Source organism: Microbacterium maritypicum MF109 (genome assembly GCF_000455825.1).
In the GTDB taxonomy this organism is placed as follows: domain Bacteria; phylum Actinomycetota; class Actinomycetes; order Actinomycetales; family Microbacteriaceae; genus Microbacterium; species Microbacterium maritypicum_A.
On sequence record NZ_ATAO01000206.1, the window covers coordinates 57,672 to 113,764 of the forward strand.

Sequence of the window (56,093 nt, forward strand, 5' to 3'; positions counted from 1 at the left end):
TACTTCGCGTGGCGAGCGCAGCGCGGGTGGCGGTGGGCGTACCAGCGCCTGCGCCTGTTCGCCCAGATCTTCCCCGTGATCACGCTGGTCATGGCGGCGATCCCCGGCCTCTATCCGCTCTGGATGGTGTCGGAGCAGATCGTCTTCAGCCTGATCATGATCGGTATCGCCGACTTCCTGACGAGCGATCACATGCGCAGCACGTTCGCGGCACCGGACGTCGAGCCGACCGCGGAATAGCACGGTAGTCGCCGCGACGCCACTCCCTTCCGCGTATCCCACGGCGCCGCCATCCTCGATCGAAGGCATTCGAGGGAGGCAGCAGCATGGCGAGACTGATCCGTGTGGTTCCGGGGGAGGACCCGGGCTTCCGACGTGTGCGATCCGGATCCGGATTCCGCTACGTCGACCCGGCCGGTGAGACGGCGCCCGAGGCCGATCGGGAGCGGATCCACGACCTCGTGATCCCACCCGCGTGGCATGACGTGTGGATCGCGGCCGACCCGCTCGCGCACATCCAGGCGGTCGGCGTCGATGGCGCGGGACGCAAGCAGTACCTCTATCACCCCCTATGGCGAGTCACCCGGGATCGCCGGAAGTTCGTGCGGGCGCTGGATCTCGCGGCCGCGCTTCCTCGAGCGAGGGCCCAGGTCACCCGTGCGCTCGCGCAGGAGGGGCAGACGAAGGAGCGCGCCCTCGCCGTCGCCTTCCGGCTTCTCGACGATGCGGCCCTCCGCATCGGGTCGGAACGGTATCTCGTCCGCCACGGGAGCCGCGGTCTCACCACACTGCGGAGGCGGGATGTGCGGGTGGAGGGGAGTGAACTGGCGCTCTCGTTCCCTGCCAAGAGCGGCCGTACGGCGTCGATCGAGATCACCGACGAGACGCTCGCCGAGGCGTTGACCGACTTCGCCGCGGGGAAGTCTGCGGCCTTCCTGCTTGCGTACCGCCGAGGGCGTCGGCGGGTACGCATCACACCCGCCGAGGTCAATGCGTACCTCCGAGATGTCACGGGTGCCGCTTTCACGGCGAAGGACTTCCGCACTCTTCACGGCACGATCATCGCGGCCGACGCCCTCGCTCGGATCGGTGAGCTCGACAGCCGCAACCACCGGAGCCAGGCGGAGCGCCTCGCTGTGCAGGCGGCGGCGACGGCGCTGGGCAACACGACCGCCGTCGCACGCGGAAGCTACATCGATCCACGGGTGTTCAGTCAGTACGCGCGCGGACGGACACTCGATCTCTCGGTGACCCCTGAGACGGCCATCCGGCGTCTTCTCGGCGGACCGCAGATCTCGCGTAAGGTCACCCGACGAAGTGCAGCCAGACGACGGCGATGAGCATCGGCACCAGGGGCGTGGCCACTGCCAGGAGAACGGGCCACCATCGCACGCGCGTGTCGACCCCGCGCGCCCGATCGGCGAGAGTGTCGCCGTCGCGGCGGTAGGACGCCGGGTCCAGCGGTTCGGCGGCCTCGTCGCGATAGAGCATGGTGCGGCGTCCGAAGCGGTCGTACAAGGCAGCGATCACGGCGAGGAAGTCGCGCAGCTCTTCATCGTCGGTCAGGTCGACGGCGGGGAAGTACACGTGGAGCGTGCTGTCAATGATCTCCAGATCGAGGTCGGCGCTCTGGTCGAGGAGCACGACCATCAGGTCGGGTGTGAGCAGGTAGAGCGCATCCGTCTCGTAGCCCGCCGGCACCGAAACCTCGAAGACGTCGCTGAAGTCGCCCTCGAGTCGAATCCGGGACGCGCCCGTCGGACGTCGGGGGAGCACGCTGAGTGCGCCGCCGCCGCGCCGTGATCGGAGCGTGATACGCGGCGCTTCGGAAGGAAGGGGGATCCGCACCGCCCGCACCGTGTGCATCGTCGCCCCCTCGCGGTCGCCGACGACGAACGTGCGCTCGATGCTGTCGAAGGGGAGGGCCGCGTGTCGCGCGTCCAGATGATCCCGTGCGGTTCGGGCGCCGCGATCGATCTGCTCATCGATGGAGCCACCCCACACGCGGTCGCCGATATCCGTGCGGAACTCCCAGCCGAGTGTCTCTGCGACGGCGGCGAGAGCGGCCCGATGTCGATGATGCCGGCGAACGGCGATCGTCGACGAGGCGACGATCGCCGCGCAGAGAAGCATCGCGGCGACCTGCGCGAGCACGAGCGTCGCGCCGGTCAGGCCGAAGCCCACGGGCAGCAGGTAGAACGCGATCACGGCGGCGATGCCGACCGTGGCCAGCGACGACCCGATGAGGGCGAGGCCGCCCGGCACGCGCTCGTCGGCGTGCGGGGCGGACTCGCCTTCCAGGAGCGTCGGCACCGTCAGGGCTTGTACACGATGGCGATGTTCAGCTGATCGCCCTCACGTGCCCACGCGAGCCAACGCGGCTCGACCGTGCCGGTGAGTCGCTGGATGGGGATCACGTAGATCCCCTGGTCCAGCCGGCTCAGAGCGCGGAACTCGGGCTTCTTCGAGATCCAGATGGTGCCGCCCCCGTCCCAGGGCTCGAGGCAGGTGTACACATAGCCGTGTGCGCGCAGGTTGACCTGGTCGGCGAGGGCATCCGCTTGTTGCCGGAGTTCGGAGACGACCTCCGCGGGCACGATTCCGTCGAGGGCGAAGGCCGCGACGTCGTACACGTTCCCCTCACCGTAGTCCCGTGTGGTGAGCAGCGTCAGCTCCGTGACGCCCTTGTCGGAGGTGCGGGTCCACAGTGCGTGCGAGCTCTTGGCCCGCTTGTTCATCAGGAACCCGCCGAAGTTCATCTTCTGAAAGGAGAAGTCGTCGAGTTTCGCTGCGATCGCTGCACGTGTCGTCATGGGGTTTGTCTCCTCGTCCGGGAGGTCGCGGTCGGCCTCTCCGTCGAGCGAGCATAGGGGTGATGAGCACAGGGCCGTCCGACTCCGAACGAGCCCGAACGGCCGCCGTCCGTCGCCGCAACGGCGTGCCATAGGCTCGACCCATGCCCGCGCCGCGCACCCTCGACGAGCTCTGTCTGGGGCTCGGACGGATGCGCGCGAACGCGGGATCACCGTCGTATGCCGAGATCGCCCGTCGCATCGGCGGCCTGCGCGACGGCGCAGAGCCGCCCAAGGTGACCGTGTACGACTGCTTCCGCCCGGGGCGGAGGCGACTCGATGAACGCCTGGTCGGCGACATCGTGCTCGCCCTCGGCGGTGACGATGCCGAAGCCGGCATCTGGCGGGAGAACGCGCGTCTCCTCAACGGTGAGAGAGCGGGTGTGCACGTCGAGGTGACGCTCGATGTTCGGGACGCGGCGGGAGCGGACGTCGGACGGGAAGAGCTGCTGGCCTCGGTCCCCGAGGCCGAAATCCTCCTCCTCACCGGTCTGCCGGGAGCGGGGAAGACCACTCTCGCGACGGCGTTGGCCGGTCCGTCACCCGTGCTCACCGTGCATCTGCGCGAATCGGACGTGGATCGTCCCCGAGCCGACCCGATCGACGTCCTCCGGCGGATGCTGGGAGCCCTCGGCGTCCGCTCTCTTCCTTACGAGCTGTCGCGGCTGCGCGAAGGGCTGCAGTCCGCGGCGCGAGGCATGACCGTGATCATCGAGGACGCGGGCGATGCCAGGCGTCTCGCCGCGCTGCTCGTCCCCGGTGTGCGATTCATCGTGACGACGCGCGTCGACCTTGCCGACCTGGAGGAGCGGATCTCGGCGATGGGTGCACGCGTGGCGCGGGTCCTCGTCCCACCGATGACGAGCGCCGAAGCCCTCCGACTCCTCACCCATCTCCTCCGGGGGGATGACGCGTCGTCAGGGGCCGATGCCGACGCCGACGTGAACGTGCACGCGGATGCGCTGCGCCGCATCGTCGCCGTCGGCGGGGGTCTCCCTCTCGATCTCGCGATGCTGGCGGGGATCGTGCGGGAGCACGAGGGCTGGTCGTTCCAGGATCTCGCATCGCGGTTCGAGCACGAGCCTCGTGATCTGCGCATCCGCTCCGTCCTGGAGGCGGCGACCCGGTCGCTGTCCCCCTCCGAGGAAGCCCTGCTCGCGGACGCCGCCCTGTTGGACAGGGACATCGACGAAGGAGTGCTCCTGGCCGCGGGCGGGGCATCGTCCGCCCTCGATCTGCACCGGCTGCACGCCCGCCATCTGGTCGAACTGCGCGACGGCCGAGTGCGCATGCACGACACGGTCTTCGCCTTCGCTGCGTCTCGGTCACGATCACTGCGCCCGTCGTCCACCCGCAGAGGGTTCGTGGAGAGGTCCGCGTCTGCGGTGCTCGCGCGGATCCACGAAGATCCCGACTTCGCCGCACGTGCGGTCACGACGGTGCTCGCGGTCGCGGCGGCGGCCCGCGAGCACGGCCTCGACTCCTCGGTGGAGCGGCTGGCGATCGAGGCGCATCCCGCGCTCTCACGCTGGTCGTTCTGGAACGAGTCGCTGCGGCTGCACGACCTCGCGTCGCGAGGAGAGGGGCTCGACCTGGTCCCGGACATCGCCCTCGGCATCGCGCACTGCGCCGAGAAGCTCGGGCGCCTCGACGAAGCGTTGGTGACCCTGAATCGCGTGCGCCGCATCGCCTCGGGTGCGGCGCTGGCGCGCACGTGGAATCAGATCGGCAACGTGCAGCGCTGGATGAGTCACCTCGATGAGGCTGTGGAATCGTACGAACGAGCGATCGCGCACGCACGGGACGCGGGGGACCGGATCGTCGAGGGCCGTGCCACCGGGAATCACGCCGACACCCTTCGTATCCTCGCCCGCTATCCGGAGGCGCTGGAGCGCTACGCGAGTGCCCTGTCCATGGCGCAGGCCGAAGGCGATGAGCTCAACATCGCCGTCGTCCGTGGCAACCGCCCGCTCCTGCTCCTCGCCATCGGTCGACTCGATGACGCGGAGGTGGAGCTGCACGGGCTGTTGGACGAGTCGAACGGCGAGCCGCTGCCCTTCGTCCGGCGCACTCTGGCCCTCGTCGCAGAGGCACGAGGCGATGATGTGCGCGCCCGCGAGCTCTGTGCGACTGCGATGCAGACGCTGGCGACCGCGGGCGAGTATGGGACCTCTGCCGACCTCGTGCTCCTGCACGCGCGTATCGACGGACGAGCGGGAGATGTCCGGAAGGCGACGGCTGCCGCGGAACAGATCCTCCGTGAGGCGGAGCGCGCGGGCTCGCCGTTGATCGCGACAGAGGCTGCGAACTCCCTCGCCGAGATCCTGCTGTCTGCGAACACGGAAGACGCGGCGGATGCGGGCGCGGTCCTGCACGAGGCTGAACGACACGCGCAGGAGGCCCGGAGCATCGCAGAGGCGACCGGTGATCGTGCCGAAGTGGCACGAAGCGATGCGATCCTCTCGTCCATCGCGCGGGTGCGAGAAGACGAGGAGTCCGCCGAGGCACGCGCTCACGCTTCGGCACAGGTCTACGCCGAGATCGGGCATCGTCTCCAGAACGCCTGATCCGTCGCACGAGGGTCTGTCCGCCTCGCCTCCGGATGCCAGGATGGAAGCATGGACACAGCCAACCTCACCCGCGAGGAGACCGCAGCGCGATCCGCTGCCGTCACCGTGCACCGCATCCGCGTCGAGCTCGATCTGACCGGAGCGCCGGAGCGTGCTCGGACCGGGTTCCCCAGCGTGACGACGCTCGAGTTCGACGCGACCACCGACACGACGTGGCTCGACTTCATCGGCGAGGGCGTTCAGCGGGTCTCCGTGAACGGGGTCGACCAGGAGATCGTCTATGACGGGGCACGCATCTCGCTCTCCGGGCTCGCCGCGTCCAACCTCGTGCGGGTCGAAGCGGTCGGAACGTACAGCCGTTCCGGTGAGGGACTGCATCGCTTCCACGACCCCGTCGACGATGAGACCTATCTGTACACGCAGTACGAGCCGGCGGATTCGCGACGCGTCATGGCATGCTTCGAGCAGCCCGACATGAAGGCCGAGTACACGTTCGTGGTGGACGCGCCGACCGGATGGGAGGTGCTCTCCAACCAGTCTCCGACGCATACCGACCTCGGCGTCGGTGTGCAACGTGTGGAGTTCGCCCCCACGCTGCCGATCTCGAGCTACATCACCGCCGTCGCTGCGGGACCGTACTCCCGCGTGGATGGGGAGTGGCAGCGCGGCGAGCAGAGCGTCACGCTCGGGGTGTTCGTCCGGAGGTCGCTCGCTCCGCACCTCGAGGCCGAGGAGATCCTCGAGGTCACACGCCAGGGTCTCGACTTCTTCACCGACGCCTTCGCCTCCCCGTATCCGTGGGGCAAGTACGACCAGATCTTCGTTCCGGAGTACAACCTCGGTGCCATGGAGAACCCCGGTCTGGTCACGTTCACGGAGTCGTACCTCTCCCGCGGCGCGGCGACCGATGCGCAGCGCGCGGCTCGCGCCAACACGATCCTGCACGAGATGGCCCACATGTGGTTCGGCGATCTCGTCACGATGACGTGGTGGGACGATCTGTGGCTCAAGGAGTCTTTCGCCGACTACATGGGAGCGCACGCCTCAGCGGTCGCGACGCGCTATCACGATGCGTGGGTCAAGTTCGCCGCGAGTCGCAAGGCATGGGCGTACCAGCAGGACCAACTGCCGACGACGCACCCCATCGTGGCGGACATCACCGATCTCGAGGCCGCCAAGCTGAACTTCGACGGGATCACCTACGCCAAGGGCGCCGCCGTGCTCAAGCAGCTCGTCGCCTTCGTCGGGGACGAGGCCTTCTTCGAGGGGGCGCGGCGCTACTTCGCCGTCAACGCGTTCGGCAACACCACCCTCGACGACTTCCTGGTGCAGCTGAGCGCCGTGTCGGGGCGCGATATGAGCGACTGGTCCACGGCATGGCTGCAGACGTCCGGCGTGTCGACGCTCTGGACGGAGACCGCCCCAGAGGGACGACAGATCCTCGTGCAGACCGACCCACGGCCGCATCGACTCCGGATCGGACTGTACGAGCGCGCGGACGGTCGTATCGTCCGCCGTGAGCAGCGCGAGCTCGACGTGGTCGGAGAACGCACGGAGCTGGACCTGCCCGAGGCCGATCTCGTCCTGCTCAATGACGATGACCTCACATACGTCAAGGCGCGTCTCGACGAGGGCTCTCTCGTCACCGTCGAGGAATCCCTCTCGGCGATCGACGATCCGCTGGCCCGTGCACTCGTCTGGTCGTCGTTGTGGAATGCGACGCGGGACGGCGAACTCGCCGCGCAGCGCTATCTCGCGATCGTCCGCTCCCATGCGCCTCATGAGTCCAATATCGGGCTGCTGACGGGAGTCCTCGCGAACGCGATCTACACGATCCGCCATTATGTCTCCGCGACCAGCCGCGAAGAGGAGCAGCGGACGTGGACCGACGGCGTGTGGAGCGCGCTGGTATCCGCCGAGGCCGGCAGTGACGCGCAGCTCTCCTGGGCACGGGCGTTCGCGACCGCATCCGCTTTCGACGACGAGCATCATGCACAGGTGCGAGCACTGCTCGAGGGTGATGCGCCGGAGGGACTCGTCATCGATCCCGACCTGCGCTGGCAGCTGCTCAGCGCACTCGTCACCACCGGACATGCCGACCTGGCCGATGTGGATGTGGCGGTCGAAGAGCAGCGGGATGACACGGGCGACGGTCGAACAGCCGCACGCCGGGCTCGGGCATCGCGCCCGGATGCGGCGGTACGTCGCGACGCGTGGCAGTCCGCCTGGGAGGATCTCGCGCTCAGCAACGATCACCTCGATGCCGAGATCAGCGGCTTCCGGGCCGGCGGGCGGCGCGACCTGATCGCCGGGTTCGACGCGGAGTACTTCGCCAGGATCGTCCAAGCCTGGGACGAGCGCAGCATCGAGATCGCACGACGGCTGGTCATCGGTCTGTTCCCTGCCGGGGACTCCCTGGATGCCGTCGACGCGTGGTTGGCTGCCAACACAGCGGCGCCGGCGGCATTGCGGCGTCTCGTGGTCGAGCAGCGCGACCACCTCGCGCGGGACCTCCGGGTCAGGGCCGCACAGGACTGAGCCTGCGCGGCCCCGGCTGCTCAGCGTCCGAGGGCCTCCTTCAGGGCCTTGCCTTCGCTGCTCTCCGCCATCGTGTCCCACAGGTCGGCAGAGCTCAACGAGACGTACACCCCGGGCGCTCCTTGTCCGCCGCATCCGTCCCCGTAGGAGACGACACCGATCTGATAGGCGGTCTCGCGAGCCGGCGGCTGGCGGAAGAGGGGGCCGCCGCTGTCGCCCTGACAGGAGTCCTTGCCGATGACCCCGGCGCACAGGTTGACGTCGGGCCGGAAAGCACCGTAGCTGAGCTCGCACTCGGCAGTAGCGAGCATCGGCACCTGTACCTGACGAAGACGGTCGGGAAAGTTGGCGAGAGCGGTGTCCGTGTTCCCCCAGCCGATGACGGTCGCACTCTGACCGGGGCGCAGCAGGGCGTCCGTCCCCTTGGTCGGCAGCTTCACCGGGACGATGCCCTGGACGGGCGCGTCCAGCACGAGGAAGGCGACGTCATAGGCACCGTCGCCGGCGAGGTAGCGAGGATGGACGATGGGCTCGGCGCCGGGGGACTCGGACAGCCCGCGTTCCTGTCCCTGCGTACCGTCGGACAACACCGTACGCCCCACGACCACCGAGACGCCGTCGACGTCGATCGTCGGCAGGCCGGTGAGGGAGTCCGTGCCGGTGACGCAGTGCGCTGCGGTCATCACCAGCGTCGGGCCCAGGAGCGAGCCCCCGCAGAAGGATTCGCCGCCGGCCTGGAGCGAAGCCATGAACGGGTAGGCGTCGTTCGGGACCGCCTGGCCCCCGATGATGCGCGACAGCGCGCGCTCGTCCTGGTCCGGTGGGGTCGTGCCGTCATTCGTCGTGGCGCCTGCTGCGGGCCCGATCAGCAGGCTGGCGCAGATGACGGCGGCGCCGGTAATCCCGGCGCCGAGAATCTTCTTCGTTCTGGATCGTACGGTCGTCATGGTGATCTCCGTTCAGATGAGTGATGGGTAACACGCTACTGCGCAGTCAGTACACCATGTCCGAAAACCTGTGGCAAGGATGAGCCCCGAACATCGGGCGCCCGCCCGCGCGGCATCAGTAGGAGGAGGAAACTCCGGACAGCTCCAGAGCGGTGTCGTGGCCGAGCGCGCGCAGGTCCTCGCGATCGTCGCTCGAATGGCAGAGGATGGCCGCGACGGCTGCTGCCCAGGCGCGAGCGCGCATCCAGGTGGCGTCGTCGTATCTCGATGCCGTCGCGCGCCGGAACACGTGTCGGCCTTCGGTGTCGAAGGCGAGCCACCCCGCGGCGAGATCGTAGGCGGGATCGCCCGAGGTCACATCACCGAAATCGATCAGTGCGGAGAGGCGGTCGCCGTCGACGAGGATGTTGCCGGGGTGAAGATCACCGTGGATCCAGGTGCTCTCGGCCGCGGGTGCGGCGTCCAGGCCCGTCTGCCAGAGGGCGTCGAGAGGCTCCGCGAGCGCTGGGGCGAGGTCGGCGAGGCGCGAGCGGATGCTCTCATCGCGAGCACTCAACGGGACGCCGCGCACGGGGTTCCGGGGCGCATCGACGGGCGCGTCATGGTGCAGGGCGACGAGCACCGCGGCGAGGTCTGCCGCCCAGGAGGTGTTGTCGCGACGGGCGCGACCGAGCGCGTGGCTTCCCGGAAGCCACGGCACGATCGACCACGGCCAGGGGAACATCGGCGTGGGTGCGCCGGCGAACACCGGAAGAGGGGTGCGGACGTTCGTGGGGGCGAGGCGGAGGGCGATCGCAGGAAGGGCGCGCTGTTCGTGCCTGATCAGAGGCGCCGCGCGTTCGCGGCGGGGGATGCGCACCGCGAGGTCGGGCCCGAGGCGCCACGTGACGTTGTCCCATCCCTCAGCGACGCGCGTCAGGGGAAGCGCTGCCCATTGTGGCGCGACACCGTGGAGGAGCTCTCGCACCTCACGCTCGGCGAGGGTGAGCTCGGCGGCGGGGGAGTCCGCCATGTTCAGAGATCGAGGGATTCGCCGGGCTCGAGGACGAAGAACTCGCCGCCGCCCTGCTCCGTGGCCCATTGCAGTCGCTGTCGGTGCATGTTCCTGCCGATCACGGACAGCGTCATGTCGTGGGTGCCGAACGCGCGGCGCGGGGCGACAGCGAGCACGTAGTCCATCGCGTCACCGATCTTCAGCCAGGGGGCGCCGAGCGGCGCGGCCAAAGTGCTGACGGCGACGCCCTCGGGAACCGCGTAGGAGTCGCCGGGGTAGTAGAGCTCGTCGTTCACGAGGACCCCGACGTTCTCGACCGTCGGGAGAGAGGCGTGGATGACCTCGTGCGTTCCGCCGAAGAATCGCAGAGTGAATCCGCCGATCTCCACGGTGTCGCCGGGGGAGACCACCGTGATGTCGTATCCCTCGGCCGCGCGGGCGACACCCGCGGGCGCGAAGATCGGCGTTCCGGGCGCTGCGCGGAGGAGGCGGTCGAAGTGATCGGTCGTCCAGTGGTCCGGATGCTCATGGGTGATCACGATTCCCACCAGATCGGTGAGGTCGTTCAGGGGTGCCGTGAACGATCCGGGATCGATCAGAAGGGTCTTCTCGTTCGCATCGAGACGGAGGGCGGCATGTTCGAACTTGGTGACGCGCATGGCATGAGTCAACTCCTTCAGGTCGCCCACGGCAAACGGAATCGGTGCGCCACGCCCGGGATTCGTCTCAGGGCGGCGCCGATTTGGCGCAGTGAGAATCGCCGTGGCATACTTGAACGGTTGTCGCGCGACGGAAACGTTTCGCCAGACGGCCCCATCGTATAGCGGCCTAGTACGCTGCCCTCTCACGGCGGTAACGCGGGTTCGAATCCCGCTGGGGTCACACAACAGAGAAAGCCTCCGGTTCGCCGGGGGCTTTCTTGTTTCCGCCGTCCACGTGCCCGTGCGCTCAGACTGCGGGTTTCAGCGACATCGCCCGGAAAGTCCGATTGCTCAAGGGCAGGATCATCAGCGCCATCATCGCGCCGCCGAAAATGGTGAACGGCACCCAGAGTGCGGTCGCGGAGGCGAGTGCGCCGAATCCGGCCATCGCGAGCGGCATGAGGCAATCGTCGCCGAGACGGGTGAGGGACCCCATGCGACCGAGATATGCGGTGTCGACGGTCGCCGAGAACGTCGCACTCAGCAGCACCGATGCGTACCCCGCGGTGGCGCCGATGACGAAGGCGGCGGTACCGACGGTCCATGCCGGCCCGAAGCCGAGCGCCACGATTCCGGCGCCCTGCACGACCAGCGCCCAGAAACCTGCCCGTGCCTCGTGCCGCGGGCGCCACTTCGCCACCGACACAGCCCCGAGTGCGGCGCCGAGGCCGAGCAGCGCCTCGAACAGGCCGACAGCCTGGGCGCCCCACCCCTCGTCATGCGCCCTCAGGGCGAGCCCGATCCCGACGGCGGGTCCGACGGCCAGGTTCAGTCCCGAGAGGGCGATCACGAGCGTGCGGGTCGTGGGGTTCGCGGAGAGATGGGCGAACCCGCGCGCAATGCCGCGCAGAGCGGTCTCCTTCTCCGCACGGGCGAGACGGAAGCGGGGGCGCAGCCAGATCGCGATGAAAGCGACCACCAGTGTGAAGGTCAGGGCGTTCACGGATGCGCTTCCGGCGAGACCGGCGTGCGCGACGACGAATCCACCGATCGCCGCGCCGCCCATGGTGCCGAGCCGAGACGCCGTCTGCGCTGCAGCGCCGTAGCTGGGGAGGTCGACGGCTCTGACCAGCTGGCGGGCGATCGTGCCCGCCGACGGCTCGTAGAACGCATCGCAGACGCCGAACGCGATCGCGGCGAAGAGCAGCACGGCGACAGAGGGAGGAGTCGTGAGCACCCAGACCGCGACGGCGACCAGCACGCCGACCCGGAGCACGTTGAACACGAGCATGATGCGACGGGCGTCTGCGCGGTCGGCGATCACGCCTCCGAACAGCAGGATCACCGCCCGGGGCACGGTTCCCGCGGCGACGATCAGTCCTGCGACGGCGGGAGAGGCGACCTGCACGGCCGTCCAGGCGAGGGCGATGGTCCAGAGAGCGTCGCCGGCATCCGAGAGCGCCTTCACGCCGATCCACGCGTGCACCAGGCGATCGCGACGGAAGGCGGGGGGTGCGACGATCTCGACAGGGTCGCTGACGGTCGACATCACGGCGCCGTCGGAAAGGCGTGCGCGAACACGAAGACGGGAGCGCGGTCCTGGCCATCGTCGAGGTCGATGTCGTCCTGCCACGCGCGGATCGTCGTGAGGATCCGCGCGGAGAGGTCCCGCAGCTCCTCGGGTGACGCCCAGGCTGTGGTCTCGGTGTTCGAGCCGTCGTACCCGGCGAAGGCCGGATCGTGGCGACTGCGATGCCAGCGCTGGAGCCGATCGATCTGCATCCGGATGCCCTGTCGCTGGGCCTCTCTGGCGAGCAGGGCATCGGCGGGCGAATCGGCGTAGTCGTCGGTCGACCAGGTGAGGCCCCGACGCGCGACCTTCCACCAGCTGGTGCGTCTGTCGCCCGCAGGATCCGGGGCGCGTTCCACGACACCGGCGCGCTCGAGCATGCGCAGGTGATGGCTGATGCTGCCGACCTGGCTGTCGAGTGCGCGGGCGATCGCGGTGACCTGCGCCGTGCCGTACAGGAGCAGGTAGTCGTAGATGCGGCGGCGCAGCGGGTGATGCACGGCGGTGATCACGGAGATGTCTTCCACGGCAGACGACGCTAATCGCGGTGCACCGGATGCACAAGTGTTCTTGTATAAGCCGGAAAATCAGGAAAAGGCCGGCTCCCGTCACAGGGAGACGGCCTCTTCCTGACACCGGCCGCGTCAGGCTTCGACGATCGTCTCGTCTGATGTCGTCGCGCCGGCGAGGCGTCGGTTCCGTCGTGCGCGGCGGAGGAACCAGACGACGAGCACGACGGCGCCCGCGATCACGAGCCAGGGGAGGAGGAAGCCCAGGGCGATGACCAGCGCGTTCAGCGACACGACGAGCCCGTTCCATCCCGCCGTCAGCCCGTCGACGAAGCCGGCAGGGTCGGCGGTGGTCGGCGTGCTCGCCTTGGTCAGCTGCACCTGCAGCGATGACGTGGCGACCTGATCGTCGAGGGCGGCGAGCTGCTGCTCATACGATTCGAGCTGTGCCTGGCGGTCTGTCAGCGCCACCTCGGCTTCGATCAGCTCGGCGACGGTTCCCGACTGCGCCATCAGCTGCGTGAGCCGCTCGACCGACGCTCGGGTGGAGTCGACGCGCGCCTGGAGGTCGATCGCGACCGATGTCACGTCCTGCTTCGACGTCGACGACGAGAGCACGTCGCCGGTGTCATCGAGAGCGGCGATCACGTCGGGCAGATCAGCCGACGGCACCCGGATGCTGATCCAGCCGTACGCCGAATCGGCGGGAACGGGGGCCGGCTCGGAGGAGCCGTCGGCGGCGATCGACTTCCCGATCTCCGTGCTCTCGACGTAACCGCCGTGCTCCTCCGCCAGGGCGGCGATCGCCGTCGCGGCATCGGGAATGCTCTTCACCTGGACCGTCGCCTGCGCCGTGGCGATGATCTCGCGTCCGGTGTCGGCCTCCGCGGTGCCGGACTCCACCGTGCCGGGGAGAGTTCCGTCCGTGCCGGAGCTGAGTGCGCCGTCGGGCAGCGATTCGGGTGTGATCCCTGTGATCCGCTCGGGGGAGGAGGGAGCGGAATCGGCGACGGAGCCGCCGGAAGTGCTCATACCGTCGGCCGTGACGGAGGTGCCCCCGCCGACGGCACCGAGGATCGGCGGAGTCACGAGCACACCCACGACGAAAGCCGCAGCGATGCCTGCGCCGGTGAGCCAACGCCGCTGGCGCGTCCGCGATCGCGCTTCCCCGACGTGCGCGGGGGCCCGCTCGGTGGCGATCTCGGCGAAGACCGCGTCTTCGATGCGGGCGATCGTCTCGTCCGAGAGCTCGGGCAGGTCGCCGCTGGTGGTCTTTTCGTTCATGCGTCTCTCGCTTCCGTGACGGCGCCCCGCAACTGCGTGCGCACTCGGGAGAGACGATTCCGAACGACCGCGTGGGTCACCCCGAGCTCCTCGGCAGCCGTCTGATAGGCGTAGCCCTCAGACGCGCACAGGCGGAAGATCTCGCGGTCCAGCTCGCTCAACGTGCCCACCTCCTGCGCGATCCGCGCAGCCAGATCCGCCGTGATGACCTGTTCCTCGACGCTCACCGTGTCCGGCAACAGGGTCTCATCGACCGCCTCCGCGGTGTGCGCCTGATCCCTCCGACGTTGGCGAACTCGATTCGCTGCCTGGAAGCGACAGATCGTGGCCAACCAGGGCAGGATCGACTCACCTTGGAGCTCCAGACGGGGGAGTTTGCGCCAGGCGACGACGAACGTCTCCTGCGTCACATCCTCCGCGTCGGCCGGCGAGGCGAGGATGCCGTGCGCGATCCAGTACACAGGTCGCACGTGTGTGCGGTACAGCTCGCGGAAGGCGCTCTCATCACCCGCCGCGGCCTGCGCCGCCCATCTCTGGTCATCTGTCTGCAGGGGCATCCCGGTTCCGTTCGGTGTCTCTCACAGGGAGAGTGTCGATCGACGCCCCATCGTCTCAGATTCGATGCGGGAGCCGGGGGTCGGGTGGGGCGCGAAGATTCGGGCGTCATCCGCTCCCGCTGATGCCGAGGCTCCGGTAACATTGCCCGGGCGAGAGGGAGTATCCCGAATCCGCGCGTAACGTCATCACGAGCACCGTCATCGCTGCTCCGGGCGCGCGCCGCACGTCAGTGCGGGGGAGAGACTTTCGACTCATTCCCGACCCCTCCGCGAAAGGTGCAGTGCGCCCTTGGACATTCCCGTCTGGTTCGAGATCACCTCGATGATCGTCCTCACGATCATCCTGATCGGCGACCTGCTCCTCATCCGGCTCCGGCCGCACATCCCGTCGACGAAGGAATCCACACTCTGGGTGGTCTTCTACGTGGGCCTCGCGCTGTTGTTCGCCGTGCTCCTCGGAAACGTCGGGGGCTGGCAGAACGCCGGCGACTTCATCACCGGATGGGCGTTGGAGTACAGCCTCTCCATCGACAATCTGTTCGTCTTCGTGTTGATCATGGCCCAATTCGCCGTTCCGCGACGGCTGCAGCAGCAGGTCTTGATGATCGGCATCATCATCGCGCTCGTCCTGCGAGGGCTCTTCATCCTCGCCGGCGTCGCGATCGTCGAGAACTTCTCGCCGATCTTCTACATCTTCGGCGCCTTCCTCATCTGGACCGCGATCCGCCAGGCCATGCCGGACGGCGACCACGAGGGCGAGGTGCAGCGTGAGAACTTCATCGTGCGGCTGCTGCGTCGCCGGGTGGATATCAGCGAGACCTACGACGGCTCGAAGATCCGCACCACGGTGGACGGCAAGCGCATGTGGACGCCGATGGTCATCGTCTTCATCACCATCGGCGTGACCGATCTGATCTTCGCGATCGACTCCATCCCCGCGATCTTCGAGATCACCACGAACGGCTTCCTCGTCTTCGCCGCCAACATCTTCGCGCTGATGGGGCTCCGCCAGCTCTACTTCCTGCTCGGCGACCTGCTCGACCGGTTGCGCTACCTGCACTATGGCATCGCCGTCATCCTCGGTTTCATCGGCATCAAGCTGATCCTGCACGCCCTGCACGTCAACGAACTGCCGTTCATCAACGGCGGCGAGCACGTCGAGTGGGTGCCCGACATCAGCAACATGGTCTCGCTCGGCGTGATCCTGGCCTCGATGACCATCGCGACGGTCGCAAGCCTGATCGCGTCGTCCCGTGAGAAGCGCGTGGCGAGGCGATCCACCACCGTGGAGTGACGCCGGCGGCGGCACGCTCGCCAGCGGACGCCTCTCCCTCATCCGCGTGACCACAGAAGCTCGGCGTCCAGGGTGAGGTCGATGATCTGACGAAGCAGCCCACCCATCGTGGTGGAGTTCAGCAGTGCATATCTGTCGTACTCGCCCAGGGGAGCGATCGCCGCGAGCTGCCAGGCCGCGGCGACCGGCTCGTCCGAGATCTCGGTGTCGGCGTCCCACTGCGCTCCGGGGGCGCGTGCGAGAGTGCGGCGCACGATCGCCTCGGCTTCGGTGCGGAGCGGAGTGAGCTCGTCGTTCCAGTCGAGCGCGGACAGCGACGTCACCTCGGCGCGGGGGAAGGGGTCGTCATCGAGCCACTCCTCGACCGTGAAGCGGTCGGTGCCGACGGCGACGGCGAGCAGCGCATCCGCACCGGCGGATACGTTCACCAGCCGGGCCATCGTCCCGATGCGACTGCGCCGATCACCCCCGCCGACCTCGTGACCGCGTTCGATGAGAACGACCCCGAATCGAGGGTCCTCCTCATCCAGGAGCCGGCCGATCATCGTGAGGTAGCGCGGCTCGAACACGCGGAGGGGGAGCGGCGTATGCGGGAAATGCACGGAGCCGAGGGGGAACATCGGGATGACGGTCACGGCACCAGTCAACACCGAGAGACGTAAAGTGAACAGATGCGTCGACCTCGCCCCATCGCCCCCGCCGCCGGACAGGAATCCGTCTGGGACTACCCGAGGCCCCCGCGCGTCGAGCCGGTCACGGAGCGCGTCACGATCCGCCTCGGCGGAGACCTGATCGCCGATTCCCGTCGTGCGGTGCGCGTGCTGGAGACGAGCCACCCTCCCGTGTATTACCTTCCGATCGCCGACTTCGTCCCCGGTGCACTGGTCGAGGCCGATGGCGCATCGTTCTGCGAGTTCAAGGGCGCGGCCCGCTACTTCGACGTGCGCAACGGCGGCACCGTGCGCCGGGGCGCCGCCTGGAACTATCCGAATCCGACACCGGGATTCGAGGCGCTGACCGATCGGATCGCCGTGTACGCGGCCCCGATGGACGAGTGCACGGTGGGCGACGAGATCGCGACGCCACAGCCGGGTGGGTTCTACGGCGGCTGGGTCACCTCGTCCGTCGTCGGCCCTTTCAAGGGCGATCCCGGTTCCCTGGGCTGGTGACCGTCGGTCCTACCGCCGATCAGAACGCGCGCAGGTTCGCCTGCAGGCCACCCTCTGCGTACTCGCGTCGGAGGATCCCGCGGCGACGCAGAACGGGTACGAGCTCATCGAGCGTCCGGTGCAGCGTCACGGGGTGGAAGTCGCCCCACAGCAGCACGCCGTCGTTGCCCCAGTCGCCGAGCTCCTCGATCAGGTCTGCGAACTCCTCGGCGGTGCCGACGAATCCGGTGCGATCCTTGAGGCGACCGGCGCGGGCGAGCGCGCTCAGATGCGCACGCAGCGGGGCGTCCTCCCCGCGGTCGCCGATCAGGCGCTGGATGCTGCCCCGCGAGACATGGGCGCCGAAGATCGAGAGGTCGAGCGGCCGGTCGAGGTCGAGTGACGTCAGGTCGGTCTCGAGATCACTCGACTGCTTGCGGGCGATCTGCACGAGCGCGGCGTCGTCGGGGTGCGTAGAGGCCGCGACGATGCGATCGGCTTCGTCGCTCGACGACGTGATCACGGGCTGGATGGCGAAGAGGATCTTGATGTCGTCCGGACGTCGGCCTCTCGCGACCGCCGCCTCGTGCACCTTGGCGCGGTAGTCGCGCACGGACTTCTCGTGCAGGGGGGCGAGCGCCAGCTGTACGTCGGAGTTCGCACCGGCGAAGCCGAGTCCTCGGCCCGAGCCGCCGGGCGAGACGATCGCGGGTTCCCCCTCGGTGAACGGCACGGCGTTCAGCGGTCCGTCGAACGCGAAGTATTCGCCCCGGTGCGTGACGGCCCGCAACCGCGTGCCATCGGCGAAGACATCGGTCTCGCGGTCGGCGACGAGGGCCCCGTCATCCCAGCTGCGCCAGAGCGAGCGGATGCCGGTGAGCCATTCCTCGGCGCGGTCGTACGCTTCGTCGTGTCCCAGCTGCGTCGCGTCGGAGAAGTGGCGGGCGCTGCCGGTGTCGGTGACGACGTTGAGTCCGAGCCGGTGACCGCTGAGGTGCTGCAAGGTCGCGAACTGCCGCGCCGCCGTGTAGGGGAGGGAGGCGGCGGGATTCACCGTCGGGACCACGCCGAGATGCCTGGTCGCCTGGAAGAGGTACGGCGCGAGGAGGAGCGGATCATGCTTCGGCCCGCCGAAAGCGTGCCGCACCCGCAGGTCGATCGTCGAAGGCGATCCCAGAGATGGTGCGTCCTCGATGATGACCAGATCGAACCCGGCCTGTTCGAGCGTCCGCGCGGCTTCCTGATAGATCTCGGGACGCGTCCAGTCGTAGTCCCAGTCGAGCGACGGATATCCCCAACCCTGCGGGCCGAAGCCACGGGCGAGGAACCAGCCGAAGTGCTGAGGGCGGGTCATGCCACCGTCTCCCGCACACCCTGGAGCACGCGAGACAGGTCGGAGAGAAGATCGTCGACGTCCTCGATGCCGATCGACAGGCGGAGGGTGCCCGGTCCGACGCCGAGGATCTCGCGTTCTTCGTCGGTGCGCTGCGCATGACTTGTCGTCCCCGGATGCAGCACCAGGGAACGGACGTCTCCGATGTGGGTCATGTGGGTGAAGACCTGGACATCCTCGACGAAGCGGCGCGCCGCCGGGAGTCCGCCCCGAAGGGTGAAGGTGAAGATCGAGCCGGAACCGCCGTCGAGGTAGCGCTTCCCGAGCGCGTGGTCGGGGTGGGAGGGGAGTCCGACGTAGTCCACGCTCTCGACGGCCTCGTGCTGCTCCAGCCACCGGGCGATCTGCAGAGCATTGCGGGACTGACGCTCGACCCGGAGTCCGAGCGTCTCCACGCCCTGTCCGATCAGGAAGGCGTTGAGCGGCGAGGGAGAGGCGCCGAAGCGCGGAGCCACCGACTCCCTGGCGTACGCGATGCGGGCACGACCGCCGTGTCGCGCGAAGACACTGGGCGTCTCGCCTCGACCGGGAAGTACGAGGTGGGGGGCGTTGTGGCCCGCCAGCTCGGCGTCGAAGCGTCCGTCGTCGACGAGCACGCCACCGAGCACGGAACCGTGACCGGCGAGGAACTTCGACGCGGAGTGGACCACGATCGCCGCTCCGTGCTCGAGAGGCCGCAGCAACGCAGGCGTGGCCAGCGTGTTGTCCACGATGAGCGGGATGGCGTGCTCGTCGCCGATGCCGCTGACGGTGCCGATGTCGAGCACGTCGTTGCGCGCGTTGGCGAGCGATTCGGCGAACAGCGCACGGGTGTTCGGGCGTATCGCCGAGCGCCAGGCCTCCGGATCGGCGATGTCGTCGATGAACGTCGTCTCGATGTCGAGCCGTGCCAGGTTGTCGAGGAACAGGCCCCTGGTGCCTTCGTAGATGTGCGTGGACGACACGATGTGATCGCCGGCGCCCGCGACGGTCAGCAGGGCTGTGGCGACCGCCGCCTGGCCGCTGGCGACGAGTACGGCGTCCGCTCCCGATTCGAGGGCGGCCAGTTGCCGTTCCACCGCGCGCACCGTGGGGTTGCCGGTGCGCGTGTATCCGAAGCCTGTCCCTGTGCGGAAATGATCGGCTGCGTGATCGAAGTCGTCGAACTCGAAGCCCGCCGTCAGGTAGATCGGCGTCGCGCGCGACGCCGCAGTCTCGCGGGTTCTCGCCGCATGGACCGCTCGTGTGGCGAAGCGGGCGGAGTCGACGGTCATGCGGTGCCTCTCGGTCGGTCGGGGTGCTCAACAGAGTGTCATGACGGGGAGGAGCATGTCCGAGCGGTGGTAATCTGACGTCATGCGGGCCGTCCTCCTTCTTCTTAGGCGCCGCGACGAGACCTCGTTCTGAGCCCCTCCTCGTCGCGGAGTCCATCGTGGGCCGAACCGCCAGCCACAGGAGACACGCAATGACCACCCCCGCAAACGGTGCCGATTCCGCACGCCGCAGAACTCTCGCAGAGAAGGTCTGGGACGACCATCTCGTCGTGAAGGGTGAGAACGGCGAGCCGGATCTCATCTACATCGACCTACATCTGGTGCACGAGGTCACCAGCCCGCAAGCCTTCGACGGACTGCGCAGCGAAGACCGCCCGCTGCGCCGTCTGGATCTCACGATCGCCACCGAGGATCACAACACCCCGACGTGGGAGATCGACAAGCCGATCGCCGATCTCACCAGCCGTACGCAGATCGAGACGCTGCGCCGCAACGCCGCCGAGTTCGGGGTGCGTCTGCACTCGCTGGGCGACGCCGAACAGGGCATCGTGCACGTGGTGGGTCCTCAGCTCGGGCTGACGATGCCCGGCATCACGGTGGTGTGCGGCGATTCGCACACGTCGACCCACGGCGCATTCGGCGCGATGGCGTTCGGCATCGGCACGAGCGAGGTCGAGCATGTCATGGCGACCCAGACGCTCCCGCTCAAGCCGTTCAAGACGATGGCGATCAACGTCGAGGGGACGCTCCGCCCCGGTGTCACGGCCAAGGACATCATCCTCGCGGTCATCGCGAAGATCGGCACCGGCGGCGGTCAGGGATACGTGCTTGAATACCGCGGCAGCGCCATCCGCGCCCTGTCGATGGAGGGCCGGATGACCATCTGCAACATGTCCATCGAGGCCGGGGCCCGCGCCGGCATGGTCGCTCCCGACGAGACGACGTTCGCATACCTCGAAGGCCGCCCGCATGCGCCGAAGGGACAGGACTGGGAAGAGGCCGTCGCGTACTGGCGCACGCTGCCGACCGACGACGGCGCGACGTTCGACGCCGAGGTGTTCATCGATGCCGACCAGCTCGAGCCCTTCGTGACGTGGGGCACGAACCCCGGTCAGGGCAGCTCGCTCTCGGCCTCGGTGCCCGACCCGGCCGAGATCGACGATCCGAACGAGCGCGCCGCCGCCGAGCGTGCGCTGGAGTACATGGATCTGACTCCGGGGACACCGCTCAAGGAGGTGCCGGTCGACGCGGTCTTCATGGGGTCGTGCACCAACAGCCGTATCGAGGACCTGCGTGCGTTCGCCTCGATCATCGAGGGCAAGAAGAAGGCCGACGGGGTGCGGGTCATGGTCGTCCCCGGATCCGCCAGGGTGCGGCTGGAGGCCGAGGCGGAGGGCCTCGACAAGGTCATCAAGGACTTCGGGGCGGAGTGGCGCTTCGCCGGATGCTCGATGTGCCTCGGGATGAACCCCGATCAGCTGGCTCCGGGGGAGCGCTGTGCGTCCACCTCCAACCGGAACTTCGAGGGCCGGCAGGGCAAGGGAGGGCGCACGCACCTCGTCTCGCCGCTCGTCGCCGCAGCCACCGCGATCCGTGGCACCCTGTCCAGCCCGAGCGACCTCACGGAAGGGTTCTGAATCATGGAGAAGTTCACCACTCACACGGGTATCGCGGCGCCCCTGAAGCGCTCGAACGTCGACACCGATCAGATCATCCCCGCCGTCTTCCTCAAGCGGGTCACGAAGACCGGTTTCGAGGACGCTCTGTTCCACGGATGGCGTCAGGATCCCGATTTCGTTCTCAACCAGGCGCCTTTCCAGGGGGCATCGGTGCTTCTCGCCGGACCCGACTTCGGCACCGGATCCAGCCGCGAGCACGCGGTCTGGGCGCTCCGGGACTTCGGCTTCAAAGTCGTGCTCAGCCCGCGCTTCGCCGACATCTTCCGGGGCAATTCGGGCAAGCAGGGTCTGCTCGCCGCGACGATCTCGGAAGAGGATCTCGAGCGGTTCTGGGCTGAGATCGACCGGAATCCCGGGGTCCAGATGACCGTCGACCTCGAGGCGCGCACCGCGTCCATCGGCGACGTCCAGGCCGACATCGGTATCGACGATTACACTAGATGGCGGCTCCTCGAAGGGCTCGATGACATCGGGCTCACGCTGCGCAACGAAGACAAGATCGCGCAGTTCGAGGCCCGTCGCGAGTCGTGGCGGCCCCGAACCCTTCCCGTTCAGTAAGACGGTGGGGGCGGGGGAGCCAGGGGCAACCCGCCCCCGAAATCCGTGAATGAAGTGAGGCTCCGAATGACGACACCTGTGCGCGACGCTCTTCCGGACGGAGTCCCTGCCCTCACCGGAGACGTCCTCGCCATCCGAGGCGGACGTCCGCTTCGCGGCCGTGTCGATGTCAAGGGCGCGAAGAACCTGGCGACGAAGGCCATGGTCGCCTCGCTCCTGGGCGAGACCGTGAGCACTCTGCGCGACGTGCCGGCGATCAGTGACGTCGCCGTCGTGCGGTCGCTGCTCGAGGTGCACGGCGTTCGCGTATCCGAGGGCGATGAGCCCGGTTCGCTCGTGTTCGACCCGAGCGATGTGGAGTCGGCGCACTTCGAGGAGATCGACGCCCACGCGGGAGCCTCGCGTATCCCGATCCTGTTCTGCGGACCGCTGCTGCACCGTCTCGGTCAGGCGTTCATCCCCGACCTCGGTGGATGTCGCATCGGGGATCGTCCCATCGACTTCCATCTGGACGCTCTGCGCAAGTTCGGCGCGATCGTCGAGAAGCTGCCCAGCGGCATCCGCCTCTCGACGGGGGGAAGCCGTCTGCACGGCGCCAACATCCACCTTCCGTACCCGAGCGTCGGTGCCACGGAGCAGGTGCTGCTCACCGCCGTCCGCGCCGAAGGCGTGACGGAGCTGCGCAACGCGGCCATCGAGCCCGAGATCATGGACCTGATCGCCGTGCTGCAGAAGATGGGCGCCATCATCTCGTACGAGCCGAACCGCGTCATCGTGATCGAGGGCGTCGAGAAGCTCCGCGGATACGACCACAGGTCGATCTTCGACCGCAACGAGGCGGCATCGTGGGCATCCGCGGCGCTGGCTACCGACGGCGAGATCTTCGTCGGCGGCGCCAAGCAGCAGGAGATGCTCACGTTCCTCAACGTCTTCCGCAAGGCGGGCGGCTGGTTCGACATCCAGGAAGACGGCATCCTCTTCCGTCGCGACGGCGACATCAAGCCCGTCGTGATCGAGACCGACGTGCACCCCGGCTTCATGACCGACTGGCAGCAGCCGCTCGTCGTCGCTCTCACGCAGGCACACGGCCGCTCCGTCGTGCACGAGACCGTGTACGAGAATCGGATGGGGTTCACCGATGCCCTGGTCAAGATGGGGGCCGACATCGTCGTGCACCCCCGTGGTCTCCAGGACGGCCCGCGCCGCGTTCCGCGGCGGGACCTGGAGCAGGCGGCAGTCATCACCGGCCCGACGCCTCTGCATGGCGCGGACATCGTGGTTCCCGATCTCCGCGGCGGCTACAGCCATGTGATCGCGGCACTGACGGCCACCGGCGAATCGAAGGTGTCGGGTGTCGACATCCTCAGCCGCGGCTACGAGAAGTTCCTCGCCAAGCTCGACGCGCTCGGCGCCGACTTCGACGTCATCCGGTGACCGCGGTGACGTCCCGATCACCGGAGACGAAGCGTCCGAGCATCTTCTGGCCGCTCGCGGCGCTGATCATCCCGCCGGTCTCTCTGATCGCGAAGATCCGTGTCCGCGGGGCCGACAAGCTGCCCCAGGAGGGGTCGTACGTCCTGGCGCCGAACCACTACTCCGAGTTCGATCCGCTCATCGTCGCCGTCGCCGTGTGGCGCTCCGGTCGCGCGCCGCGGTTCATGGCGAAGGAGAGCCTCTTCTCGATCCCGGTGCTGGGCTGGTTCCTGCACCGCACCGGGATGATCCCGGTCGCGCGCACCTCGTCCGCTGCCTCCGCACGGCAGACGATGAAGCAGTCGGAGGAGCTCGTCGAGCACGGCCGCGGCGTGATCGTCTACCCTGAGGGCACGCTCACGCGTGATCCCGACCTGTGGCCGATGCGCGGCAAGTCGGGTGCGGTACGCCTGGCCCTCGCCGATGGCATCCCGCTGATCCCGATGGCCCAGTGGGGCACCCAGGCGATCATGGGGCGCTACCAGAAGGGTCTGAGCCTCTGGCCGCTGCGCAAGCCGGTCCAGGTGCTCATCGGCGATCCGGTCGACGTCTCCGATCTGCGCGAGCGTGCCGGAGAGCCGGCGGCCCTCACCGAGGCCACCAATCGACTCATGAACGCGATCACCGCGCTCCTCGAGGAGCTGCGGGACGAGAAGGCACCGGCGGAGCGGTGGAACCCCGCGAGCCATGGGCAGAAGGAGACCGGGCGCCTTGACTCCTAAGAGAACCGTTGCACCAGGCCCACGGGCCGCCGTCATCGGCTCGGGCAGCTGGGGGACCACCTTCGGCAAGATCCTCGCCGACGGGGGCGCCCAGGTGACGATGTGGGCGCGTCGTGCCGAACTCGCCCAGGAGATCAACGAGGCCAAGCGCAATTCGCGCTACCTGCCAGGGATCAACCTTCCCCGCACGATGGCGGCGACCCACGAGCTCGCGACCGCGCTGGAGGGGGTGGACCAGGTCTATCTCTCCGTGCCGAGTCAGTCGCTGCGCGAGAACCTGAAAGCTCTGCGGCCGCTGATCGCGGACAGTGACGCGAAGATCATCAGCCTCATGAAGGGTGTCGAACGCGGCACCGGATTGCGCATGAGCCAGGTGATCCAGCAGGAGCTGCGGTGCGACCCCGATCGCATCGCGGTGGCTTCGGGGCCGAACCTCGCCCTCGAGATCGCCCGGGAGCAGCCGACCGCCGCCGTCATCTCCTCACGCAGCCAGGAGACGGCGGAGATCGTCGCACGCGCGGCCCGCAACAGCTACTTCCGTACCTTCGTGAACACCGATGTGATCGGTACCGAGTTCGGTGGCGTCCTCAAGAACCTGATCGCCGTGGCCATCGGCATCGTGGACGGTGTCGGCTACGGCGAGAACACCAAGGCGTCGATCATCACCCGTGGACTGGTCGAGATGACCGACTTCGCGGTCGCGAACGGCGCGCACCCGGAGACGCTTCAGGGCCTCGCCGGTCTGGGCGACCTCATCGCCACGTGCCAGTCGCCACTGAGCCGCAACAATACCGCCGGGCGACTGCTCGGTCAGGGATACAGCTTCCAGGACGTCGTGAAGCAGATGCAGCAGACAGCCGAGGGACTCGCCTCCGTCGCGCCCATCCTGCAGCTCGCTCGCGAAGCCGAGGTCGACATGCCCATCGTCGAGCAGGTGAAGATGGTGCTCGACGGCAAGATGGATCCGCGAGACATCGCACCCCATCTGACGACGGACGACGACACCCCGCAGGGTGAGAGGACCAACCATGGACAAGCAGACGGTGGTGGTGCTCTTCGGCGGGCGCTCCAGCGAGCATTCGATCAGCTCCGCAACGGCGGGGGGCGTGCTGGGCGCGATTGACCGCGACCGCTACGCCGTGATCCCCGTCGGGATCACCCGTGAAGGAGCGTTCGTCCTCGAGGACGACGATCCGGCGAAGTTCCCGCTCGATGCCGCGCACCTCCCCGAAGTCGTCGACAACGGCACTCGGGTGCTGTGGCCGGAACCCGGTGGCGACCGCACGTTGCGGGTCGTGCACGCCGATGGCACCGTCGAGGGGCTGGGGGAGATCGACGTCGTCCTGCCCATCCTGCACGGACCCCACGGGGAGGATGGCACGATCCAGGGCTACTTCGACACCCTCGAGGTCCCCTACGCCGGAGGCGGTGTCCTCGATTCCGCTCTGTGCATGGACAAGCACTTCATGAAGATCGCGCTCGAGGCATCCGGCATCGCGGTCGCGCCGTGGGCGACGGTGCGCCGAAAGGACTGGGACCGCAGTGCCGCAGACGTGCGTGCGCGTGCTGCGGGACTCGGCCTCCCGGTGTTCGTGAAGCCCGCCCGTGCGGGCTCGAGCGTCGGAGTGTCCAAGGTCGAGACCGCCGACGAGCTCGACGCGGCTCTGGCGGTGGCTTTCGCCGAAGACGACAAGGTCCTGATCGAAACCGGGGTGAGCGGGCGCGAGATCGAGGTGGCGGTGCTCGAGACCGCTGACGGAGTCAAGGCTTCGCTGCCCGGCGAGATCGTCTTGACGTCGCGGGGCTTCTACGATTTCGAGGGCAAGTACCTGGGCGGTGACGGCGTGGACGTCGTGTGTCCGGCCGAGGTGACGGATGCGGAGTGCGCAGCGATCCAGGAGATCGGCGTCCGCGCGTTCGAGGCTGTCGACGGACGAGGCCTCGCTCGTGTCGACATGTTCCTGACGCCGTCGGGTGAACTCGTGGTCAACGAGCTCAACACGATGCCGGGATTCACCCCGATCTCGATGTTCCCCAAGTGCTGGGTCGCATCGGGCCTGAGCTACGGCGATCTCATCACCGAGCTCATCGAAGCGGGCCTGCGCCGCTGAGATCGGAGTTCCCCGGGGGCGGTCAGCCCGCGGGGAACTCGACGCGGTCCGTGCACTGTCCGGTCGCCGGCTGGAGCCCGGACTGGATGCTCGCCGAGATCTTGTCGACGATCGCCTGGAAGTCGATCTGTTCGCCACGGCGGATCGTCACTTCCACCGCGGGGTCGCGACCGAAGGTGACGAGGCGCTGACGGTCCTCTTCCTGGTCGAGCACGAGCCAGTCGACGCCGCCGAGCGTCGTGCACACCAGAGCCGACGGCGCAGGGGGTTCGACGCCGCAGCGCAGCACGACTGTGGGGTCTCCCCAGGCGCCGGTCGCCTGCGCGTCGGTGAAGACACGATCGAGTCCGCCGACGGACTCCGGCAGCAGCACCGAGACGTTCGCACACGCCGGATTGTTCGCATCGGCTGCAGGCTCGAGGTGCACGGTGGTCGAGCAGCCGGCGAGCACCGCGGTGAGGGTCACTGCCCCGGCGAGGACAGCGAGGCGACGGGAACGGGGCATGCTTCCAGGCTACCTTTGACAGCATGCCCTCCCGACACGAAGCCGACGATCCGCGCCTGGGAGATCTCTCCGAAGGGCGCATCCTGCAGGCGATCCTGACACGGACGCCGACGGGGGCCCACACGCTCATCGGGCCGGGAGACGATGCGGCGGTGATCGCCACGCCGTCGGGTTCCGTGGTCGCGACGACGGACACGCTCGTGCACGGTCCGGACTTCCGGCTCGCATGGTCGAGCGGGTACGACCTCGGCTGGAAGGCCGCAGCGGTGAACCTCGCGGATGTCGCGGCGATGGGGGCGCGCCCGACCGCGCTGCTGGTCGCTCTCGCGGTGCCGCGCGACCTGCGGCTCTCTTTCGTGGAGCGGCTCGCCGACGGCTTCCGCGATGCGTGTGCCGCGCTCGCCCCCGGCTGCGCCGTGGTCGGCGGCGACCTGACGGTGTCGGATGTGCTGACCGTGGCGGTGACGGCGCTGGGCGACCTCGAGGGACGCACTGCCGTGACCAGGAGCGGTGCGCGCCCCGGAGATGTCGTCGCGGTCGCCGGTGAACTCGGTCATGCCGCACGTGGACTCGCGGTGCTGTTCGGTCGATTCCGGGACGGCGACGTGCCGGTGGCTGTCGATGCCGCGAAGCTCGCCGCCGGAGAGCGCGCGGCGGTGACGGCGCAGCTGCGGCCCGCGCCCCCGATCGGCCTCGGCGCAGTCGCCGCGACGGCGGGGGCGACGGCGATGATGGACGTGTCCGACGGACTCGCCCTCGATGCGCGACGGATGGCCGCGGCTTCCGGCGTCACGATCGCACTGGAACGAGATCTTCTCGGGGACGATCCTGAGCGCGCGATCGCCGGAGGGGAGGATCACGCCCTGCTCGCCGCATTCCCCGAGGGCGTGCTCCCGCCCGGGTTCCGCGTCATCGGCGCCGTTCGTGCTGCCGGACCGGAAGATCTGCTCTGCGATGACCTTCCCGTCGACCTCAGTGGGTGGGACCCCTATCGGGACTGGGACTCGGTCGCAGGCTGATCGACCGGCTCATCGTCCTCGCCGGCAGCGGGCTCGGCCCACCAGATGGTGGTGTCGCCGTAGGTCTTCTCCCGGAACTGCGCCAGGTTCGCCGCGCCGAAGTCCGGGGGCGTCGAGCGGCGCGCCCGTTCCACGACGACAACGGCATCCGACGACAGGAGTGGAGCGAGGGCGACGAGATCGGCGGTCATGGCGACGTCATCGAGGTCGTACGGCGGATCGGTGAAGACGAGGTCGAAGGGTCCCGTCGCGCGCTGCAGGAACGCATGCACCGTGCTCTCGTGCACACGACCGAGCGGGAGGCTGCCGGCCTTCGCGACCACGCCGGCGTTTCGTCGGACGATGGCGGCGGCCGGGCGTCCGCGCTCCACGAACTCGGCACTCGCGGCTCCGCGGCTGAGCGACTCCAAGCCCAGGGCTCCCGATCCGGCGTAGAGATCGAGGACCCGCGCCCCGGCGATCGCGCTCAGTGATTCCAGCGCGCCGAACAACGACTCGCGCACCCGATCGCTCGTGGGCCGTGTGCCCGAGCCCGGCACCTCGAGTCGGGCTCCTCTGGCGCTGCCTGCGATGATCCTCGTCACCCGTTCACGATACGACAGGCGGGATGTCTGCCGTGTCCGTCGCGTTCCCTAGACTCGGAACATGTCGCTCACGCTCGATTCCTCGTTGGAGGATGCGCTCGGTGCGGCGTCTGCCAAGACGCTCGGTCGCGCCTTCGGCATGAAGAGCGTCGGTGACCTTCTCGCGCACTATCCTCGGCGCTACGCCGATCCGGGCGAGCTGACTCCGATCCGCGACCTCCCCCTCGGCGAGACGGTGACCATCGTCGCGGAGGTGCTGTCGTCCAGCTTCCGTCGCATGCGCAATCGTCCGGGAGCCATGGTCGATGTCGTGATCGGTGACGGCATCGGACGCATGTCGTTGACGTTCTTCGCGAAGAACGTCGGTGCTGCCGAGTGGCGATCGAAGGATCTGGCGGTGGGTCGAAGGGGCGTGTTCTCGGGAAAGGTCGGCGAGTTCAACGGTGTGACGCAGTTCGCGCACCCCGAATACGAGCTGTTCGACGACGAGGACTCGGCCCGACGCAGTGCGGATGCGCGGGCCGCCGTCCCGATCCCGATCTACCCGGCTACCTCGGCGATCCAGACCTGGCAGATCGCTCGACTCATCGGACGCGTGCTGGATGATCTCTCCGACGCGCCGGACCCGTTGACGGCGGAGATCCGGGAACGAGAAGAGCTGCTCACCGCCCGCGAGGCCCTGGAGCTTGTGCACCGTCCCCGTACTCGAAACGACATCGATCCCGCCGTGCGAACCCTGCGCATGCACGAGGCGCTCACCTTGCAGACCGCGCTGCTCCAGCAGCGCGATGCGATCCGTGCCCTCTCCGCCACCTCACGGCCTGCGCGTGCCGGCGGACTGCTCGAACGCTTCGACGCGAGCCTCCCGTACACGCTCACGCCCGATCAGGAGACGGTGGGACACCAGATCGCCGAGGATCTCGTGGGTGCCTGGCCGATGAACCGGCTCGTCCAGGGAGAGGTCGGTTCGGGTAAGACCCTCGTGGCTCTCCGCGCGATGCTGCAGGTCGCCGAGAGCGGCGGGCAGGCGGCGCTGATCGCTCCGACAGAGGTGCTGGCGGGTCAGCACCTGCGTTCCATCGCGAAGATGCTGGGTCCCGATCTCGCGCCCCAGCTGATGCCGACGCTGTTGACCGGTCAGATGCCGGCGGCCGAGCGTCGCAAGGCTGCTCTGCGGGTCGCTTCCGGTCAGGCGCTGATCGTCGTGGGAACGCACGCGCTGCTGGGGGAGAAGACCACGTTCGCCGACCTCGGCCTGGTCGTGGTCGACGAGCAGCACCGGTTCGGTGTCGAGCAGCGCGAGGCTCTACGGGCGAAGGGGTCGAGCCCGCATGCCCTCGTGCTGACCGCGACGCCGATCCCGCGGACGGTCGCGATGACGGTCTTCGGCGACCTCGACACCTCGGTCATCCGCACCATGCCGGCCGGCCGCGCGGGTATCGAGTCGTTCGTGGCGCCGCTCGCTGAGCACCCGGGGTGGTTCAACCGTGTCTGGGAGCGCGCTGCGGAGGAGATCGCTCAGGGACGACAGGTCTTCGCCGTCTGCGCAGCGATCGACACCACCAAGAAGACGACGGAGGCAGGGGAGCAGTCGTCGCTCGCTCCGGAAGGGGCCTCCGGGCCGCGGTGGGGCGTCGTACAGCTCGACGAAGCCCTCGCCAGCCATCCCACTCTGGGCGGATTGCGCCGCGCCGTTCTGCACGGTCGTATGCCGTCGGACGAGAAGGACGCGGTGATGCAGTCGTTCGCCCGGGGAGACATCGATCTGCTGCTCGCCACCACGGTGATCGAGGTCGGCGTCGACGTGCCCAACGCCTCCACGATGATCGTTCTCGATGCCGATCGTTTCGGCGTCTCGCAGCTGCACCAGCTTCGAGGGCGCGTCGGTCGAGGGGGTGTGCCGGGGCTCTGCCTGCTCGTGACCGAGGCTGAGGCCGGGTCGCTCGCCCGTGACCGCGTCGACGCGGTCGCCGCCACGCTCGACGGGTTCGCCCTGGCGGAGGTCGATCTGGAGCTGCGCGGCGAGGGCGATGTGCTCGGCGCCGCACAGGCGGGTGTGCGCTCTTCTCTGAAACTCCTCCGCGTCGTCAAGGATGCCGGCCTCATCACGCGTGCGCGCGAGGTGGCGGAGAGCATCCTCTCCGTCGATCCGGATCTGGCCGACCACCCGGGCCTGCGCGAGGCGATCGGACGACGTGTGAGCGACGAGGATCGAGCGGCGCTGGCGAAGAACTGAACCGGAACCGGCGTGCCCTAGGCTGGAAACATGAGCAGCCGGATCGCCGTCGTCCCGGGTTCCTTCGATCCGCCGACCCTGGGTCACCTCGATGTGATTCGGCGCGCGGCCGCCCTTTACGACGAACTGCATGTGCTCGTCGTGCACAACCCGGGCAAAGAGGCGATGCTGCCGATCGCGCAGCGGCTCTCCCTGCTGGAGAAGTCGATCGCGGATGACGGCATGCAGGGCAACATCGTGATCGGTTCGTGGAGCATGGGCCTCCTGGTCGACTACGCCCGCGATGTCGATGCCGGCGTGCTGGTGAAGGGTATCCGCTCGCAGATCGATGTCGCGTACGAGTCTCCGATGGCGATCGTCAACAGGCACCTCGCCGGTATCGAGACGGTGTTCCTTCTGCCCGACCCGTCGCACGCGATGGTGTCGAGTTCGCTCGTGCGCCAGGTGGCTTCCCTCGGCGGCGACGTGACCCCGTTCGTTCCCGCAGCGGTGGCAGATTTCCTCGACACCGGTTCCCGCGGTATCTGAGTCCCTTCCCTGAGCGCGCGGTCAGGGCGACCGCTCGCGTCGGCCGGTAGCATGGAACGGTGCGCTCTCGAATGAACGGCCCTTTTGTCCTCCCCGTCCGCGATATCGTCCGGCGCCCGGGAGAGATGCGCGAGCACGAGTTCACCGTCGCTCTCTCCGAAGCCTGGGGTGAGGGGATCGTGTCCTACGAGGCGGGATCCGAACTCGATCTCGACGTCCGGCTGGAGTCCGTCCACGAGGGCATCCTCGTATCGGGAACCGCTGACGCCGAGTACGTCGGTGTGTGCGGAAGATGCCTCATCGACATCACTCGGCCCGTCGAAGTCGAGTTCCAGGAGCTTTTCGCGTATCCTGGTGAGGAAGAAACTGACTTCGAGGTTCAAGACGACCACGTGGATCTTGAAACTCTCGTCAGGGATGCGGCCGTACTGGCACTTCCTTTTCAGCCGGTGTGTCAGCCGGATTGCCCGGGTCTTGACCCGAAAACGGGTGAACGACTGACCGTGAGCACCGGAACGGAGCAGGCCGCTCCCATCGATCCTCGGTGGAGTGCGCTCCAGAACATCACAGACCAAGACGGCACGGAAGAATCTCGTGCCGCCGAGAAAGAAGAGAGCTAGTCATGGCTGGTAACCCCCCGAAGCGCAAGGTATCCCGTTCGAACACCCGCTCGCGCCGCGCGCAGTGGAAGGCGGCGCCCGTCGCGCTCGTCAAGACGATCGAGAACGGCCAGGTCGTCTACAGCCGTCCCCACCAGGCGAAGGTCGTCACCGACTCGCAGGGCACGGAGCTCTTCCTGGAGTACAAGGGCCGCAAGGTCGCTGACGTCTGAGTCGCGTACCGTGACGGAGGTCCCCGGGGGGACGAGGCCTCTCCCAGATAAGCTCCGCGTCGATATCGACGCGGAGCTTCTGGAGTTGGCCCTGACCCACCGCTCCTACGCGTACGAGCACGGCGGCATCCCGCACAACGAGCGACTGGAGTTCCTCGGAGACTCCGTCCTCGGGCAGGCGGTGACCGTCATGCTCTTCACCACGCACCCCGACCTCGATGAGGGCGAACTGGCGAAGCGGCGTGCGAGCGTCGTGTCGACGGTCGCTCTCGCCGAGGTCGCTCGAGGGATCGACCTCGGCAGTCATCTGCTGCTCGGTCGCGGCGAAGAGCAGACGGGTGGCCGAGACAAGGACTCGATCCTCGCCGACACGATGGAAGCCGTCATCGGAGCCACCTACCTTTCCGCAGGTCCCGAGGCCGCCACGGAACTCGTGTTGCGTCTGACGAAACCGCTGCTGGCCGACCCGGAACGCTACGGCGCGGCGATGGACCCGAAGACCAGCCTGCAGGAACTCGCGGCCCGCGTCGGTGCGACGCCTCCGCAGTACTCGGTGGAGGCGAGCGGTCCGGATCACGACCGTCGTTTCGTGGCGACCGTCATCGTCGGCGACGTGAGCATGACCGGTGCCGGCAGCAGCAAGAAGACAGCCGAGATGGCCGCGGCTCTCAGCGCCTGGCGCACCCTCAGCGAGCGTGCCTGAGCTTCCCGAGGTCGAGGTGGTCCGGGCGGGCCTCGCCCCGGCCGCGGTCGGATCTCTGATCACCGCGGTGAGCGTGTTCGACGAGCGAGCGCTCACGCGGCACGTCGCCGGCGCCGCCGATTTCGTCGCTCGTCTCGAGGGACGGACCTTCACCGCAGCCTCTCGCCGGGGGAAGTTCCTCTGGCTTCCGCTCGACGATGAGGATTCCGCGCTCATCGCGCACCTCGGGATGAGCGGACAGATGCTGTTGCGCGCACCGGACGCCGGTGCCGAGCGGCATGAGCGGGTGCGCATCGGCATCGAGCATCCCGTCCACGGCGAACTCGCGATCGTTTTCGCCGACCAGCGCACCTTCGGGTCGCTCGCGGTCGATGCCCTGGTGGATGACGACGGTTCTTCGATTCCGACGCAGGTCGCGCACATCGCCCGCGATCCGCTGGATCCGGCTTTCGACGACCGGGCGTTCCGTGCCGCTCTGGCACGGCGGGGGAGCGCGATCAAGCGCGTGCTCCTCGACCAGGGCGTCGTGAGCGGGATCGGCAACATCTATGCCGATGAGTCGCTGTGGGCGGCGCGCATCCACCCGGAGACCCCATCCGACCGACTCTCCACACAGGCGGTGCGCCGACTGCTGAACGAGGTGCGGCTCGTGCTGGCGAAGGCGCTCGCGGAGGGCGGCACCAGCTTCGATGCGCAGTACGTGAATGTGAACGGCCAGGCCGGGTACTTCGCGCACTCGCTCAATGCCTACGGGCAGCAGGGAAAGCCCTGCCCGCGATGTGGCACGCCGATCATCCGGGAGAGCTTCATGAATCGCGGTTCGCACTTCTGCCCGCGGTGCCAGCGGCTGCCGAAGTAGGTCGCGTGCTCGGGCCGGGAGCCTGAACGCTGTGTGCGTCAGGCTCCCGGCCCGTCAGTCACCGCAGGTGCGGAGTGGCGGTCACGCCGTCTGGAAGGAGCGCTGGAGCAGCGGGCGGGTGGCCCATGTGGTTGCCCCCACCACACCGATCCCGACGGTGACCACGAGCGCGATGGTCATCAGAGAGACCGGAGCGGTGATCAGCGCGATACCGACCAGCGGGAACACCAGGAGCGCAGCCACCAGCGCCGACCCGATCGCCGTCACGAGCAGAGGCGACATGATCGCGCGTCGGCGTGCCCGGTCCACGGTGTCGAGCGGCATTCCGAGGTGGTGCAGGCTGCGGTGCAGTTCGCTCTGGTCGAGAACGTCCGAGGCCTGATTGACGCCGACGGACGCCGCGACCATCAGGAAGGAGCCGATGAGCGTGATGATGAGTCCCGTGCGGATGTCGTCGGCGAGCGCGATGTCGGCAGCGGCGGCGTCGGAATCGCTCATCATGCTCATCAGCGCCACTCCGGTGCCGGCGAAGACGGCCATGAAGCTCGCCATGGCGATTCCACCCACCTGGCGCCAGGCTGCCTTGGGCGAGTCCAGCACGATGCGTGCGGCCAGCAGCCGCTCGGGTCGCTCGGCGCGACGCAGCTGACGCGATGCCGCGACCTTGAGCACCCACGGTCCCACGAGATTCAACACACCGAGTGCGGCACCGAACAGTCCCGCGAGGACGACGATCGTCATCACGACTCCACCCACCGAGGGGAACACCTTGATGAGTGCGAACGCGATGGCGATCGCGCCGGCTGCCAGTACTGCTCGAATCCAGTGCACCTTCGGCACATCAGTGCGCGTACGGACGCCCAGCGGCGAGATGACGACGCGACGAAGTCCGATGACGGCGCTGGTGGCTGCGAGCGCGAGCACGGCGACCACGACGATGACGGTCTGCAGCGGAGGGAGGACCACGGCCGCGAACCCGAGCGGCTCCCCGCGGAACGGGATGAGCCCGATGAGCGGACTGATAGCGACATGCCCGATGACGCCGGCGAGGGCGCCGACCGCCGCGACGAGGACGGACTCCGTGACCGTCGCGATCGTCACCCCGCCAGGTGACACACCGAGCAGGCGGAGGGTGGAGAGCCGTTCATCGCGTCGACGCGCGGAGAGACGAGCCGCTGCCCCGCCGAGGGACATCAGCGGCACGACCAGGAGAACGAGAGCGATCGCTGCAAGCCCCTGGTACAAGGGTGCGAACTCATCGGTCCATCCCCAGAAGGACTGTGCGCCCCCGATGACCGTGAGCACCAATGTGGTCACGACCCCGAACGCGACGACGGGCAACGCGAGGACGCTGCCCTGTCCGGGCGCCGGACGCAGGAGGAGCGCCAGCACGTTGCGATTCATGCGGCCACCGCCGAGGAGATGATGCGTCCGTCGCGCACGGCGATCGTACGGGAGCAGCGGGCGGCCACCTCCGGGTCGTGTGTGACCACGACGAGTGTCCGCCCCTGCCCGGTCGTCGACCACAGCAGGGCGTCCATCACCTCGGAGGAGGTGGTCGAATCGAGCGCACCGGTCGGTTCGTCGGCGAAGACGAGCTCTGCGCCGGTGGCCTGTGCTCGGGCGATCGCGACGCGTTGTGCCTGACCGCCGGAGAGCTCGCCGATGCGGCGTTCCTCCATACCGGCGAGTCCGAGGGCCGCGAGCCAGGATCCTGCGTGCTGTACGGCATCCTGACGACGGACGCCGTTGATCATGGATGCGAGAGCCACGTTCTCGACGGCGGTCAGCTCGGGAATGAGAAGCCCCTGCTGGAAGACGAAGCCGAACCTCTCGCGACGCAGACGCGACCGCGTGGACTCGCCGAGTGCGGTGACCTCGATCGGGGCGCCCTCGGCGGGGCGGAACAGTACGCTGCCGGAATCGGGGGCGGTGATCCCGGCCAGCACGTGGAGGAGCGTGGTCTTCCCCGATCCGGAGGCGCCCATGATCGCGACGGCCTCGCCACGATGGATCGCGAGGTCGACGCCGGCGAGAGCGCGGGTCGTCCCGAAGTTCTTGATGAGGGCGTGGGCTTCGATCACGGGGATGTTCATGGTTCCAGCCTCGCCGAGCGATCCTGCGCCGTCGTCGCCCCGGCGGATGACCGCGCGGGCCCGACGTCATCCCGAAGAATGAGATCGGGTCCGCGCGCACCTCAGATCTTCTTCTGCCACGCGCCCGCGTACGACACGGGCACGAAGCCGATCGCCTCGTTGATGCTCAGCATCGGTCGGTTCTCCTCGGCGTTGAAGGTGGAGACGACGGTCGAGAGAGGCATGAGCTCGCGCCATCGGAGCAGGTTCGCGCACTTCACGATCGTGCCGAGGCGGTGCCCTCGGTGCTCCTTGCTGACCAACGTTCCGAACTGATGGGTGACACCGGTGCGATCCGCGGCGATGAGCAACTCGTTGTAGGCGACGAGCTGGCCGCTCGGCACATGTAGCACGGCGGCCACGGACACCGTCTGACCCGCACCGAGAAGTCGCGCTTCGCGGCGGACGACGCGGTCCGCGTCCCAGTGTTCCTCGGCGAAGTCCATGTCGCCGCTCGGGGCATCCGTGGAAAGACGTGCGAGCACGGCGGCGAAGCCGTCCCGCCACTCCGGAGGCGTCGGCATGTTCCACTCGACGATGCGGTAGTCCGGCCCGGCGAACGCGCTCGCGTCCGCCAGAGCATCGCGGAGCGGGCGGACGTCGCTGTGCAGGTCATACTCACTGTTGCGCTCGACCTGTTCCAGCGAGTAACCATGGTCCTCGGCGAGCTCGGAGAGCGGGGTGGCGGGGATGCGTCCCCATCCCGTTCGAGGCACGAGCATCCGGTCGGCTTCCACGGGACGGTGGAGACTCCAGATCTGCAGGACGGTTCGCCCGTGAGCGCGTGCTTCTTCTTCGGCGCGGTCGAGCAGAGCGGCCTCGACGCCGAGCCCCCAGTGCGCTTGCGGAACCAAGAGGTCGATCTCGGCCGCATGGGCTTCGGCCTCCTGGGCGAGTGTGACCGTCACCATGCCGACGATCTCGTCATCGATCCGTGCCACGAACCCACGGTCGAGCGCGTCGCTGTCGTCCTGCCAGTTCGGCAGCATCTGCGCGGCGTCCGGGGCGAGATCGGGGAGTCCCACCTGCTCGTCGCACACGAGTCGGTTGAGGTCTCCGTACGCGCGGAACTCCGCGGCGTCGTCGGCATCCAGGGAGACCGGCACGATCAGCGGTGTGATGGTCGGTTCGGTGGTCTTCATGTCAGTTTCTTTCGTGCAGGTGCTCAGGGTGATGATCGAGGCCGGGCGTCTACGGGATTCGACGTTCGCGCCACGAGGAGACGGAACCTCTGTGCGCGCCCGCCCGCGGACTACACGGGCGGGCGCACTCAGAGGGGGACGGTGCTGCGGAGGGCGACCGCTGAATCGCGGCGTCAACGCATTCCGCGCTGCATGTCATACGTCAGCAGTGCGTACGATTCCGCTGCCGAACGATGACGCTGCTCACCGAGCAGGAACATGTCTGCCGGATCGATGCGCAGGCCGCGACGCGGACGTCGGGGGCGCTGCGCCCTCTGGAAGAGCCAGAGGCCGATCCGGAGGGAGAGACGATCGGCGAGCGACAAGCGGCGCAGTTCGTCGGGGCGGGGGATCTGGAGGACCTCGCGGTCCTCGGTATCGGGCGGGTGGATGTCGCTGCGATGCAACGTGGTGTTCACGATGGTTCCTTCGAAAGGGATGGTGGTGATGGATGCGGAAGCACCGCGCGCCGACAGCGGAGCGGTCGGGAACGATGCGGAGGAAGCGTGGGTCGGCGGATGCCACGGAGCGTGGACGCCATACGCGGAGAGGAAGTCGTGATCTGCGGTGCAGATCAGCAGACGGGGCGCGGAAGAGCCGGCCGGAGAGGGCCCACTACGGGCCCGAGATCTCGGGGTGCGGTTCTACGAGAGAGCGCTGATGCGGACGCCGGCGGTTACCGAGAACGCAAAGCGCGGCGCAAAATGCGCGGGCGCGGCGAGGCCAGTGGCCTGTGCGTTGAGCTGAGTCGTAATCATCGGTAACCTCCTTTCGTGTGGCGATCCGGAGGACACGGTAGCGAATCCGCGCGGCGGACGTCAAGCACCTGCGGTTCTCCTCGGCGTGTCGCGCGGTTCCCGAGTTCTCCCACCGTCCGCGCGGGATGAGGCTCCAGGCCCGGAATTCCGGTAGCGTAGCCGCGTGATTCTCCCCGGACGAGCGGCGCCCCCATGCATCTGAAGAGCCTGACGCTCAAAGGGTTCAAGTCGTTCGCGCAGCCGACCAGCTTCGTGTTCGAACCCGGCGTCACCTGCATCGTCGGACCGAACGGCTCGGGCAAGTCGAACGTCGTGGACGCGCTGGCCTGGGTGATGGGTGAGCAGGGTGCGAAGACACTGCGCGGCGGCAAGATGGAAGACGTCATCTTCGCGGGTACCTCGACGCGCGGCCCGCTCGGTCGTGCTGAGGTGCAGCTCACGATCGACAATGCCGACGGTGCCCTGCCGATCGAGTACGCGGAAGTGACGATCAGCCGCACGCTGTTCCGCAACGGCTCCAGCGAGTACGCGATCAACGGCGAGGGATGCCGACTCCTCGACGTGCAGGAGCTGCTGAGCGATTCCGGACTGGGCCGGGAGATGCACGTCATCGTCGGTCAGGGTCGCCTCGACACGGTTCTGCAGGCGTCACCCGAGGATCGTCGAGGGTTCATCGAGGAAGCCGCGGGAATCCTCAAGCACCGCCGCCGCAAGGAGAAGACTCTCCGCAAACTCGACGCGATGGAGACCAACCTCACTCGGTTGAGCGATCTCGCCGGAGAGATCCGCCGGCAGCTCAAGCCGTTGGGGCGTCAGGCAGAGATCGCCCGCGAGGCGCAGACGATCGCCGCCGTCGTGCGCGACGCGAAAGCCCGTATCTTCGCCGACGACGTGGTCGCACTGCGCGCCGCGCTCGCGGACCACACACGCACCGAGCAGGAGCGTCACACCGAGCGTCTGGTGCTCTCGGATCAAGCCGAGACGGTGCGCGCGAACATCGCGCGGCTCGAACAGGATCAGAACTCGGTCGCGGTCGATCAGGCGCGCAGCGTGGCGTTCGGGCTTGAGCAGGTTCAGGAGCGGATGCGCGGGCTCTACACCCTGGCGAATCAGCGTCTCGCTCTCCTCGGCACCGACGATGACGACGCCGCGGTCACTGCCGTCACCGTGACACAGGCCACGATCGACGAGGCGAAGGACGAGATCGACGCGATCTCCGCCGGGCTCGGGGATGCTCAGGACGCCGCGGCGGCTGCCAGCCGTGAAGTGGTGCACGCCAGAGCGGAACTCGACGCGCTCGACGTCGACATCGCCGAGCAGAGCGCCCTGGTCTCCGAGTACGACATGCGCCTCTCCGCCTTGCGCGGGACCGCAGATGCCGCAGCCTCAGCCCTCGCCGCAGTGCGTGGCGCCGTGCTCCGCCAGGAGAACGCGCTCGAGGCCGCGAACGCACGCAGGCGCGAAGCCGCCGACGCACTCGACGCGATCGACGACGCGGAAGCTCCTGAGGGCACGGCCGTCGAACATGCCGCCGCGTACGACAGTGCGCAACGGGCAGCGACCGCCGCGGAAGCGGAGCGTGAGACCCTGCGCGAACGTCTGCACGCTGCCGAGCGCGAGGTCGATGCGCTCACGGCCAAGGCTTCGGCGCTGAGCAGTGCTCTGGCGTTGTCCGGTGGGGCGGCGGAGATCGTCGAAGCGGGCGGAAAGGGTGTGCGGGGACTCGTCGGAGACGCTGTGCAGGTCCGAACGGGTTTCGAGGCGGCCATCGCCGCGGTCCTCGGTCCGCTCGCGGAGGGCGTGTTGATCGACTCCGTGGACGACGCCTTCGCGTCGGCGAAGGAAGCGGCGGAGCAACGCAGGGGAGTGGTGGACTTCGTCATCGCGAATGCGGTCCGTGGCGACGTCGCGACTCCGACGATCGCCGGAGTCACGCCCGCCGTCGATACCGTGACAGCGCCCGACGGCATCCTCGGCGTGCTCTCGCATGTCCTGATCGCGGACGACCTGGATTCGGCGCGATCGGCGCGGACAGCGCTCGATGTCGCGGGTGACACGGCGACGACGATCGTCACGGTGGCCGGTGACGTCCTCACCGCGCAGACCCTGCGCACCGGTTCCGGCGGAGAGCGATCCCGTCTGGAACTCGCCGCCGAGCGGGATGCCGCTGCCGAACGTCTCGCGGAGATCCAGATCGTGGTCGACTCGCTTCGTGAGGCCCGCCGCGACGCCGAGGAGGCTGTCGAGACGACCAGGCGTCACGCGAAGGACGCCCTGCGCGCACTCCGTGAACACGATGCTGCTCTCGCCACGCACGCCGAGCAGCTCAACCGGGTCACGGTGCGCCATGAGTCCGCCGTCGCCGAGTGCGAACGCCTCGAGACCGGTTTGGCACAGGCGCAATCCGCCGTCGCCGAGGCCGAGGCGAAGGCCGAAGCAGCGAAGACGGCGCTGGACGATGCCATCGCGACGCCGAGGCCGGTGCTCGACGCTTCCGCGCGCGACAGCCTGCTCGAGGCGCTCGAGGTCGCTCGCGAGGGTGAAGTGCGGGCGCGGCTCGAGATCGAGACGCTGCGTGAGCGTGTGCGTGCAGCGCAGTCCAGGGTGGTGTCTCTGGAGCGCCAGCGTGAGCATGAACGCGATGCGGCGGCGGAGGCGGCACGGCGAGCAGTCATCCGTCGCGCGCAGCGCGAGGCGGCCTCGGGGGTGGTCGAGGAGCTGCCGCGCATCCTCGACTCGCTGGATCGATCGGTGACGGAGGCGCGTCTCGCCCTGGCCGAGGCCGAGACCGCGCGCTCGGCGCAGAATCAGGAACTGGTCGGCTTGCGCGCGCAGGAGAGTTCCCTGCGAGAGCGCCTCGCCGGGCTCACCGAGAGCGTGCACGGACTCGAGCTGCAGATCCACGAGAAGAAGCTGCATCTGAACAGCCTGCTCGAGCGCGTCTCCTCCGAGCTCGCTCTGGAAGAAGATATTCTCATTGCAGAATATGGTCCTGAACAGCTTGTTCCGCGGGATCCCGGTGCAGAACCCGCCGAAGCAGGGCACGACGACGACACGGCGATTCCGTTCGACCGCCGGATTCAGCAACGCCGAGTCGCGGAGGCGGAGCGCAAGCTCGCACAGCTCGGCCGTGTCAACCCGCTGGCGCTCGAGGAGTTCGCCGCGCTGGAGCAGCGGCACGCCTTCCTCACCGAGCAGCTGGCAGACCTGACCCAGACGCGCCAGGACCTCCTGACGATCATCACCGATCTCGATGAGCGGATGCAGACGATCTTCGCGAGTGCTTTCGAAGACACCAAGGAGGCATTTGGTCAGGTGTTCCCGCTGTTGTTCCCCGGTGGAACCGGCAGCATCTCCCTGACGGATCCCGACAACATGCTGACGACAGGCATCGAAGTGTCCGTCCGCCCTGTGGGGAAGAAGATCGAGCGACTGTCGTTGCTCTCGGGAGGCGAACGATCCCTGGCGGCCGTGGCGCTGCTCGTCGCGATCTTCAAGGCGCGCCCGAGTCCTTTCTACATCCTGGACGAGGTCGAGGCGGCGCTCGACGATGCGAACCTGGGGCGATTGCTGACGGTGTTCGAACAGCTGCGGGAGAGTTCTCAGCTGCTGGTGATCACGCACCAGAAGCGCACGATGGAGATCGCCGATGCCCTCTACGGCGTCTCGATGCGGCAGGACGGCGTCTCCGCTGTCGTGGGTCAGCGTGTCGGCGACCGGGCGGCGGCGGTTTAGGGGCGCGTACGGGCTTGCGGGCGGAGCATCCACTCGCACAACCCGTAGGCTGGAGTGATGGCGGAGAAGTCCTGGTCTCTTGGTCGCGCACTGCGCGGCATGTTCGTCAAGCCCACCATCGATGAGACGACCTGGGAGGACCTGGAGACCGCTCTCCTGACGGCCGACTTCGGCCCGGGCATCAGCGAACGCGTCGTGGATGAGCTGCGTGCGAAGGTCGAGCGGTACCGCACCACCGACCCCAAGGATCTCCAGCGGATGCTGCGGGAGACGTTGGAGGAGCACTTCGCGAAGTTCGACACGACGCTGAAGCTCACCGAGCGTCCAGCTGTCGTCCTCGTCGTGGGCGTCAACGGCGTCGGGAAGACGACGACCATCGGCAAGTTCACGAAGTTCCTCCGTGGCTATCAGCGCAGTGTCGTGGTCGGCGCGGCCGACACCTTCCGCGCGGCCGCGGTCGACCAGCTCGCCACCTGGGCGCAGCGCGGTGGAGCCGCGATCGTGCGGCCTCAGCAGGAAGGTCAGGATCCGGCATCCGTCGCGTTCCAGACGGTCGAGTATGCCAAGCGCGAGGGCATCGAGATCGCCATCATCGACACGGCCGGGCGTCTGCACACCAAGGACGGCCTCATGGACGAGCTCTCGAAGGTCCGGCGCGTGATCGAGAAGCAGGCGCCGATCAGCGAGGTGCTGCTCGTGCTGGACGCCACCACGGGCCAGAACGGTGTCATGCAGGCCGAGGCCTTCCTCGAGCACGCCGGCGTCACCGGACTCGTCCTCACCAAGCTCGACGGGTCGGCCAAGGGCGGGTTCGTGCTGGCGGTGCAGGAGCGCACCGGTATCCCGGTGAAGCTGCTCGGACAGGGCGAGGGGATCGACGATCTGACCGGTTTCACCCCCCATGTGTTCGTCCAGTCGTTGGTCGGTTGATGACGGGACTACCGCAGTGAGCACGAGGCTGGTTTCATAGCGTTATGGCGATCGAACACGACTACTTCGGACTCCTGTCCTCAGGCCCGGACGGCTCGATCTTCTGGTCGGAGACCGTGGAGCTCGGCGACCAGAGTGTCACCGTCGATCTGACCGCTCCGGATCAGGACGACGTTTCCGCGGATGCGCTCGACATCGCCGCCTCGCTCATCGCAGGCCTCGAGAGCGTCGACGACACCGCCCGGCGTGGCATGCTCGCCGAAGTCGATGACCGCACGAGCGAGGTGACCGAGTACATCCTCCAGCAGCAGGAGACGTACGGCGACGATCTGCCGGATGTCCTCGTCGATGTCTCGGGCGACGCCGCCGTCGACATCATCCGATCGCTCCGGTTGATGAGCATGACGATCCTCGCCGATGAGCACGGAGGCTCTGAACCGTTCGCGGTGCTCGAGTATGCGCTCGACGACAGCTCGACGGACGACGTGCTGCTCGTGAATCTCGGCTCGGACGGCAGCGTTCAGTCCGTCATGAGCGCGGACTGATCCGCTGCCCGGACGGGGTCCGGGCAGCGTTCAGGTCAGACGGCCTGCGCGAATCCGAGGTCTGCGCTTTCGGCGATATGCGCGAGGTGTGCGGGGATCTCGCGTCCCTTCGACGTCATGGACTGCGCCCAGAGTCGACCGGCGCGATACGACGACCGCACGAGGGGACCCGCCAGAACACCGAGGAAGCCGATGCGCTCGGCCTCCTCCTTGAACTCGACGAACTCGGCCGGCTTCACCCAGCGTGAGACCGGGTGGTGGCGTGGTGTCGGCCGCAGGTACTGCGTGATCGTGATGATGTCGCATCCGGCGTCGTGCAGATCGTTGAGCGCCTGCACCACCTCTTCGGGTTCCTCACCCATCCCGAGGATGAGGTTGGACTTCGTGATCAGTCCGGCGTCCCGAGCCTGGGTCAGGACGTCGAGCGAGCGCTCATAGCGGAACGCCGGCCGGATGCGCTTGAAGATGCGGGGCACCGTCTCGACATTGTGCGCGAACACCTCAGGGCGCGCGTCGAAGATCTGCCCCAGGAACGCCGGATCGGCGTTGTGCTCGTTGGCGAGCAGCTCCACACCGGTGTGCGGGTTCAGCTCATGGATCTTGCGCACCGTCTCGGCGTTGAGCCAGGCGCCGGTGTCCGGGAGGTCGTCGCGGGCCACGCTCGTGACGGTGGCATACCGGAGGTTCATCCGGACGACGCTCTCCGCAACCCGGCGTGGCTCGTCGGTGTCATAGTCGGCGGGCTTGCCCGTGTCGATCTGGCAGAAGTCGCAGCGGCGGGTGCACTGGGAGCCACCGATGAGGAAGGTCGCCTCTCGGTCTTCCCAGCACTCGTAGATGTTCGGGCAGCCCGCCTCCTGGCAGACCGTGTGCAGGTCCTCGCTCTTCACGAGCGAATGCAGCGCCGTGTACTCCGGGCCCATCTTCGCCTTCGTCTTGATCCACTCCGGCTTGCGCTCGATCGGTGTCTCGGCGTTGCGGATCTCGAGGCGGAGGAGCTTGCGACCCTCGGGGGCGGCGGTCATGCGAAGGCTCCTGTCAGTTCGGTGGTCGTGTACTCGGCGAGGAAGGCGCGGGTGACGGCGTCGACGAGGTCGAGGGGCGGGACGGCGGACCCCACCACCTCGCTCACCGTAGTGACGCCGGCATCGGTGATGCCGCACGGGATGATGCCGCGGAAGCCGGCCAGCGAGTTGTCGCAGTTGATGGCGAAGCCGTGCATCGTGACCCCCTGCTGCACGCGCACTCCGATCGCCGCCACCTTGTCCTCCGAGAGTGGCCGGCGTACCCAGACCCCGCTGCGGCCCTCGACCTGATAGCCGTCGACGCCGAAGGGGCGCAGCACGTCGATCAGGAGGCGCTCGAGACGGCGCACGTGCGCGACGACATCGATCGGCTCGGGGAGTCGCACGATCGGATAGCCCACGAGCTGCCCCGGCCCGTGCCAGGTGATCTTCCCGCCCCTATCGACGTCGATCACGGGGGTGCCGTCCTGTGGCCGCTCCTGGGGTTCCGTGCGCTTGCCCGCGGTGTAGACGGCCTCGTGCTCGAGGAGGATCAGCGTGTCGGGACGGGTGCCGTCGACGACATCGGCGTGGACGCGACGCTGAAGCTCCCACCCGTCGATGTACGGCACGAACGTCGGAGCGAACCCGGGCGTGAGGATCTCGAGCATCACAGAACCGCCTTCATTGCGTAAATGGACTGAGGACAACAATACCCCTCGGCGAGAGGGGCGGCGCTCTCGACCCGACCCCGCGATAACGTGAGGACATGAGTTCCACTGGCAGAGCCGGGCGACCCAAGGCGTCGTCGCGGGAGACCCTCGCAGAAGCAGCATGCGAGCTCTTCCTGGAGCGCGGATACGACGCGACATCTGTGGCGGACATCACGCAGCGCGCTGGCGTCAGCCGGTCCAGCTTCTTCAACTACTTCGCGTCCAAGAGCGACGTGCTGTGGTCGGGCGTCGACGAACGGATCGGACAGGCCATCGCCTCGCTGGAACAGCTCGGCAGGGCGGCGACGGGTGACGCGGTTCACGACATACTGCTGTCGATCGTGCACGATTTCGCACCGGACCCCCTTGCCTTGGCGCTGCGCAATGCCGCAGCGATGGGGGTGGAAGGCGAGCTCATCCGTGACACCGGGCTCCGCCTCGCCCGTCTGTCCGCGGCGGTGTCACGCGCGGCGTCCGCCTCGGGAGTCGACGTCATCCGTGCCGACATCCTCGGGGCGGCACACGCGGCCGCCGTGCTCTCCTCACTGCGCGTGTGGGCGGAACAGGGAGCCGGACGGGGGACGCCGGAGACGGTCCTGAGGGAAGCCCTGGGAACGATCCACGACCTTCCCTGGTCCTGACTCCCGCGCGGGGCTGAGCGACCGGCCTCGGCTCGCGTAGAATCGGAGCACCATGGCTACATTTGGCACGCTCTCCGATCGGCTCACCGAGACCTTCCGCAATCTGCGCACGAAGGGAAAGCTGACCGCGGCCGACGTCGACGGCACCGTCCGCGAGATCCGACGCGCCCTGCTCGATGCCGACGTCGCGCTCGTCGTCGTCAAGGAGTTCACCGCGAAGGTCCGCGAACGCGCACTCGGCGATGAGGTCAACAAGGCGCTGAACCCCGCGCAGCAGGTCGTCCAGATCGTCAATGAAGAGCTCGTGCAGATCCTCGGCGGAGAGCAGCGCCGTCTGCAGTTCGCGAAGACGGCACCGACGGTGATCATGCTCGCCGGCCTGCAGGGCTCCGGTAAGACCACCTTCGCCGGCAAGCTCGCGAAGCAGCTCGAGGGCGAAGGGCACACGCCTCTGCTCGTCGCCGCCGACCTCCAGCGTCCGAACGCGGTCAACCAGCTTCAGGTCGTCGCGGAGCAGGCCGGTGCGTCGATCTACGCCCCCGAGCCTGGCAACGGCGTCGGAGATCCCGTGAAGGTCTCTCGAGACGGTGTCGACTACGCACGTCGTCAGCAGCACGATGTCGTGATCATCGACACCGCCGGCCGCCTCGGCGTGGACGCCGAGCTCATGAAGCAGGCGGCGGACATCCGCAAGGCTGTCAACCCCGACGAGGTCCTGTTCGTCATCGACGCGATGATCGGTCAGGACGCCGTGAACACCGCCAAGGCGTTCCAGGACGGCGTCGACTTCACCGGAGTCGTGCTCTCCAAGCTCGACGGCGACGCCCGCGGTGGCGCCGCGCTCTCGGTGGCCTCCGTGACCGGCCGTCCGATCATCTTCGCCTCGACCGGTGAGCGACTCGAGGACCTCGAGCCCTTCCACCCCGACCGCATGGCGAGCCGCATCCTCGACCTCGGCGACATCCTCACCCTCATCGAGCAGGCCCAGCAGGCCTTCGATGAGGAAGAGGCCATGAAGATGGCCGAGAAGCTCGCGACCGAGGCCTTCACCCTCGAGGACTTCCTCGACCAGCTTCAGCAGATGAAGAAGATGGGCTCGATGAAGAAGATGCTCGGGATGCTCCCGGGCATGGGCCAGATGAAGCAGCAGCTCGACGACTTCGATGAGCGGGAGATCGACCGCACGGAGGCCATCATCCGCTCGATGACGCCGGGGGAGCGCCGCAACCCCAAGGTACTGAACGGATCGCGCCGTCTGCGCATCGCCAAGGGTTCCGGTATGACCGTCACCGACGTGAACCAGCTCGTGCAGCGCTTCGAGCAGGCCGCGAAGATGATGAAGACGGTGGCGCGCGGCGGCACCCCGAACATCCCCGGTATGGGGCCGGTGCCCGGGATGGGGCGTCCCGGCGCTTCTTCCAAGCGCGGCAAAAAGGGCAAGTCCTCCGGTGGATCGCGTTCAGGCAACCCGGCCAAGCGCGCGGCCGAGAACGCGGGGATCGCATCGTCCGCGACGCCGACCGGCTCCGGATTCGGTTTGGGCGGCGGGGCGGCTCAAGCTCCGAGCGAAGCCGACCTCGCCGAGATCCAGAAGCTCTTCGGCAAGGGCTGACTCCGCTCAGCGCGGCGCCGTGAGAGCATCCGCGGCCGTTGCATGCGGGGCGGGCGCGGCAGTGCGCCGATTGGGCCGCGAGGCCAGCTGCCCCAGCACGAGTGCGCCCAGAGTCAGGACGAGGCCGATGGCCTGGAGGGGGCTGAATCGCTCCCCGGCGACCACGACGCCGAGCGTCGTCGCGACGATGGGGGAGAGCAGCGCGAGGAGCCCCGGCGCGATGACCGGGAGCTGCTGGACGCCGCGGAACCAGAGCGTGTAGGCGACGATCCCGCCCGCCGTCCCGAGCCACAGATATCCGAGCACGGCGCTACCGTCGATGGTCTGGGGCACGCCTTCGACGATCAGTGTCAACGGCAGCAGCAGAAGCCCTCCCGCGCTGAGCTGCCACCCGGCGTAGGCGACGGGTCCGACGCCAACCGGCCGGCCCCATCGCTTCGTCAGGATCATCCCCGCTCCCGTCGCGGTGACGCCTCCGACAGCGGCGAGGATCCCCCAGAGATCCAGCTCGGCGGCGGGACCCAGGACCACCAGGGCCACTCCGCCAGCGCCGACGACGGCAGCGGCGGCGGCGAGCGGCCGGATCCGTTCCTGCAGCACGAGCGCTCCGAGGACGAGGACGATAAGCGGCTGCGCACCCGCGACCGCGGCCGCGACGCCGCCAGGGAGCCGCTCCGCGGCCAGGAACAGCAGCGGGAAGAAGGCGCCGATGTTGAGCGCTCCCAGGATGAACGACTTTCCCCACCACCCGCCGCGGGGGAGACACCTGCTGATGAGGACTGCCAGGAGCCCCGCGGGGAGGGAGCGGAGGAGCCCGGCGAACAGCGGGTGCCCGGGCGGGAGCAGTTCTGTCGTGACGAGGTAGGTCGTGCCCCATGCGATGGGGGCGAGGGCGGTCAGTAGCACCAGGGGCAGGCGGTTCATGCTTCCAGCCTGCGAGGAACAAAGTGATGAGTCCAACGCATGGTTGTCACCGCATACATGAACCGAGATCATGGAAGCATGGAACTTCAACAGCTCCGCTATGTCGTCGAAGTCGCCGAGACGCTGAGCTTCACCCGGGCCGCCGAACGGTGCTTCGTCACCCAATCGGCGTTGAGCCACCAGATCGCGTCACTCGAGCGTGAACTCGGCCGCCGACTGTTCGCACGGTCGAGTCGCCATGTGCGCCTGACAGAGTCAGGTGAGGCGTTCGTCGCACACGCGCGGCGCGCGCTTCGGTCAGCAGACCAGGCGAAAGAGGACGCCGCCGCCGTCGACGGCGTCGTGGAAGGCACGCTGCGAATCGGCGTCATCCCGACGGTGACCGCCATCGACCTCCCCGCGGTGCTCGTCGCCTACCGTGGGGCCTACCCGCTCGTCAGGGTGGAACTGCAGGTCGGGAACAGCGATGTCCTCGCCCGCAGGCTCCGAAACGACGAGCTCGACATCGCGCTGCTCGGACTGCGAGAGGGTGTCGATCCAGAGGGGGTGGAGTCGCGTGTCCTCTCTCGGGATCCCCTCGTCGCCGTCTTCCCTCGCGGGCACGAACTCGCGGATGCGGAGAGCATCGCGCTCGACGATGTCGCGGGGATGACGTTCGCGGACTTCCCGACGGCGACCTCCGGTCGTGCGCAGAGCGACGGGGCGTTCGCCGCTGCGGGCCTGACGCGTGACGTCGCCTTCGAGGCCGACTCCGCGACCCTCATCCTGGGACTCGTGGAGGCAGGGCTGGCAGTGACCCTGCTGGCGCCGGGCACCGTCGATCGCTCCGGTTTCGATGTCGTCACGGTGGAGGTGCGCGGTGGCCCTGTGCGTCTCGAATACCTCGCCTGGGACGCTGCCGCGCCACGGAACGTCGCACGCGCGTTCATCGCCGTGACCGAAGTCGCGCACTCGGCGTGACCACCTCCCGGCGGAATCGACCGTCGACCAGCCTGCGTTAGTCTGAGTCCGTTTGAGTCCGCGCCGAAGAAGTCCTTCGGCCGGTGATCGCCGGGGGGAGAGTACCGCATGGGGTTCCTGAATTTCGGTAAGAAGTCGAACGCAGCACAGCCTGATGCGGATCTCGAAGACCTCACGGTCCCGCAGGCCACCCTGCTGCGCACTCTGTTCGCGGAGAAGTGGCCTACGACAGCAGGGGCGATCACCGTGCACGGCGACTACGCCGAGGGGGACTCCGGCGCGCAGTACGGGCTGTACAACCTCGCGCGCGCCGTGAAGCTCGAACCGGAGTCGAACTGGCCGGAGGCTGTCGAGCGTCACATCTCCGGTCTGCTGAGCCGTCAGGCCGCCCCTCGCGACGAAGATCTCTCCGATGATCAGGTCCTGTCCCTCGTGAAAGCACGTCTCATCCCGTCGTCGTATCTCCCGGAGAGCCACCGTGCGGCGTACACGTACCGGCGCACGATCGTGAGCGGCCTCGAAGCGATCCTCATGCTCGATCACCCCGAGACCACGACCGCCGTCCCTGACGCGATCGTCGGCCGGTTCGATGCCGGACAGCTGTGGGCCACGGCCCTCGCGGCAGTTTCGGCGGAGCCGATCGAAGAGGTGCACACCGTCGACGTCGGCAACGGCGCGTTCCAGGCGATCGTGTCGGACTCCATGTTCACCGCGAGCCGGGTGCTCGACTTCCCGGCCCTCCTGGCCGCAGCCGGTATCTCATCGGCTCCGCACGGCGTCCTGTTCGCCGTGCCCTCACGTCATCATGTCGCGTTCCATGTGATCACCGGACCGGAGGCGATCTATGTCGTGCAGGACATGCACGGATTCGCTCAGCAGATGTTCGGACAGGGCGTCGGCGAGATCGCGACGGATGTCTTCTACTGGAGCGACTCCGGCTACGAGCAGGTGACGTCGAGCGACGAGAGCGGACGCGTCTCGGTCGACGGTACCGGCGCCTTCTTCGCGTCGATCAACGGGTTCTGACGGTTCAGCGGGCCGCTGCCGCGGAGACGACGAAGCGGGTCCGGAGTTGGACTCCGGACCCGCTTTGCTGTCACGTCAGATCACTTCACGTCGTCGTCGACCCAGTCCATCGACTTGGTGATCGCCTTGCGCCACAGGCGGAGCTGGCGGTCGCGCTCGGCCTCCTCCATGGACGGCTCCCAGCGCTTGTCCTCCTGCCAGTTGGCAGAGAGGTCGTCGAGACCGTTCCAGAATCCGACCGCGAGTCCGGCCGCGTAGGCCGCACCGAGCGCCGTGGTCTCCGCGACCACCGGGCGAACGACCGGCACGCCGAGGACGTCTGCCTGGAACTGCATGAGCGCATCATTCGCCACCATGCCGCCGTCGACCTTGAGCTCGGTGAGATCCACGCCGGCGTCCGCGTTCACGGCATCCAGCACGTCACGCGTCTGGAAGGCGACCGCTTCTAGAGCTGCGCGAGCGATGTGGTTCTTGTTCGCGTACCGGGTGAGTCCGACGATCGCGCCTCGGGCGTCGGGACGCCAGTACGGAGCGAACAGACCGGAGAACGCCGGCACGATGTAGACCCCGCCGTTGTCCTCGACCTTGTCGGCCAACTCCTCGACCTCGGGTGCCGAGGAGATGATGCCGAGCTGGTCGCGCAGCCACTGGATCAGCGATCCGGTGACGGCGATCGAGCCTTCGAGGGCGTAATGCGTGGGCTGGTCGCCCAGCTTGTAGCCGACGGTGGTGAGCAGCCCGTTCTTCGAGTGGACGATCTCCTCGCCCGTGTTGAAGATCAGGAAGCAGCCCGTTCCGTAGGTGTTCTTGCTCTCGCCCTTCTGGAACGCCGCCTGACCGAACGTCGCCGCCTGCTGGTCGCCCAGGATGCCGGCGATCGGGGTCTCGCGAAGCAGCGAGGAGTCCTCCGCCGCGCCGTAGACCTCCGAGGACGAGCGGATCTCCGGCATCATCGACCGCGGCACACCGAAGGCCTCGAGGATGTCGTCGCGCCATTCGAGCGTCTCGAGGTCCATGAACATCGTGCGCGAGGCGTTGGTCACGTCGGTGACGTGCACTCCACCGTCGACGCCACCGGTGAGGTTCCAGAGAACCCAGCTGTCGGTCGTGCCGAAGATCAGGTCGCCGGCTTCCGCCTTCTCACGGGCACCATCGACGTTCTCCAGGATCCAGGCGATCTTGGTACCCGAGAAGTACGTGGCCAGGGGCAGACCGACGATCGGCTTGAACCGCTCGACGCCGCCGTCAGCAGCCAGTCGGTCCACGATCGCCTGGGTACGCGTGTCCTGCCACACGATCGCGTTGTAGGCGGGCTTTCCCGTGGTCTTGTCCCAGACCACCGCGGTTTCGCGCTGGTTGGTGATGCCCACTGCGGCGATGTCGTGGCGGGTGAGGTCGGCGCGGCTCAGAGCCAGGCCGATGACCTCCTGGACGTTGCGCCAGATCTCGGAGGCGTCGTGCTCGACCCAGCCGGCCTTCGGCAGGATCTGCTCGTGCTCTTTCTGGCCCGTCGCGATGATGCTGCCCTTCTTGTCGAAGATGATCGCGCGGCTCGAAGTGGTTCCCTGGTCGATGGCGAGGATGTAGTCAGCCATTGTGTTCTCCTTTGAATTCAGGTCGTTCAGGCGAGGTGCAGCAGGACGGGCGCTGCAGCGGCGGCGATCGCACCACCGATGAGCGGACCGACCACCGGGACCCACGAGTAGGACCAGTCGCTGGAGCCCTTGCCCTTGATCGGGAGGATCGCGTGAGCGATACGCGGGCCGAGGTCACGCGCCGGGTTGATCGCGTAGCCGGTCGGGCCACCGAGGGAGGCGCCGATCGCGACCACGAGGAGTGCCACGGGGAGCGCGGTGAGCGGTCCGAGGCCGCCGGGGGTGCCGACCTCGATGTCGCCGTAGTCGGCGAACGCGAAGATCACGAACACGAGCACGAAGGTACCGATGATCTCGGTGACGAGGTTCCAGCCGTACGAGCGGATCGCGGGGCCGGTCGAGAACACGCCGAGCTTGTTGGCCGGGTCGGGCTCCTCATCGAAGTGCTGCTTGTATGCGAGCCACGTGACGATGGCACCGAGGATCGCTCCGACGAGTTCAGCGGCCGTGGCCGTCAGGAACATCACGAAGCTGATCTTGCCCGCGAGCAGCAGGCCGATGCCGACGGCCGGGTTGAGGATCGCACCGGAGTAGGCGGAGACGAGCACACCGGCGAAGACCGCGAGGCCCCATCCCCAGTTGACCATCAGGAAGCCGCCGCCGAAGCCCTTGTTCTTCGCGAGGGCCACGTTGGCGACGACACCACATCCGAGCAGCACGAGCATCGCTGTGCCGACCAGCTCGGAGAGGAAGTAGAGACCGAGATTCACATCAGCCATGTCTTCTTTGACCTTTCTTGTGTGTCGGGGCCCCTCTGCCCCGACACGTTATGGGAGTTGCGCCGCGAGGAGGGCGGCAGTCCGAGACCCCGTCAGCCGCGGGTGCGGGACGGGATATCGAGTCCGTGTCGTTCGTTCAGCAGCTGGCGCGTCTGCTCGAGCTCGGCGTCGTGACGCGAGCGATCCCAGCCGAGCATCGGCGCGAGCGCGTCGGCGATCTCGTCGAGGACCTCGGCATCGGCGCCACCGGTGAACGCGATGCTGGTGCGACGCAGGACGACATCCTCGAGGCGCGCCACCATCTCGTTCTGCACCATCCACTCGAGTTCGCGCGTGGAGAGGGCGCCGCCGGCAAGCGGAGCGTCCGTTCCCTGCTCGACGTACTCCCAGACCTGGGCGGCCCGGGTGCCGTAGCGGGCGAGCAGCTGATCGGCGCGGGCACCGGCGCCGGGAAGGTTCTCCTGGATCCAGATGCGCTTGGCCTTCTCGGTGCGCGGGAACTCCCGGCCGCCGCCGATCGCGCGTCCCGCGGTGGAGACGGTCCTGGTGCGGTCGATGAGGCCGAGCACGACGTCGGAGAGCGATTCGCCGAGCGCGCGGAACGTCGTCCACTTTCCGCCGACGAGGCTCACGAGGGGGACTGCGCCCTTCTCGTCGACTTCGATGCGATAGTCGCGGGAGACGAATCCGGGAGCGGTGTCCTCATGGCGCGGCAGCGGACGGATACCAGAGAACTTGTACACGATCTGGTCGCGTGCCACGGGGATCGTCGGGAAGACGTGGTGGATCAGGTCGAAGAAGTAGTCGACCTCCTCCTCGGTGCACACCGGCACCTCGCGCGGGTCGGCGTCGATGTCGGTGGTGCCGACCAGGACGCGTCCCTTGAGCGGGTAGATGAGCACGATGCGGCCGTCGGAGTGCTCGAAGAAGATCTCCCGCCCCCGCGTCGCCTCGAGCAGCTCTGGGTGATCCAGCACGATGTGCGAGCCCTTGGTGCCGCCCATGAAGCGGGTGTCCGTGCCCAGCGCGTCATTGGTGAGGTCGGTCCAGGGGCCGGAGGCATTGACGACCACGTCAGCCTGCACCGTGAACTCCGTGCCGCTCTCGCGGTCGCGGAGGACGACCTTGTCGCCGTCGCGGGCGATGGCCTCGACGTAGTTGAGAGCGTGCGCTCCCGGGTGCGCCGTGCGTCCGTCCTGCAGCACGTCGAGCGCGAGGCGCTCCGGGTCGTGCATCGAGGCGTCGTAGTACGTGGCGGTGTACTTGATCTTCGGGTCGAGCGAGGGAAGCTCGGCGAGAGACTTCTTGCGGCCGAGGAACCGATGGCGAGGCACCATCCCTCCGTCACGGGAGAAGGTGTCGTAGATGGTGAGGCCGACCTTGATCAGGAACGCGCCCCGTTCCTGGGGCTTTCCGCTCTTGTGCGTGAGGAAGCGCAGGGGAGCGGAGAGGATGCCCGAGAATGTCGAGTAGATCGGGATGGTCGTCTGCAGCGGCTTGACGTAGTGCGGGGCGATCTTGAGCAGGCCGTTGCGCTCCTCGACGGACTCGCGCACGAGCCGGAACTCACCGTTCTCGAGGTAGCGGATCCCGCCGTGGATCATGTGGCTCGATGCGGAGGATGCGCCGGAGGCGAAGTCCCCTCGCTCGACGAGCACGACATCGACGCCCTGCAGAGCCAGGTCGCGGAACGTGGAGATGCCGTTGATCCCCCCGCCGATGACGAGGACGCTGGTGCGTCCGGATTCACGGACGGCGCGAATCTCCGCGCGCTCCGCTGACGAGTGTGTCGAATCGATCATCGTCGACCCTCTCTTCCTTACTTGCCAACCAGCATCGACCTGTGTGACATCCCGCGCAAGCCCACTGCACATATGTGCAAGGATCGAGGGCGAGGAGGTCATCATGGCCGGTGCAAGCGCGGAATCCCGCGACAGCAAGCTGATCGCGGCGCTCACCGCCGCGCAGCTCTACTACATGCAGGACAAGACGATGGAAGTCATCGCGAAAGAGCTCGGCACCTCCCGGTCCTCGGTCTCGCGGCTGCTGAGCTTCGCGCGGGAGAGCGGCCTGGTCGACATCCGGATCAACTCCCCGCTCGAACGCCTCGGCATGCTCGAGCATCGGATTCGCGACAGGCATCGGGTGGCGGCGCACGTCGTGCCGATGCCGGAGATCCTCAGCGAGGTCGAACGTCTCGAGCGCGTTGCGCTCACCGCCGGACGGCTGCTGTCGCAGTTCGTCGACTCGAACATGGTGATCGGCGTCGCATGGGGCTCGACCATCAGTGCGGTGAGTCGCGGGCTCACGCAGAAGGAGACGCACAACACGACCTTCGTGCAGCTCAACGGGGCCGGGAACACGCAGACGACCGGCGTGGAGTACTCCAGTGACATCCTGCAACGGTTCGGCAGCGCCTTCGGTGCACAGGTCCAGCAGTTCCCCGTTCCCGCGTTCTTCGATGACCCTGCCACCCGCGAGGCCATGTGGCGTGAGCGCAGCACTCGTCGTGTGCTCGATCTGCAGGCGAAGATGGACGTCGCCGTGTTCAGCCTCGGCTCGCCGGCCGCCGAGGTTCCGAGTCGGGTCTACGTCGGGGGCTATCTCGGACGCGATGACTATCGCAGCCTTCGGGAGGACCATGCCATCGGCGACGTCGCGACGGTTTTCTTCCGGTCCGACGGGTCCTGGCGCGACATCCGTGTGAATGCCAGAGCCACGGGTCCCGGCCTCGACCGTCTGCGTCGCGTCCCGCGTCGCGTGTGTGTCGTCTCGGGAATCCCGAAGCTGGTGAGTCTCCGCGCGGCCCTGGCCGCTGGCCTGATCACGGATGTCGTCCTGGACGAAGGGCTCGCGAGGCGCCTCGTCGAGGACTGAGTTCGCTGCCCTCGACCGCTAGGGCTCGTCGGTGGAGGACTCCGGCCCGGAGCGGAACTCGCGGATCAGGTGGTGCACCACCGCTGAGAGGTCGCCCCGCGCGGCATCCGCCACCGCGAGTTGTCGCGCGTAGCTTGCGCCTCCCTCCAGGATCGTGGCGATGCCGCCGAACTCGCGACCGCAGCCGAGCTCGACGGCTGTCGGGGTGAGGGCTTCGAGCGTCTCCGTCAGATGCTCGCGCACCGGGCGCTGCGTGCCGTCGGCGTCGACGATCACGCGGGCCTCCAGCCCGTAGCGCGCGGCGCGCCACTTGTTCTCGCGGTGGAACCAGGCGGGAAGCTCCGGAAGTGCCTTCCCCTCGTCGAGCTGTCGTGAGAAGTCCTCGACGAGCACCTGGACGAGCGCCGCGACCGATGCAAGTTCCGGCAGGGTGGAGAGCCCGTCGCACGCGCGGACCTCGATGGTGCCCCAGCGCGGAGCGGGACGGATATCCCAGCGCACCTCGGTCGCGTCGGCCATGACACCCGTGCGCACCATGTCATCGAGGTAGGACTCGTACTGCGACCAGTCGTGCAGCGGCCACGGCAGGCCGGCGGTGGGAAGCTGCTGGAACACGAGTGCGCGGTTGGAGGCATATCCGGTGCGTTCTCCCGCCCAGAACGGGCTCGACGCCGCCAGCGACTGCAGGTGCGGGAGGAACCCGGCGAGAGCGTTGATGATGGGGAAGACCTTGCGCTGGTCCTCGACGCCGATGTGCACGTGGATTCCCCAGATCATCATGTTGCGTCCCCACCACTGGGTGCGCTCGATCAGGGTGTGGTAGCGCGACTTGTCCGTCACCTGTTGGTCGTACCACTGCGCGAAGGGGTGGCTTCCGGCCGAGAGCAGCTCGACACCCGCCGGATCGGTCGCGGCCCGCACCGCGGTGATGGCGTTCGCGATGTCGTCGACCGCATGAGCCACGGAATCGCCGATACCGCTCGTGACCTCGATCGTGTTGGTGAGCAGTTCGCCGGTGACCGTATGACGCTCGTCGGCGCTCTCGGCCTCGAGCGCGGCGAGAAGTTCGGGGGCGCGACCGACGAGGTCACCGCTCGCGGGGTCCGCGAGCATGATCTCCCATTCGAGGCCGACGGTGGACCGGGCGGATGAGGCGAACTCGAGCTTCACCCGCACAGTCTGGCACGCGAGGCATGCGACACGGCAACGGCGGTTTCCCCACGTTTCGCGCCTGGCGCGCGCATCTGGCAGAATAGATGGCTGGACCACCTGCTCGACCCTCTATCCAGCAGGTGTCCACACTCATTTGAGCTTCCGCC

Annotated in this window: 52 protein-coding genes and 1 tRNA gene (1 of these 53 only partly in view); 28 read left to right on the forward strand and 25 right to left on the reverse strand. The window is 67.9% G+C overall.

Annotated features, from left to right (window positions below; translation table 11 throughout):
• Both L687_RS34550 and L687_RS34555 read left to right on the forward strand, forming a co-directional pair.
• A protein-coding gene (locus L687_RS34550; RefSeq protein ID WP_021200408.1) for a hypothetical protein crosses the window boundary here: on the forward strand, window positions 1-240 show its 3' portion. The gene continues 261 nt to the left of window position 1, outside the view; 240 of the gene's 501 nt are visible here — the last part of the coding sequence; the start codon falls outside the window, past its left edge; it ends in the stop codon at window positions 238-240.
• A gap of 86 nt (window positions 241-326) precedes the next feature.
• Window positions 327-1,340, forward strand: coding sequence for a DNA topoisomerase IB (locus L687_RS34555; RefSeq protein ID WP_021200409.1), 1,014 nt, complete (start codon window positions 327-329; stop codon window positions 1,338-1,340).
• Here the strand turns inward: L687_RS34555 and L687_RS34560 are convergent.
• Together L687_RS34560 and L687_RS34565 are read right to left on the reverse strand one after the other, a co-directional pair.
• Entirely contained in the window at window positions 1,306-2,313 is a 1,008-nt protein-coding gene (locus tag L687_RS34560; protein WP_021200410.1) for a hypothetical protein, read from the reverse strand. The two genes, L687_RS34555 and L687_RS34560, sit on opposite strands and share 35 nt — an antisense overlap.
• 2 nt (window positions 2,314-2,315) lie before the next feature.
• Complete coding sequence (locus tag L687_RS34565) at window positions 2,316-2,813, reverse strand: hypothetical protein (RefSeq protein WP_021200411.1); 498 nt, start codon at window positions 2,811-2,813, stop codon at window positions 2,316-2,318.
• A 143-nt stretch (window positions 2,814-2,956) separates the two neighbouring features.
• Here L687_RS34565 and L687_RS34570 point away from each other — a divergent pair, with 143 nt between their 5' ends.
• Both L687_RS34570 and pepN read left to right on the forward strand, forming a co-directional pair.
• Window positions 2,957-5,419, forward strand: coding sequence for a tetratricopeptide repeat protein (locus L687_RS34570; protein ID WP_021200412.1), 2,463 nt, complete (start codon window positions 2,957-2,959; stop codon window positions 5,417-5,419).
• Window positions 5,420-5,470: 51 nt separating this feature from the next.
• Entirely contained in the window at window positions 5,471-7,960 is a 2,490-nt protein-coding gene (gene pepN, locus L687_RS34575) for an aminopeptidase N (protein ID WP_021200413.1), read from the forward strand.
• A gap of 20 nt (window positions 7,961-7,980) precedes the next feature.
• On the opposite strand, the gene L687_RS34580 is transcribed toward pepN, so the two are convergent.
• The 3 genes from L687_RS34580 to L687_RS34590 form a co-directional block, all read right to left on the reverse strand.
• Window positions 7,981-8,907, reverse strand: a complete 927-nt coding sequence (locus L687_RS34580) for a S1 family peptidase (RefSeq protein ID WP_021200414.1) — start codon at window positions 8,905-8,907, stop codon at window positions 7,981-7,983.
• A 115-nt stretch (window positions 8,908-9,022) separates the two neighbouring features.
• Window positions 9,023-9,919 carry an aminoglycoside phosphotransferase family protein gene (locus L687_RS34585; RefSeq protein ID WP_021200415.1) on the reverse strand — a complete coding sequence of 299 codons (897 nt, stop codon included), beginning with the start codon at window positions 9,917-9,919 and terminating at the stop codon, window positions 9,023-9,025.
• Window positions 9,920-9,921: 2 nt separating this feature from the next.
• On the reverse strand, window positions 9,922-10,560 hold the full coding sequence (locus L687_RS34590) for an MBL fold metallo-hydrolase (protein ID WP_021200416.1): 639 nt from the start codon (window positions 10,558-10,560) through the stop codon (window positions 9,922-9,924).
• A gap of 150 nt (window positions 10,561-10,710) precedes the next feature.
• Between L687_RS34590 and L687_RS34595 the strand changes: the two genes are divergently transcribed.
• A tRNA-Glu gene (locus L687_RS34595) sits at window positions 10,711-10,783 on the forward strand.
• A gap of 66 nt (window positions 10,784-10,849) precedes the next feature.
• On the opposite strand, the gene L687_RS34600 is transcribed toward L687_RS34595, so the two are convergent.
• The 4 genes from L687_RS34600 to L687_RS34615 all read right to left on the reverse strand — a co-directional run bounded on the left by L687_RS34600 (window position 10,850) and on the right by L687_RS34615 (window position 14,462).
• Window positions 10,850-12,091 carry an MFS transporter gene (locus L687_RS34600; RefSeq protein WP_021200417.1) on the reverse strand — a complete coding sequence of 414 codons (1,242 nt, stop codon included), beginning with the start codon at window positions 12,089-12,091 and terminating at the stop codon, window positions 10,850-10,852.
• Entirely contained in the window at window positions 12,091-12,639 is a 549-nt protein-coding gene (locus L687_RS34605; protein ID WP_021200418.1) for a helix-turn-helix domain-containing protein, read from the reverse strand. The genes L687_RS34600 and L687_RS34605 overlap by 1 nt, the downstream gene beginning before the upstream one ends.
• 117 nt (window positions 12,640-12,756) lie before the next feature.
• Entirely contained in the window at window positions 12,757-13,905 is a 1,149-nt protein-coding gene (locus tag L687_RS34610) for a DUF4349 domain-containing protein (protein WP_021200419.1), read from the reverse strand.
• Window positions 13,902-14,462, reverse strand: coding sequence for an RNA polymerase sigma factor (locus L687_RS34615; protein WP_021200420.1), 561 nt, complete (start codon window positions 14,460-14,462; stop codon window positions 13,902-13,904). The genes L687_RS34610 and L687_RS34615 overlap by 4 nt, the downstream gene beginning before the upstream one ends.
• Before the next feature lie 289 nt (window positions 14,463-14,751).
• Between L687_RS34615 and L687_RS34620 the strand changes: the two genes are divergently transcribed.
• Window positions 14,752-15,756, forward strand: a complete 1,005-nt coding sequence (locus L687_RS34620) for a TerC/Alx family metal homeostasis membrane protein (RefSeq protein WP_021200421.1) — start codon at window positions 14,752-14,754, stop codon at window positions 15,754-15,756.
• Between the two features lie 38 nt (window positions 15,757-15,794).
• Here the strand turns inward: L687_RS34620 and L687_RS34625 are convergent, their stop codons facing one another.
• Window positions 15,795-16,391, reverse strand: coding sequence for an LON peptidase substrate-binding domain-containing protein (locus tag L687_RS34625; RefSeq protein ID WP_021200422.1), 597 nt, complete (start codon window positions 16,389-16,391; stop codon window positions 15,795-15,797).
• A 36-nt stretch (window positions 16,392-16,427) separates the two neighbouring features.
• Between L687_RS34625 and L687_RS34630 the strand changes: the two genes are divergently transcribed.
• Window positions 16,428-16,925: a DUF427 domain-containing protein gene (locus L687_RS34630; RefSeq protein ID WP_021200423.1), complete on the forward strand. Its 498-nt coding sequence runs from the start codon at window positions 16,428-16,430 to the stop codon at window positions 16,923-16,925.
• Between the two features lie 19 nt (window positions 16,926-16,944).
• On the opposite strand, the gene L687_RS34635 is transcribed toward L687_RS34630, so the two are convergent.
• Both L687_RS34635 and L687_RS34640 read right to left on the reverse strand, forming a co-directional pair.
• Window positions 16,945-18,258 (reverse strand): LLM class flavin-dependent oxidoreductase, encoded by a 1,314-nt coding sequence (locus tag L687_RS34635; protein ID WP_021200424.1) that lies wholly within the window; start codon window positions 18,256-18,258, stop codon window positions 16,945-16,947.
• Window positions 18,255-19,550, reverse strand: coding sequence for an O-acetylhomoserine aminocarboxypropyltransferase/cysteine synthase family protein (locus L687_RS34640; RefSeq protein WP_021200425.1), 1,296 nt, complete (start codon window positions 19,548-19,550; stop codon window positions 18,255-18,257). The genes L687_RS34635 and L687_RS34640 overlap by 4 nt, the downstream gene beginning before the upstream one ends.
• Window positions 19,551-19,741: 191 nt before the next feature.
• On the opposite strand from L687_RS34640, the gene leuC reads away from it, so the two are divergent.
• The 6 genes from leuC to L687_RS34670 all read left to right on the forward strand — a co-directional run bounded on the left by leuC (window position 19,742) and on the right by L687_RS34670 (window position 26,093).
• Entirely contained in the window at window positions 19,742-21,187 is a 1,446-nt protein-coding gene (gene leuC, locus L687_RS34645) for a 3-isopropylmalate dehydratase large subunit (protein WP_021200426.1), read from the forward strand.
• A 3-nt stretch (window positions 21,188-21,190) separates the two neighbouring features.
• Window positions 21,191-21,787, forward strand: a complete 597-nt coding sequence (leuD, locus tag L687_RS34650) for a 3-isopropylmalate dehydratase small subunit (RefSeq protein ID WP_021200427.1) — start codon at window positions 21,191-21,193, stop codon at window positions 21,785-21,787.
• 66 nt (window positions 21,788-21,853) lie between these two features.
• Window positions 21,854-23,221 carry a UDP-N-acetylglucosamine 1-carboxyvinyltransferase gene (murA, locus tag L687_RS34655; RefSeq protein WP_021200428.1) on the forward strand — a complete coding sequence of 456 codons (1,368 nt, stop codon included), beginning with the start codon at window positions 21,854-21,856 and terminating at the stop codon, window positions 23,219-23,221.
• Complete coding sequence (locus tag L687_RS34660; RefSeq protein ID WP_021200429.1) at window positions 23,218-23,982, forward strand: lysophospholipid acyltransferase family protein; 765 nt, start codon at window positions 23,218-23,220, stop codon at window positions 23,980-23,982. Before murA ends, L687_RS34660 begins: the two co-directional genes overlap by 4 nt.
• A complete protein-coding gene (locus L687_RS34665) occupies window positions 23,948-25,105 on the forward strand; it encodes an NAD(P)H-dependent glycerol-3-phosphate dehydrogenase (RefSeq protein WP_152525912.1) in 1,158 nt (385 codons plus the stop codon). The genes L687_RS34660 and L687_RS34665 overlap by 35 nt, the downstream gene beginning before the upstream one ends.
• Entirely contained in the window at window positions 25,011-26,093 is a 1,083-nt protein-coding gene (locus L687_RS34670; protein WP_021200431.1) for a D-alanine--D-alanine ligase family protein, read from the forward strand. The genes L687_RS34665 and L687_RS34670 overlap by 95 nt, the downstream gene beginning before the upstream one ends.
• A gap of 22 nt (window positions 26,094-26,115) precedes the next feature.
• On the opposite strand, the gene L687_RS34675 is transcribed toward L687_RS34670, so the two are convergent.
• A complete protein-coding gene (locus L687_RS34675; protein WP_021200432.1) occupies window positions 26,116-26,598 on the reverse strand; it encodes a DUF3515 domain-containing protein in 483 nt (160 codons plus the stop codon).
• A gap of 23 nt (window positions 26,599-26,621) precedes the next feature.
• Here L687_RS34675 and thiL point away from each other — a divergent pair, with 23 nt between their 5' ends.
• Window positions 26,622-27,617: a thiamine-phosphate kinase gene (thiL, locus tag L687_RS34680; RefSeq protein WP_021200433.1), complete on the forward strand. Its 996-nt coding sequence runs from the start codon at window positions 26,622-26,624 to the stop codon at window positions 27,615-27,617.
• Here thiL and rsmD read toward each other — a convergent pair.
• Window positions 27,587-28,201, reverse strand: a complete 615-nt coding sequence (rsmD, locus tag L687_RS34685) for a 16S rRNA (guanine(966)-N(2))-methyltransferase RsmD (RefSeq protein WP_031207606.1) — start codon at window positions 28,199-28,201, stop codon at window positions 27,587-27,589. The two genes, thiL and rsmD, sit on opposite strands and share 31 nt — an antisense overlap.
• 61 nt (window positions 28,202-28,262) lie before the next feature.
• Here rsmD and L687_RS34690 point away from each other — a divergent pair, with 61 nt between their 5' ends.
• The 6 genes from L687_RS34690 to mutM all read left to right on the forward strand — a co-directional run bounded on the left by L687_RS34690 (window position 28,263) and on the right by mutM (window position 33,359).
• On the forward strand, window positions 28,263-30,437 hold the full coding sequence (locus L687_RS34690) for an ATP-dependent DNA helicase RecG (RefSeq protein WP_021200435.1): 2,175 nt from the start codon (window positions 28,263-28,265) through the stop codon (window positions 30,435-30,437).
• A 30-nt stretch (window positions 30,438-30,467) separates the two neighbouring features.
• Window positions 30,468-30,965 (forward strand): pantetheine-phosphate adenylyltransferase, encoded by a 498-nt coding sequence (coaD, locus tag L687_RS34695; protein ID WP_021200436.1) that lies wholly within the window; start codon window positions 30,468-30,470, stop codon window positions 30,963-30,965.
• Between the two features lie 71 nt (window positions 30,966-31,036).
• Complete coding sequence (locus L687_RS34700) at window positions 31,037-31,585, forward strand: YceD family protein (protein WP_021200437.1); 549 nt, start codon at window positions 31,037-31,039, stop codon at window positions 31,583-31,585.
• Between the two features lie 2 nt (window positions 31,586-31,587).
• Window positions 31,588-31,797 (forward strand): 50S ribosomal protein L32, encoded by a 210-nt coding sequence (rpmF, locus tag L687_RS34705; protein ID WP_017830754.1) that lies wholly within the window; start codon window positions 31,588-31,590, stop codon window positions 31,795-31,797.
• Between the two features lie 10 nt (window positions 31,798-31,807).
• On the forward strand, window positions 31,808-32,500 hold the full coding sequence (gene rnc, locus L687_RS34710; protein ID WP_029265467.1) for a ribonuclease III: 693 nt from the start codon (window positions 31,808-31,810) through the stop codon (window positions 32,498-32,500).
• Window positions 32,493-33,359 (forward strand): bifunctional DNA-formamidopyrimidine glycosylase/DNA-(apurinic or apyrimidinic site) lyase, encoded by an 867-nt coding sequence (gene mutM, locus L687_RS34715; protein WP_021200439.1) that lies wholly within the window; start codon window positions 32,493-32,495, stop codon window positions 33,357-33,359. The genes rnc and mutM overlap by 8 nt, the downstream gene beginning before the upstream one ends.
• 81 nt (window positions 33,360-33,440) lie before the next feature.
• On the opposite strand, the gene L687_RS34720 is transcribed toward mutM, so the two are convergent.
• The 4 genes from L687_RS34720 to L687_RS34735 all read right to left on the reverse strand — a co-directional run bounded on the left by L687_RS34720 (window position 33,441) and on the right by L687_RS34735 (window position 37,094).
• On the reverse strand, window positions 33,441-34,763 hold the full coding sequence (locus L687_RS34720; protein ID WP_021200440.1) for an FtsX-like permease family protein: 1,323 nt from the start codon (window positions 34,761-34,763) through the stop codon (window positions 33,441-33,443).
• Window positions 34,760-35,455, reverse strand: a complete 696-nt coding sequence (locus L687_RS34725) for an ABC transporter ATP-binding protein (protein WP_021200441.1) — start codon at window positions 35,453-35,455, stop codon at window positions 34,760-34,762. Before L687_RS34725 ends, L687_RS34720 begins: the two co-directional genes overlap by 4 nt.
• Window positions 35,456-35,556: 101 nt before the next feature.
• Window positions 35,557-36,636: a GNAT family N-acetyltransferase gene (locus tag L687_RS34730; protein ID WP_021200442.1), complete on the reverse strand. Its 1,080-nt coding sequence runs from the start codon at window positions 36,634-36,636 to the stop codon at window positions 35,557-35,559.
• Between the two features lie 173 nt (window positions 36,637-36,809).
• On the reverse strand, window positions 36,810-37,094 hold the full coding sequence (locus L687_RS34735; RefSeq protein WP_021200443.1) for a hypothetical protein: 285 nt from the start codon (window positions 37,092-37,094) through the stop codon (window positions 36,810-36,812).
• Between the two features lie 531 nt (window positions 37,095-37,625).
• Between L687_RS34735 and smc the strand changes: the two genes are divergently transcribed.
• The 3 genes from smc to L687_RS34750 are packed head-to-tail and all read left to right on the forward strand — an operon-like array spanning window position 37,626 to window position 42,643.
• The gene (smc, locus tag L687_RS34740) at window positions 37,626-41,168 is read left to right on the forward strand and encodes a chromosome segregation protein SMC (RefSeq protein WP_021200446.1); all 3,543 of its coding nucleotides are present in this window, start codon (window positions 37,626-37,628) and stop codon (window positions 41,166-41,168) included.
• Window positions 41,169-41,225: 57 nt separating this feature from the next.
• Window positions 41,226-42,098, forward strand: coding sequence for a signal recognition particle-docking protein FtsY (ftsY, locus tag L687_RS34745; RefSeq protein WP_021200447.1), 873 nt, complete (start codon window positions 41,226-41,228; stop codon window positions 42,096-42,098).
• A 44-nt stretch (window positions 42,099-42,142) separates the two neighbouring features.
• Window positions 42,143-42,643 (forward strand): DUF2004 domain-containing protein, encoded by a 501-nt coding sequence (locus L687_RS34750; RefSeq protein WP_017830742.1) that lies wholly within the window; start codon window positions 42,143-42,145, stop codon window positions 42,641-42,643.
• Between the two features lie 35 nt (window positions 42,644-42,678).
• On the opposite strand, the gene lipA is transcribed toward L687_RS34750, so the two are convergent.
• On the reverse strand, window positions 42,679-43,668 hold the full coding sequence (gene lipA, locus L687_RS34755; RefSeq protein WP_021200448.1) for a lipoyl synthase: 990 nt from the start codon (window positions 43,666-43,668) through the stop codon (window positions 42,679-42,681).
• Complete coding sequence (gene lipB / locus L687_RS34760) at window positions 43,665-44,318, reverse strand: lipoyl(octanoyl) transferase LipB (protein ID WP_021200449.1); 654 nt, start codon at window positions 44,316-44,318, stop codon at window positions 43,665-43,667. The genes lipA and lipB overlap by 4 nt, the downstream gene beginning before the upstream one ends.
• Before the next feature lie 98 nt (window positions 44,319-44,416).
• Here lipB and L687_RS34765 point away from each other — a divergent pair, with 98 nt between their 5' ends.
• Window positions 44,417-45,001, forward strand: coding sequence for a TetR/AcrR family transcriptional regulator (locus L687_RS34765; RefSeq protein WP_029259099.1), 585 nt, complete (start codon window positions 44,417-44,419; stop codon window positions 44,999-45,001).
• Between the two features lie 52 nt (window positions 45,002-45,053).
• Window positions 45,054-46,613: a signal recognition particle protein gene (gene ffh, locus L687_RS34770; RefSeq protein ID WP_021200451.1), complete on the forward strand. Its 1,560-nt coding sequence runs from the start codon at window positions 45,054-45,056 to the stop codon at window positions 46,611-46,613.
• Between the two features lie 6 nt (window positions 46,614-46,619).
• Here the strand turns inward: ffh and L687_RS34775 are convergent, their stop codons facing one another.
• Window positions 46,620-47,537, reverse strand: a complete 918-nt coding sequence (locus L687_RS34775) for an EamA family transporter (RefSeq protein ID WP_021200452.1) — start codon at window positions 47,535-47,537, stop codon at window positions 46,620-46,622.
• A 78-nt stretch (window positions 47,538-47,615) separates the two neighbouring features.
• On the opposite strand from L687_RS34775, the gene L687_RS34780 reads away from it, so the two are divergent.
• Entirely contained in the window at window positions 47,616-48,497 is an 882-nt protein-coding gene (locus L687_RS34780) for a LysR family transcriptional regulator (protein ID WP_021200453.1), read from the forward strand.
• 108 nt (window positions 48,498-48,605) lie between these two features.
• Entirely contained in the window at window positions 48,606-49,523 is a 918-nt protein-coding gene (locus L687_RS34785; protein ID WP_021200454.1) for a hypothetical protein, read from the forward strand.
• 80 nt (window positions 49,524-49,603) lie between these two features.
• On the opposite strand, the gene glpK is transcribed toward L687_RS34785, so the two are convergent.
• The 3 genes from glpK to L687_RS34800 form a co-directional block, all read right to left on the reverse strand.
• On the reverse strand, window positions 49,604-51,118 hold the full coding sequence (gene glpK, locus L687_RS34790) for a glycerol kinase GlpK (protein WP_021200455.1): 1,515 nt from the start codon (window positions 51,116-51,118) through the stop codon (window positions 49,604-49,606).
• 26 nt (window positions 51,119-51,144) lie between these two features.
• Complete coding sequence (locus tag L687_RS34795) at window positions 51,145-51,897, reverse strand: MIP/aquaporin family protein (protein WP_021200456.1); 753 nt, start codon at window positions 51,895-51,897, stop codon at window positions 51,145-51,147.
• 92 nt (window positions 51,898-51,989) lie between these two features.
• On the reverse strand, window positions 51,990-53,699 hold the full coding sequence (locus L687_RS34800) for a glycerol-3-phosphate dehydrogenase/oxidase (protein WP_021200457.1): 1,710 nt from the start codon (window positions 53,697-53,699) through the stop codon (window positions 51,990-51,992).
• Window positions 53,700-53,802: 103 nt separating this feature from the next.
• Between L687_RS34800 and L687_RS34805 the strand changes: the two genes are divergently transcribed.
• Complete coding sequence (locus tag L687_RS34805; RefSeq protein ID WP_021200458.1) at window positions 53,803-54,774, forward strand: sugar-binding transcriptional regulator; 972 nt, start codon at window positions 53,803-53,805, stop codon at window positions 54,772-54,774.
• Between the two features lie 18 nt (window positions 54,775-54,792).
• Here the strand turns inward: L687_RS34805 and L687_RS34810 are convergent, their stop codons facing one another.
• Entirely contained in the window at window positions 54,793-55,944 is a 1,152-nt protein-coding gene (locus tag L687_RS34810; protein ID WP_021200459.1) for a glutamate--cysteine ligase, read from the reverse strand.
• Window positions 55,945-56,093 lie beyond the last annotated feature (149 nt).

Bases quoted from the DNA above. Each gene is read 5' to 3' on its own strand.
- L687_RS34555 (WP_021200409.1), top strand. From the start codon at position 327: ATGGCGAGACTGATCCGTGTGGTTCCGGGGGAGGACCCGGGCTTCCGA.
- L687_RS34565 (WP_021200411.1), bottom strand. From the start codon at position 2,813: ATGACGACACGTGCAGCGATCGCAGCGAAACTCGACGACTTCTCCTTT.
- L687_RS34570 (WP_021200412.1), top strand. From the start codon at position 2,957: ATGCCCGCGCCGCGCACCCTCGACGAGCTCTGTCTGGGGCTCGGACGG.
- pepN (WP_021200413.1), top strand. From the start codon at position 5,471: ATGGACACAGCCAACCTCACCCGCGAGGAGACCGCAGCGCGATCCGCT.
- L687_RS34580 (WP_021200414.1), bottom strand. From the start codon at position 8,907: ATGACGACCGTACGATCCAGAACGAAGAAGATTCTCGGCGCCGGGATT.
- L687_RS34585 (WP_021200415.1), bottom strand. From the start codon at position 9,919: ATGGCGGACTCCCCCGCCGCCGAGCTCACCCTCGCCGAGCGTGAGGTG.
- L687_RS34590 (WP_021200416.1), bottom strand. From the start codon at position 10,560: ATGCGCGTCACCAAGTTCGAACATGCCGCCCTCCGTCTCGATGCGAAC.
- L687_RS34600 (WP_021200417.1), bottom strand. From the start codon at position 12,091: ATGTCGACCGTCAGCGACCCTGTCGAGATCGTCGCACCCCCCGCCTTC.
- L687_RS34610 (WP_021200419.1), bottom strand. From the start codon at position 13,905: ATGAACGAAAAGACCACCAGCGGCGACCTGCCCGAGCTCTCGGACGAG.
- L687_RS34615 (WP_021200420.1), bottom strand. From the start codon at position 14,462: ATGCCCCTGCAGACAGATGACCAGAGATGGGCGGCGCAGGCCGCGGCG.
- L687_RS34630 (WP_021200423.1), top strand. From the start codon at position 16,428: ATGCGTCGACCTCGCCCCATCGCCCCCGCCGCCGGACAGGAATCCGTC.
- L687_RS34635 (WP_021200424.1), bottom strand. From the start codon at position 18,258: ATGACCCGCCCTCAGCACTTCGGCTGGTTCCTCGCCCGTGGCTTCGGC.
- L687_RS34640 (WP_021200425.1), bottom strand. From the start codon at position 19,550: ATGACCGTCGACTCCGCCCGCTTCGCCACACGAGCGGTCCATGCGGCG.
- leuC (WP_021200426.1), top strand. From the start codon at position 19,742: ATGACCACCCCCGCAAACGGTGCCGATTCCGCACGCCGCAGAACTCTC.
- leuD (WP_021200427.1), top strand. From the start codon at position 21,191: ATGGAGAAGTTCACCACTCACACGGGTATCGCGGCGCCCCTGAAGCGC.
- murA (WP_021200428.1), top strand. From the start codon at position 21,854: ATGACGACACCTGTGCGCGACGCTCTTCCGGACGGAGTCCCTGCCCTC.
- L687_RS34665 (WP_152525912.1), top strand. From the start codon at position 23,948: ATGGGCAGAAGGAGACCGGGCGCCTTGACTCCTAAGAGAACCGTTGCA.
- L687_RS34670 (WP_021200431.1), top strand. From the start codon at position 25,011: ATGGACAAGCAGACGGTGGTGGTGCTCTTCGGCGGGCGCTCCAGCGAG.
- L687_RS34675 (WP_021200432.1), bottom strand. From the start codon at position 26,598: ATGCCCCGTTCCCGTCGCCTCGCTGTCCTCGCCGGGGCAGTGACCCTC.
- thiL (WP_021200433.1), top strand. From the start codon at position 26,622: ATGCCCTCCCGACACGAAGCCGACGATCCGCGCCTGGGAGATCTCTCC.
- L687_RS34690 (WP_021200435.1), top strand. From the start codon at position 28,263: ATGTCGCTCACGCTCGATTCCTCGTTGGAGGATGCGCTCGGTGCGGCG.
- coaD (WP_021200436.1), top strand. From the start codon at position 30,468: ATGAGCAGCCGGATCGCCGTCGTCCCGGGTTCCTTCGATCCGCCGACC.
- L687_RS34700 (WP_021200437.1), top strand. From the start codon at position 31,037: ATGAACGGCCCTTTTGTCCTCCCCGTCCGCGATATCGTCCGGCGCCCG.
- rpmF (WP_017830754.1), top strand. From the start codon at position 31,588: ATGGCTGGTAACCCCCCGAAGCGCAAGGTATCCCGTTCGAACACCCGC.
- L687_RS34720 (WP_021200440.1), bottom strand. From the start codon at position 34,763: ATGAATCGCAACGTGCTGGCGCTCCTCCTGCGTCCGGCGCCCGGACAG.
- L687_RS34725 (WP_021200441.1), bottom strand. From the start codon at position 35,455: ATGAACATCCCCGTGATCGAAGCCCACGCCCTCATCAAGAACTTCGGG.
- L687_RS34730 (WP_021200442.1), bottom strand. From the start codon at position 36,636: ATGAAGACCACCGAACCGACCATCACACCGCTGATCGTGCCGGTCTCC.
- smc (WP_021200446.1), top strand. From the start codon at position 37,626: ATGCATCTGAAGAGCCTGACGCTCAAAGGGTTCAAGTCGTTCGCGCAG.
- ftsY (WP_021200447.1), top strand. From the start codon at position 41,226: ATGGCGGAGAAGTCCTGGTCTCTTGGTCGCGCACTGCGCGGCATGTTC.
- L687_RS34750 (WP_017830742.1), top strand. From the start codon at position 42,143: ATGGCGATCGAACACGACTACTTCGGACTCCTGTCCTCAGGCCCGGAC.
- lipA (WP_021200448.1), bottom strand. From the start codon at position 43,668: ATGACCGCCGCCCCCGAGGGTCGCAAGCTCCTCCGCCTCGAGATCCGC.
- lipB (WP_021200449.1), bottom strand. From the start codon at position 44,318: ATGCTCGAGATCCTCACGCCCGGGTTCGCTCCGACGTTCGTGCCGTAC.
- L687_RS34765 (WP_029259099.1), top strand. From the start codon at position 44,417: ATGAGTTCCACTGGCAGAGCCGGGCGACCCAAGGCGTCGTCGCGGGAG.
- ffh (WP_021200451.1), top strand. From the start codon at position 45,054: ATGGCTACATTTGGCACGCTCTCCGATCGGCTCACCGAGACCTTCCGC.
- L687_RS34775 (WP_021200452.1), bottom strand. From the start codon at position 47,537: ATGAACCGCCTGCCCCTGGTGCTACTGACCGCCCTCGCCCCCATCGCA.
- L687_RS34780 (WP_021200453.1), top strand. From the start codon at position 47,616: ATGGAACTTCAACAGCTCCGCTATGTCGTCGAAGTCGCCGAGACGCTG.
- L687_RS34785 (WP_021200454.1), top strand. From the start codon at position 48,606: ATGGGGTTCCTGAATTTCGGTAAGAAGTCGAACGCAGCACAGCCTGAT.
- glpK (WP_021200455.1), bottom strand. From the start codon at position 51,118: ATGGCTGACTACATCCTCGCCATCGACCAGGGAACCACTTCGAGCCGC.
- L687_RS34795 (WP_021200456.1), bottom strand. From the start codon at position 51,897: ATGGCTGATGTGAATCTCGGTCTCTACTTCCTCTCCGAGCTGGTCGGC.
- L687_RS34800 (WP_021200457.1), bottom strand. From the start codon at position 53,699: ATGATCGATTCGACACACTCGTCAGCGGAGCGCGCGGAGATTCGCGCC.
- L687_RS34805 (WP_021200458.1), top strand. From the start codon at position 53,803: ATGGCCGGTGCAAGCGCGGAATCCCGCGACAGCAAGCTGATCGCGGCG.